Raw genomic sequence first — 48,731 nt, forward strand, 5'->3', positions numbered from 1 at the left:
CCTCCCCCCCGCCCCCCACCCTAACCGGCCCGTTGGTCCGGGCCGCCGGGGGGCTGTGGGTGCCCCCCAGGTTGGCTTTTTTCGGGTGGGGGGGGTTTTTGGCGCGCGGGCGGCGCGGGGCGGGCGCGGCGGCGACGGCAGCCGTCCTGCTGATTGCGCTCGGCGCCTTGATTGGCCACGCGGACGTCGCGCGTGCCGACGACGCCAAACCGGGAGATACGGAGGCGATCGGGGACATTTCAAAGACCCGGATCGCCTACGTGCTGACCGGCGAGCCGGGTGTCGATTCGATCAGCCGCGCCGGGCTCGAAGGCCTGACCCGCTTTCTTATCGAAAAAACCGCGCTCGAACCCGGAGCACCGGCCGGCGTCGACATCTCGAAGGACGAACTGTCCTTCTACCCGCTGATCTACTGGCCGATCGATCCCTCGGCCCCGACGCCGAGCGAGGCCGCCATCGCCCGCATCGACGCCTACATGCAGCAGGGCGGAACGGTCTTGTTCGACACCCGCGACCAGTTCGCCAATGGCATTGGTGCGGATTCGACCAGCCCGGCGACGGAGCGGCTGCGCGACATCCTCGGCAACCTCAACGTGCCACCGCTGGAGCCGGTGCCGTCGGACCACGTGCTGACCAAATCCTTCTATATCCTTCCGGAGTTTCCTGGCCGTTTTGCCGGCAGCCCGCTTTGGGTCGAGGCATCGCTCGAAGCCAGCAACACCGAGAACCGCCCGGTGCGCACCGGCGACGGCGTTTCTCCGATCATGATCACCGCCAATGATTTCGCCGGCGCTTGGGCCGTCGACGAGAATGGCGACCCGCTATTGCCGACGGTGCCTTCGGATCCGATGCAGCGCATCTATGCGCTGCGTGCCGGCGTCAACATTATGATGTACATGCTGACCGGCAACTACAAATCCGATCAGGTGCACGTCCCGGTGCTGCTCGAACGGCTGGGGCAATAGACCATGAACTGGTCGCTCGCCTTCGAACCGCTCATCACCTGGCCGCTGCTCGCCGTGGTTCTGGTGCCGCTGCTGCTGCTGTCCCTCGCCGGCCTTTGGTTTCGCCAGCGCGGCGCGGTCTTCCGCCTGGCAGCCCTGATTGCGCTGGCTGCGGCGCTGCTCAATCCGGTGTTCCTCGACGAAGAGCGCGAGCCGCTGAAAAGCATCGTCGCCGTCGTCGTCGATCGCAGCCAGAGCCAGGATATCGGCGACCGCACCAAGCAGACTGACGCGGCGTTGGCCGGGCTTCAGCAGCGTCTCGGCCGCTTCAAGCAGTTCGACGTCCGTGTCGTCGAAGCCGGCAAGTCCGAAGCCGCTGACGAGCGCACCGAGACGCGGTTGTTTTCCTCGCTCGAAAATGCTTTCCGCGACGTGCCGCCATCGCGCATCGGCGGCGCCATCATGATCACCGATGGCGAGGTGCATGACGCGCCGTCCGGCGCACCCGATTTCAATGCCCCGCTGCACGCGCTGATTACCGGCAACGAGCATGAAAAGGACCGTCGCATTCGCTTCGAGAATGCGCCGCGCTTCGGCCTCGTCGGCAAGCCGCTCGACATGACCTATCGCGTCATCGCCACCAACAACGAAACCGGCCCGGTCGATGTCCGCGTATCGGTCAATGGCGAGCAGGTATCGGTCGAGCACGCCAACATCGGCCAGGCGATGCCGCTGCAGGTGACCATTCCCAGCGCCGGGCGCAACATTGTCGAACTCGCCATCAACCACGAGCCGGGCGAACTCACCGACACCAACAACCGCGCCATCGCGCTGATCGACGGCATTCGCGAAAATCTGCGCGTATTGCTCGTTTCCGGCGAACCGCATGCGGGCGAGCGCACCTGGCGCAATTTGCTGAAATCCGACGCTTCGGTGGACCTCGTGCACTTCACTATCCTGCGCCCGCCGGAAAAGCAGGACGGCACGCCGATAAACGAATTGTCGCTGATCGCCTTCCCGACGCGCGAGTTGTTCGTCGAGAAGATCAAGGATTTCGACCTGATCATCTTCGACCGCTATCAGCACCGCGACGTACTGCCGATCCTCTATTACGACTATATCTCCGAATATGTCGAAAAGGGCGGCGCGCTGCTGATCGCGGCAGGCCCCGAATATGCCGGCGAAAGCTCGATCGCCCGCACGCCGCTGATGTCGGCGCTGCCGGCAATGCCGACCGGCGAGGTCATCGACAAGGCCTTCTATCCGCGCCTCACCGATACCGGCCAGCGTCATCCGGTAACGCGCGGGCTCGACGGCTCCGCGACCGAGCCGCCGCACTGGAGCCGCTGGTTCCGCACCATCGGCGTCGAGAACCCCGAGGGCGAGGTTGTGATGAAGGGCGCCGACAACCGGCCGCTGCTGCTGCTCGATCGCAAGGGCGAAGGCCGCGTCGGCATGCTTCTGTCCGACCAAGGCTGGCTGTGGGCGCGCGGCTTCGAGGGCGGCGGCCCCCATGTCCAGCTCTACCGGCGCATCGCCCACTGGCTGATGAAGGAGCCCGAACTCGAGGAAGAGCGGCTGACCGCCGACGGCCGCGGCATGGTGCTTGAAATCCGCCGCCAGACGATGAGCGACGACCCCGGCCCGGCGCAAGTCATCACGCCGTCCGGCAAGGCACTGATCGTCAGGCTCGAGAAATCCGAACCAGGCGTCTTCCTCGGCAGCGTCGAGACCAACGAAATCGGTCTCTATCAGGTCGGCAATGGCGACCTGACGGCATTGGCCCATGTCGGGCCGGTCAACGCCCCGGAATTCACCGACGTCGTCTCCACCGAGAACCGGCTGAAACCACCGGCTGAGGCAACCGGCGGCAGCGTTCGCCGGCTGGCGCCGGCCTCAGCACTTGGCACTCTCACCAGCACCGTCACGCTGCCATCCGTAGTCCCGGTCCGTTCCTCGGGCGCTGCCTCCGGCGATGATTGGATCGGCCTGCGCACCACCGACGACAGCGTACTCAAGGCCGTCTCGCGCGTGCCGCTGTTCGGCGGCTTCCTCGGCCTCGGCCTGCTGCTTCTGGCGATGGGCTCGATGTGGTACCGCGAAGGGCGGTAACGCGGTTTATCCTTCTCCCCTTGTGGGAGAAGGTTGATTGGCGCGCAGCGCCAAGACGGTTGAGGGGTGTTGGACGGAGTGCCGTCGTTGCCAAGCTGGAACACCCCTCATGCGACCGCGCTTCGCGCGGCCACCTTCTCCCACAAGGGGAGAAGGAAGAAAGCGAACCGCCCTACTCCTCCGGCTCCGTCGTGAACATCAGCGGGTAGCCCTTGGCCTTGCCGGCATCGGTTGCCCGCGCCGCCTTGGTCTCGGCGACATCCCTGGTGAAGACGGCGACAACGCAGACGCCGCGCCGGTGCGCGGTGATCATTATCCTATGCGCCTGGTCTTCGCTGAGCTTGAACTCGGACTTCAGCACCGTCACGACGAACTCGCGCGGCGTGAAATCGTCGTTGACCAGGATGACCTTGTAGAGCTTCGGCCGTTCGACCTTCGGCTTCGTGCTGGTACGGGGTTTTGTCGTGATTTCAGGCATTGGACCGGCAATTGCGTACGACAGCTTTGCGGTCATTTTGACATGGGCAAAAGCGGTCGTCCATTCAACCGCGCGCGATCGGCTTGCCGGCGAGCGCAGTTCACAAATCCGTGCCTATGTGGGAACTGCCGGCTGGCGTTCACCTGGGCGGTGTGGGCCGGGACTGGCCCTATTGTATGCACGCAACAAAAAAGACGACCGCTCCAGGCAAATCGCAACTGGAGCGGTCTTCTCATAGGGTAGAAAGATGTCGCTTGATCAGGCCTTCGGAGCTGCCTTGACCGCGTGCTTCTTGTGCTTCTTGACGGTCTTCTTGGCAGCGACCTTCTTCACGGCCTTGGCCGGCGCAGCGGTCGTCGTTGTCGTCGCAGCCGGGGTGGTGGTCGCGGCATTGGCGCTGCTGGCGCCGAGAACCGGCATCGAGACGGCCAGCGCGATGGCGAGACCGAGGGCGGAGAGGAGGGACTTTTTCATGGCTTCACTTCCTTTTTGTGCAGATCGGATTGAGTGTCACTGAACGGGATCGATCGGTGTCACTCCAAGCAGCTTCAAAGCGTTCGCGAGCATCCGGATTCCCTGTGCCTGTTTCTTGTTGGCGCAGAACCGGTTTCCCTTTCTTTGAAGTGCTTTCGCCGCGGTGACCTGCGTTGCCGCGGCATGGGTTTCGAGGGCTTCGTCAAACTGGCGGTTCAGATCGATGCAACGCTCGCTGCGGGTGGTCGCCACCTTTGCATCGGCCGCCTTTGCATTGGCCACCTTCGCATCGGCCAGTTTTGCATCGGCATGTTCGACCGCGACCGTGACGAGCGAAATGGAAAGCAACGCACCCATCAGACTGATCGAGAACCTTTGCATTGGTCTGTCCGTAATCCCGTAACGCGTGTCGCAGCCGATGACCTGACCGCCACGGCACCACTTATGCCTTTGATTTTTTTCGGCAGTTTTTCCGGATTGTAGAATTTTGTTTCTGGATTGTTTCTGGGCAGCCCGGATCGGGCCGCCGATCTCCACTGGCCAACTTATGGCCTGAATTCTATCGTCTGGCTGACAGCCGAAGCAGCGCTTGGGCGATCCACAAATGACAGGTTCCCTGTGAAATCCGACCCCCACATACTGATCGTCGACGACGACAAGGGCATTCGCGACCTGCTTCAGGAATTTTTCCAGAAGCGAGGGCTGCATACATCGGTCGCCGCCGACGGCACCGAGATGGAGACCATCCTACGCCGCGCCCAGGTCGACCTGATCGTCCTGGACGTCATGCTGCCCGGCAAGAGCGGGCTGGAGCTCTGCCGCGAGTTGCGCGCCAATTATTCGACGCCGATCATCATGCTGACCGCGGTTACCGAAACTACCGACCGCGTGGTTGGGCTGGAGATGGGTGCCGACGACTACGTGCCGAAACCCTTCGATCCGCGCGAGCTGCTCGCACGCATTCGTGCCGTCTTGAGACGCAATGGCGCCGCCGAACCGCGACGCGCGGCCTCGCGGCAGATCTACCATTTCGCCGGCTGGACGATGGACTGTTCGCGCCGCCGGCTGATGGCGCCCGGCGACGTCAGGATCGAGCTGACGATGGCCGAATTCAATCTACTGCAGACGTTCGTCAAGAGCGCGCAACGCGTACTGAGCCGCGAGCAGCTGATCGAGCTGTCCGGCGGCGACAGCGGCTACAGTTTCGACCGCAGCGTGGACATTCTGGTCAGCCGGCTGCGGCGCAAGATGGAGGATGACCCGAAAACGCCGAAGCTGATCTTGACTGTGCGCAGCGGCGGCTACCAGTTCCTGCCTGAGACGACCGCCGAATGAGACGTATTCTGCCGCAAACACTGCCGGTCTGGGTGCTGCTCATCGTCATAGCCGGCCTGCTGATCAGCCAGATCGCGACCCTCTACATCGTTTCGCGCGACCGTGCCGCCGCCAATGACGTCGTCGATCTCTATCGGCTGAACGACCGCGCCTTCTCGCTGGTACAGCTGATGCATGACGCCACCCCCGAACAGCGCAAGGCGACGGCCTCCGGCCTGTTCAACGCCACTTATGCGCTCACCGTTTCCAACACGCCCGCCGTTACTTCCTCGATAGCCGGCGACGACGAGCTGGCCGAATTGGAGGACATATTGGTCGGACGGCTATCGAAGTTCGGCATCACCGACGCGCGGGTCCGCCGCGACCCGGCAACGCACGAAGCCGACGCTCCCGGCGGGACGGTCGCCGGTCCCGATATCGGCCAGGTCGAGCGCGACCTGCTGGTGCTGGCGGCCGATTTCGCCCAGAGCGACAAGCTGACCGCTTCGCTTCGCTTTGCCGACGGCCAATGGCTGAACTTCACCGAGCCGAACACGCCGGCCGGGCCGATACTGAGCTTCGATAGCCTGCCACTCTATGCCTTGATCGCCGGGCTGGTGGTGGCTTCCTCGATCTGGTCGCTGCGCCGGCTGACGGCGCCTTACCGGATGATGGAGACCGCGGTGAAGCGGATCGGCGAGGACCTGAAGAGCCCGCCGATCGCCGAGAGCGGCAGCCGCGAGGTGCGTACCGCGGCAAAGGCGGTCAATGCCATGCAGGCAAGACTGCGCGCCTACGTCGAGGACCGCGAGCATCTTGCCGCCGCACTGGCGCACGACCTGCGCACGCCGCTGACCAGGATGCGGCTGCGCCTCGAACTGCTGAGGAATTCGTCCGTGCGCGCCGCACTGGCGCACGACCTCGCCGACATCGAAGGCATTGCCAGCTCGGTTATCGACTTCGCCACTTTCGAGGTGACCGAGGAGAAGAGCGAGAGGATCGATTTCTGGTCGCTGGTAGAATCGATCGCCGACGGCTTCGACGAGGTCTCCTTCGACAATGAGGACGCGCGCTCGCGCGGCCTGATCTGCGTCGCGCAGCCGGTCGCGCTACGGCGCTGTGTCACCAACCTCGTCCAGAACGCGGTGAACTATGGCAAGAGGGCGCATCTCAGCCTGCGTCAATCAGGCAAGACAATCACGCTGGCGATCCATGACGAGGGTCCGGGCATCCCGCAAGCCGAGCTCGACGCCGTGTTCGGCTCGTTCGTGCGCCTGGAACAGTCGCGCAGCCGTCAGACCGGCGGCCTCGGCCTCGGCTTGACCATCGCCCGCAACATCGCCCGTAGCGCCGGCGGCGAAGTCAGCCTGTCCAACCATCCCGATGGCGGCCTGATGACGGAGCTGCGCCTGCCGCTGGCGGTTTAGCTTGCGTATCGGGCTAAGCCGGCGTTCCTTCGCGCCCCCTCTGTTCTGCTGGACACCTCCTCCACAGGTGGGGAGATTGGCCGTCATCGCCGATTTCGCCAATTACAAACGTTGGAATGTGAGAGCCGTCCGCGAAGCCGCCGATCTCCCCCCAAGTGGGAGAGATGTCCGACAGGACAGAGGGGGCGCGACAGAACTCGGCGTTTGGTCTTGGTTCTCTCCCCAAGGAGAAAAACTATCTTCGCAGCACCGCGCTCAACACATCCCTGACGCCGATGGCGCCGACGAAGCGCGACTGCTCGTCGAATAGCGCGACGGGTGCGGTCTGCGAGCGATGCATGGCCAGCATCACGGTCTTCAGCGAGGTGCCGGGATTGGCCCAGAATACCTGAGCCGTCTCCTCCGGCTGGGCTTCGACATCGGCGCAGGACACCCAGACCGCCGGCTTGCCGTCGCGCTCGGCCGCCGCCACCAGCCCATGCTCGTCGATCTTGAAACGCGTCGTCCTGCGCCGGTCGAGCCACACCCAGCCGTTCTCGCCATGTTCGAGGTCGCGTCGGTCGCGCATGACGTTCCACGCGGTCAGCACCGAGAGCGGGTTCACATTGGCGATGAAGTCGCGGACATAGTCGTTGGCGGGCCGCAGCACGATGTCTTCCGGCGCGCCTGTTTGCACGATGCGCCCGCCTTCCATGATGGTGATATGGGTGCCGATCTTCAGCGCCTCCTCGAGGTCGTGGCTGACGAAGATGATGGTCTTCTTCAGCTCGGCCTGGAGCTGCAGCAACTCGTCCTGCAGCTTGGTCCGGATCAGCGGATCGAGCGCCGAGAACGGCTCGTCCATGAGCAGGATCGGCGCCTCGGTGGCAAAGGCGCGCGCCAGGCCGACGCGCTGCTGCATGCCGCCGGACAGCTCATGCGCATATTTCTTCGACCACTGGTCGAGATGAACCAGCTTCAGTTGCCTGTTCACCCGCTCCTTGCGCTCGGCTTCGGGTACGCCGGCGAGCTCGAGGCCAAGGCCGACATTCTCCTCCACCGTGCGCCACGGCAGCAGGCCGAACTGCTGGAACACCATCGCCACCTGTTTCTGCCGCAGCCGCCGAAGCGTCGCCTCGTCGCAGGTGACGACGTCGACCGTGCCGTCGCCATCCTTGACCAGCACCTGGCCGCGCGAGACGACGTTCAGCCGGTTGACGGCTCTGAGCAGCGTCGATTTGCCGGAGCCGGAAAGCCCCATCAGCACCGAGATCTCGCCCTCGTTCACGGTGAGGCTGGCGCCGGCGCAGCCCAGTACGTTGCCGGTTTTTTCGAGGATCTCGGCTCGGGTGGCACCACTGTCGATCAGCGCCAGCGAGCCTGCCTGGTCGGCGCCGAAGACGATGTCGACATTCCTGAAATCGACGGCGACGGTCATTTCTTGCCTCCCACGCCGATGCGCGTCATCCGGTCGAGCACGATGGCGAGCACGACGATGGCGAGCCCTGCCTCAAGCCCGAGGTCGATCCTGCGCGAACCGAGCGCCCGGTTGATTTCCGTACCGAGGCCGCCGGCGCCGATCAGGGCGGCGAACACCACCATCGACAGCGACAGCATGATCGACTGGGTCAGCCCAGCCATGATGGTCGGCAGCGCTGAAGGCAGCTCGACCTTCCACAGCAGCTGGCGCTTGGTGGCGCCGAATGCCTCGCCCGCCTCGACGATCGATTTCGGCACCGAGGTGACGCCGAGATGGGTGAGCCGAACCGAGGTCGGGATGACGAAGATGATGGTGACGATCAGGCCGGGCGCGTTGCCGAGGCCGAACAGGGTCAGCACCGGGATCAGGTAGACGAAGGTCGGCAATGTCTGCATCAGGTCGAGCACCGGCAGCATGACGCGATACACCTTCGGCTTGTGCGCGGCCCAGATGCCGAGCGGCACGCCGATGGCCATCGACACGGCGGCGGCGGCGACCACCAGCACCAGCGTCTCCACCGTCTGCTTCCACAGGTTCTGGTTGAGGATGAACAGCAATCCGATGAATACCGCCAAAGCCAGGCCTTTCGAGCGCTGCAGGAAATAGGCGAGCAGAGCGATCAGCGCGATCAGCAGAACCGGCGGCAGCAACAGCAGCCCGTCGACGATGCCGTCGAGCAGGAAGTTGAGGCTGTTGGAAAAAGCCCTGAAGATGGTGTCGAAATTGTCGGTGAGAAAGCCGAAAAACGCCTTCCCCCATGCCCCGATGGGAATCTTGTAACTGACCAGGAATTTGGAGATCGGATCCATCTAGCCCCTCTTCTGCCGGCGCCGTCCTTCGCCGGACGGTCATCTTGTCACAGGATACGAAAAAGGGCAGCCATTTCTACCGTGGCTGCCCCTTGTCTCGTCATGCCAGATGGTCGGGTCAGCTTCCGAGCGCCGTTTTCACCGCAGCCGCCGCATCGCCGCCGTCGAAGGTGGTGACGCCGGCGATCCAGGGAGCGACCGCGTCCGGGTGCTTCTTCAGCCAGTCGGTCGCGACCGTATTGGCATCGCCGCCCTTCAGGATCGCGTCCATCATCTCGCCTTCCATGTCGAGGTTGAACTTCAGATTGGCGATGAACTTGCCGGCGTTCGGGCATTCGCTCATGTAGCCCTTGCGTACATTGGTATGCACGGTGGCAGCACCAAAGCCGCTATCTCCCATCCCCTCGAGGTAGGTGATCTTCATGGCGCCCATCACCGGATGCGGCGTCCAGCCGAGGAAGGCGATCCATTCATTGTTCTTCATCGACTGCTCGGCCTGGGTGAGCATGCCGGCCTCGGAAGATTCGACCAGTTCGAAGCCTTCGAGATTGGTCTTCGGATCCTTGATCATGTCGAGGATGATGCGGTTGCCGTCATTGCCGGCCTCGATGCCGTAGATCTTGCCGTCGAACTTGTCCTTGAACTTGCCGAGATCGGTCAGCGTCTTGACACCGGCATCGGCGACATAGGTCGGAACGACGATGCCGTAGCCGGCACCGCTGAGATTTTCGCTGACGGTCTCGACCGAGCCTTCGGCGGCATAGTCCTTGATGTCGTTGGTCATCGACGGCATCCAGTTTCCGAGGAACACGTCAAGGTCTTTGTTCTTCAGCGACGCATAGGTCACCGGCACCGAAAGCTGGATCACCTGCGGCTCGTAGCCGAGCGCCGTGAGCAGCACCGAAGCGACGCCGGTGGTCGCCTGGATGTCGGTCCAGCCGACATCGGACAGCCGCACCGTCTTGCAGCTTTCCGGATCGCCGGCGAAGGCCCCAGTCGTGGATAGAAAAGCCGCCAGGCCGAGGCCGGCGACGAATGAACTCATACGCGACATGAAAATTCTCCCATTTCAGTTCTCGGTGAAGCGAAGCGACGGTTTATCTCCGCCTTTGTTCCGTCAGCCAAACATCATTCTGCTGCGGTTTCAAGCACTAAGGCAATCACGAACAACGGCGCAGGCTGGCCGATCAGCGACACGCCCGCCGCTTTCCGGATGGAAGTCGTCTTTTCCCGGTGGAATGTAGGCGCTCCCCCTCCCCGCTTTGTTGCAACTCGGCTTAAAAGGACGGTATGGCCAAGCTGTACTTCCATTATGCGACGATGAATGCCGGCAAGACGACGATGCTGTTGCAGGCCTCGTACAATTACCGCGAGCGCGGCATGACGACGATGCTGTTCATCGCCGGCCACTACCGCAAGGGCGATACCGGGCTGATCTCGTCGCGCATCGGCCTGGAGACGGAAGCCGAGATGTTCCGCGACGGCGACGACCTGTTCGCCCGGGTCGCCGAGCATCACGACCACGCCACGGTCCATTGCGTCTTCATCGATGAGGCGCAGTTCCTCGAAGAGGAGCAAGTCTGGCAACTCGCCCGCATCGCCGACCGGCTGAACATCCCGGTCATGTGCTACGGCCTGCGCACCGATTTCCAGGGCAAGCTGTTTTCCGGATCGCGCACCCTGCTGGCAATCGCCGACGACCTGCGCGAGGTGCGCACCATCTGCCGTTGCGGCCGCAAGGCGACGATGGTGGTGCGCCTCGGCGCCGACGGCAAGGTGGCGAAACAGGGCGAACAGGTGGCGATCGGCAAGGATGTCTATGTCTCGCTCTGCCGCCGCCATTGGGAAGAGGAAATGGGCCGCGCCGTGCCCGACGATTTCATCGGCTTCACCAGAACCTGACCAGCGCTATTGCCTTCATCCGACCTCCCGGCCGACATTCGTTCGCCAATCGCGCCATCGTGTGGCGCTTGTTTAAGGCCTGCTTCCTATTTCAGAACCTCTCAGCCAGAGCCGTCGGGGAGTTCCCATGCTTCGAGCCATTTCGTCTGCCGCTGCTTTCCTCATCGCCGGCGCTCTTGCCGCGCATGCCGACGGCGATGCCGCTCTCGGCAAGAAAGTCTTCAACAGATGCGTGGCCTGTCATGAGGCAACGAGCGACCACGACAAGGTCGGCCCGCATCTGCTGGGTGTCGTCGGCCGCACCGCCGGCACCGCGGACAGTTATCTCAGCCGCTACTCGCAGGGGATGAAGGACGCCGGCGCCGCCGGCCTGGTCTGGGACGAAGCAATCCTCGCCGAATACCTGCGCGCGCCGCGGCAGAAGGTCCCCGGCAACAAAATGGCCTTCTCCGGCCTGACCAGCGACGACGACATCGCCAATGTCATCGCCTACCTCAAGGCCGATCCCAAGCCCTGAGCGTCGCTCCCCGACCTAAAGTCCAGCCGCGGTTGAAGCGGTGTCTGACCGGACGGCGGTTACACCGTAATCATTGCCTGACTATCCTGCGGTCGGCCTCCTGAAATTCTTTTGTTTTCCTGTAATCCCATGTCTTCCGTCTTTCATTCGCCAAACCCGGCACATATATTCGCGGCGGTTTGCGAAACGAAACCGATGCCGAAGCGGGAGGCCCCAATGGCGACATTGCAGAATTTCGACGCCGAGATTGCCAAGACCAAGCAGGTCGTTGAGGACATGCGCACCAAGATCGAGCAGTCCGGTACTGTGCTCGACACGCTCGCCACCGCCGACAAGAAGATCGGCGACGCCAATTTCGACATCGAGAATGCCCGCATCGAGGACGTGCTGAAGCAGCAGAAGGTGATGGAAGGCAATATCGCCGACCTGATTATCGGCCTCGAGGACGCCACCAACGTCTTCGGCGCCGAATTCGAGAGCATGAAGAACTACACCGGCTGGGAAAATTTCGTCGGTGTCTTCTCCAGCCAGCGCAAGCAGCGCCTGCGCACCGACCGCGTCCGCAACATGTCGCTGGCCGGCAATCTGCAGGAGCTGCTGGCGAAATCCGACAGCATCGTCGGCATCCTCAAGGCGCAGAAGCAGGTTCTCGACACGCGCTACAAGACCTCCGAGGCCAGCCTGTCGCAGGTGATCGAGCGCCGCAAGACCACCATGTCCAATCTCGAGACCGTGCAGAAACGCATCGAAGAACTCAACCCGATGCTGCTCGACATCGAGAACAAGATCGCCGCCTCGACCAGCCAGAAGGAGCGCACGCAGCTTGAAGGCGAACGCTCGAAACTGGCCACGGAATACAACGAAAAGCAGGCCAAGGAGCAGGAATTGCTGGCCGAAAGCCAGACGCTGGAGCGCTACACCTCGATGTTCCAGACCTTCGTCGATTCCCTCAACAACCAGATCGCGGCGCAATCGACGCTGATCAACAAACTGACCATCGATACCGAGCAGCGCATCGTTCTGTACAAGGCGCTGGAAGATTCGCTGAAGACCGCCGCCCAACAGGATGTCGCCCACAAGATCAACACGCTGGGCAGCCAGGTCGACAATACCGCCGAAGAGACCATGGCCGGCATTGGTGCCGCCTCGCAAAAGCACATCGGCGATCTGCTTGAAATGCACGAGAAAAACATGGTCGCCACCGCCGACATCCAGCGCCGCAAGAAGCTCGCCGACGATGCCTTCGCCCGCCGCTTCGACGATGTGATGAAGAAGCACAATTCGGCAAATTACGTGCAGTCGTAATTGCTGCACGTGCACTGCTCCCAAGGGCTGGCAGCATGACCCCCGAAAACGAAGCTGCGGCGCGTTATTTCTCGGCGATCGCGGCGGCACTTGGCGGCCTCGAAGTGTTCATGCGCGACGATCGCTCGCCGCTCTACCGGCACGGCATCGTCGCCAAGGTCGTCGCCGAATATATTGCGCGGCTCGACAAGTCGTTCTCGTGCTGGCGCAACCGGCTGGGCTTCACCGAGACGTTCCGCATCTCGCGCGCCGAAAGCGGTTTTCCGGTCTTCCAGAACCTGCTCGAGTTGGAGAACGACCGGCTCCAGGCCGATGCGCGACTCGCCAACCTTCCGCTGGCCGATGAGCTGCGCGAGGAAATGGCGGACTTCATCCTGCGCCACAAGGAATTTCCCGAAGCACTGCAGAAGTCGATGGCCGAGCGGCTTTACCTCGAGGACGTCAAGAGCGAGACTACCTTCGGCCCGTTCACGCTGGCCCAGACGGTCAAGGTGTCGGTCAATCCGAAGACGTTGCGCCCCTATTATCTGGTCCACTGGGCCTGCTTCGACGGCAGCGCCAACCTGCCGCTTGTCTATATGGTGACGGTCGAGGATTCCTCGGACGACATGATCCGGCAGCTTGTCGACTCCAGCGGCAAACTTAATGAGAGGATCGACATTCCGCTGCCGGTCGACGGCTTGCTCAATCCCGAGCTTGCCCACCGTTTCGACGATTTCACCGAAAAGAATTCCGCCTACGCGCTGTCGCCGGCGACCATCGCGGTCAACCTCGACAAGGATTTCGAGCCGCTGCATCCCAAGCAACTGCGTCGCGTCGTGCTCGGCCCGTTCTATTCTGCAGGGATTACCGACAACAATTCGACGGTGAGCGAAGTGCTGGCCAAGGTGCGCAAGCCGGAAAACGCCTGGCTGCTGACCTGGACCATCCAGGAGGTCTTTTCCAAGGCCGAAAAGCCAGGCCGCAAGGGGCTGTTTTCGAGCGAAAAGACGACACAGGAATTCTTCATCAATACCGACGATCTCGAGGCCGCGCGGCAAGGCGTGTCGAGCTATGAGAACCATGCGCTGATTCCGCACGAGGCCTATCAGGCGCTCTATGCCGCCGGCGAGGCGCAGAAGATCTTTTCGGGCTACAAGGTCCACATCCTGTCCAAAGGGCAGGTCATCAGCGACGTCTGACCGTCAAATCGCGGAGCATCCTCCATGGACACCGGCCTGACCACCATCCCGGAAGCGGCAATTGAAAAGCACCGTGCCACTGCGCAAAGTTTCATCACTCGCATCGTCGTGCTGGAGGACCCATCGCGCGAGTCCGGCACCGCGCTTGCCGGCACCAACCGCCGCTTCGTCTCTACCGTCTCGGTCGGCTCGGTGCGCCGCACGCGCGAGGTCGAGCTCTCCAAAACCGTCGCCGCCGTCCATTCCGACGACCAGTTGCTGACCATCCCGCAGCACACGCTGTTGTTTCGCGCCCGGCGCGGCACAGCGATAGCGCTGGCCATATCGGATGTCTTCGCCGAGGGCTCGGACCTCGAAAGTCTGCAGGCGAAAAACGCCCGCTCGCCGCTCGAAGGCGATGAAGCTGCCACCTTCAAGAAGCTGCTGTCGGCCTCTGCCTACATCTCCGCCTTCAGCCTTGCCTCCTATTTGTTCCAGCTGATCGACAGCGACGGCGAGGCGCCGAACGACACGCCCGAGCCGGACTTTCTGTTCGACACGCCACAGGATGCGGTGAAGTCGATCGTGGCCGGGCTCGACAGGGCGATAGCAGGTTCGAAGGACGATGCCGACCTGATGACCCGCGCCCGCGCCTTTGCCCGCGTCGCCATCGACGGGCTGTTGGCGCGAAAGGGCCGCTTCGACGGCATCGGTCCGTTCGAGAACGCGCATATCCGCATCGACGTCGACGATTTTACCCTTGACGGCTTCGACGTCGCGCCGGGTAAGCGGGCAAAGCCGCTGGTGATGACCTTCAAAAAACCGGAAGAGGTCGTCGGCAACCACATCGCCAAATACCAGTCAGTCAAGCTTGCCAAGATGCTGATGGCCTACGACTTCGAGCGCGAGCTGAACCCGTTCGTCGAGCTCGGCGGCTTCCTGTTCACCTTTATCGGCGATGGCGCGCCCGGCACCGGCAAGACAACCTTGATCCAGATGATCGCCGGTCTTCTCAATGGTTATTGCCAGGTCGCCGGCTATCCCTTCGCTTACGAGAATTTCGGCGTCGACCAGATCTCCTCCTACCAGGGCAAGTCGGGCCAGAACTGCCGACAGTTCATCAACAATGTGCTGAACCCGCGCGTCATCGGCTTCGGCACCATCGACGATATCGACCAGGTGGCGGCACGCCGGTCCGACGACCGCGCCTCGGCCGGCCAGCAGGAAATCACCGGCGTCCTGATGGACGCCTTTGGAGGTGCGGCGACCGTGGTGCGCGGCAATTGCTCGTTCGGCATGTTTTCCAACTATCCCGAGAACGTCGACGACGCATTGCGCCAGCGCGCCGGCGCGCGCTGGCTGGTCGATGGCCCGCAGAGCCGCGACGACTACATCGACATCTTCGTTCTGCTCGCCGGCAAGAACCACAAGATCCCGCTCGGCGAGCACAAGCTCTACGCTGCCCAGGAAATCCAGCGCGCGGTGATGGAAGCCTACGAGGAGCATGAAAAGCCGCAGGAAGACGGGCTGATAAAGGTCTATGAGCGCTACATGAAGGAAAACGGCGCGCCGAAGACGATGGCTGACATCGGCACCTATCTGCACTTGATCAAGGATGCCGAGCCGCGCTTTACCGGCCGCGCCATCAAGAACGTTACCGATGCCATCAAGATGCGCGCCATGGACATCGAATTGCCGGACGAGTGGTTCGAAAAGCCGGAAGCCTTCATGCACAAGGGTTACGACGACAAGAAAGCGATGATCGAGGAGCTGCGCGGGCCATTCTCGATGGACATGGTCATGCAGGAGATCAACCGCTATGCGGATTCCGAATTCCGCTATTCCGACAAGTCCGATGATGCGGCGGTGACCAAGATGATCCGCGACACCCGTCTGCGGGAGCGTGCCGTCCGCGAGATCGAGGGGTTGAAGAAAAAGGGGCTGTGGAATGCGTGAGATGCGCCGACGCCACCTTCTCCCCTTGTGGGAGAAGGTGGCGTCGAAGGCGACGGATGAGGGGTATTCGTCAAGCTGGAACACCCCTCATCCGACCGAGCTTCGCTCGGCCACCTTCTCCCACGAGGGGAGAAGGAGCGTTCGCGCCCCGCATCCGCCCTTCGGGCACCGTCTCCCCGTGAACGCGGAGAAGGAATAATGGCCAAGAAACCCGATCTGTTGCGCGACAACGAGCTGATCTACGGCCGGCTGCTGACGATCGACGAGCCGCACCTGATCCAGCGCTACAACAAGGCGATGGTCGCGTTCGGCTTGAAGCCGACCAAGTTGAAAAGCTTCGAGATCGACCGCACTGGCTTCTCGCCGCAGGTCGCCGAGGAATGCGGCGACTACAGCTACCTCGATCCGAACGAGGTCAACCGCCGCTTCATCATCCTGACGCCGTCGCAGATCGACCTGCCGGTGGTGCACACGGCGTTCTCCAACACCTCGCTGCTGATGTACGAGTTCATGTCCAAGAACCAGCGCGCCGTCGATGCGCTGACGATCAAGGACGTCATCTACGGCGAGATCGAGGATTCGGTCCCCAAGGTCGACGACATCGAGGACCTGCTGTCGATCAACCAGGTCGAGTTCAAGGTGCTGTCGGCCGAGGATGTGCTCGGCAAGGCCGCCGAGCTCGGCAAGCTGGTCGACCGGCTGAAGCAGGAGCCGGATGCCTGGCGCGACAACGCCATGCTGGCCCACATGGTCGAGCTGGCGAAGGTCTGCGGTGACATCCGCGAGAATGCGCTGGTGCCGGACCAGGTGATCTTCCGTCACAATGCCTATTGGACCAGCCATTTCGGCGGGCTCTATGTGTTCGTCGATCCCGACGTGACGACGGTGATCAGCGACCCCGCAGCGCCCGGTTTCCGCCGCTCGCGGCCGTGGCAGGTGAGTTACCTTTCGATCCACGATGCCGACAAGGTGTTCAAGTTCCTCGCCTCGACCGGCCGCATCGAGCTGCCGCGCGCCTCATGGATCGAAACCTCCGGTTATCTCGAGCATCGCGCCGAAATGGTGGTGCGCGCGCTGATCCGCGACGCCGATCCCGACCGCAATCTGACCGACATCGACAAGGTCTGGCTGCAGACCTGGATCCACGGCCATACCGATCTGATCACCAGGGACGGCAATTTTCCCTTCCTCAACGCCGCCAAGCGCGAGATCGCCCAGCTCGGCCATCTCAAGATCGAGGACGTGTTCCCGCAGCAGCGCTTCCTGGTCATCCGCGCCAAGCCGGACCATGCCGACGCCTGGCTGACCAACCAGCTGATCTCGGACTTCGTGCCGCAGGACTTCGTTTCGCGTTACGTCTTCAACAAGCCGGGCTTCTACAGGGACTATGAGGGCTTCAGCGACGCCTGGCGATCGCATGTTGTGGACGTTCTGAAAACCACATATCTGAAGGACAAGGTGGCGTTTCGCACGCGCCTCTACGGCTTGACTGACTGAGGGGTGACATCGCCATGCTTGATCCGATCGTGAGTTTCTTCACCCGGATTTTCCAGTGGATTGGCCGCGGCATCGGCCTGCTCATCGGCGCGATCCTGTGGCCGTTCCTGTGGGCGGGGCGCTGGTACACGCAACGCGGCTGGATCCTGAAGGCGGTGCTCGGCCTGGCTGTGCTCGTGCTGATCGGTCTCTATGTCAACTTCTTCTACGCCACCCAGTGGTGGAACAATTTCGACCCGAATTACGTCGACAAATACACGTTCGAAAAACGCAACAGCTCCGCCGGTGAACAGGTTTCCGCCGGCGCCGGCACCGACACGGCCAAGACCTGCGGAAATTCAGCCATTGCCCAGGTTGCGGCCGACCTGACCGACTTCAACGTCAACCAGAATGCCTGGGTGTCGTCGATGATTCTTTACAAGCTCGGCCTGTTCGGCATCGACTGGGATCACACGCCGTTCATGGACAACAAGGCTTCGTTCCAGCGCGGCATCAACCAGGCGGTGCGGCGCACGGCGACCGAGCTTGCCGATAATCTCGGCCGCGTCCGCACCACCTCGCAGATCGACGCCGACCTGCAGGATGCCCGCGGCAATCTGCAGTTCGACGAGGAAACCTGGTATTTCGGCTTGAACCCGTTCGGCCCCAAGACGCCGACGCCGAGCTACTATCGTGACGCGGTGCGCAAGCTGCGTTCCTTCAACGCCCGCCTCGCAGCCTGCCAGGCGACGTTCGATGCCCGCGCTGACAATCTCAAGCAGTATATCGACCGCATCTCGTCCGACATCGGTTCGACCTCGGCGATCCTCAAGGAGCGTGCCGAAAACCACAATAATGGCTGGTTCGACACTCGCGCCGACGACCGCTTCTGGTTCGCCTATGGCCAGCTCTATGCCTATTACGGGCTGATGAAGGGCGCACAGGCCGACTTCGAGGACGTCATCAAGGAAAAGCACCTGCAGAACCTGTGGGATACGATGGACGCGCAGTTCGTCTCGGCACTGCGCATCCAGCCCTTCATCATCGCCAATGGCCGCGAGGACGGCTGGCTGTTGCCGACACATCTGACGACGATGGGTTTTTACATACTCAGGGTGCGCTCGAACATGGTCGAGATCAGCAACGTGCTGACGCAGTAGCGGATCGTCCCGCACAGCCGGCGCTGGTGAATTTGCGCCGTTGCTTCTGTCGCTTTTCGCGTATTACGCGGCTGTTTTGAGACGGCGGAACCGCGCCTGCTCTGGCTTCTATACGGCGCGGCAACCGGCGCGAAAAGAACCTGTAGCAGGGCAGCCGGCCGCAGAGGCATTTTCTTCGTAGGAAACATAGTTGCATGAAAGTTGACGCCGCGGCAGCGACAGGGGTAGAACATGCCCGCGCCTGCAATGCCGGGCTATTCTTGCGACCACACTAGTCAAATCCGTCCAATTCAGAGGGAAGTCGTCCATGGCCGAAGTGAAGTCCGACATCGAGATCGCGCGCGGCGCCAGGAAGAAGCAGATCCAGGAGATCGGCCAGAAGATCGGCATTCCGAGCGAACATCTTCTGCCCTACGGCCACGACAAGGCGAAGATCTCGGCCGAGTTCATCAAGTCGGTGAAGGGCAACAAGGATGGCAAGCTGATCCTCGTCACCGCCATCAACCCGACACCGGCCGGCGAAGGCAAGACGACGACGACGGTGGGCTTGGGCGATGGCCTCAACCGCCTCGGCAAGAAGGCCATCGTCTGCATCCGTGAGGCTTCGCTCGGACCGAATTTCGGCGTCAAAGGCGGTGCCGCCGGCGGTGGCTACGCGCAGGTCGTGCCGATGGAGGACATGAACCTCCACTTCACCGGCGATTTCCACGCCATCACCACCGCCCATAATCTGCTGTCGGCGCTGATCGACAACCACATCTACTGGGGCAACGAGCTCGGCATCGACACCCGCCGCGTCGTCTGGCGCCGCGTCATGGACATGAACGACCGGTCGCTGCGCGAGATCATCTGTTCGCTCGGCGGCGTCGCCAACGGTTTCCCGCGCGAGGCCGGTTTCGACATCACAGTCGCCTCGGAAGTCATGGCCATCCTGTGCCTGTCGACCGACCTGAAGGATCTGGAAAAGCGCCTCGGCGACATCATCGTCGCCTATCGTCGCGACAAGTCGGCCGTCTATGCCCGCGACCTCAAGGCCGACGGCGCCATGGCCGTACTCTTGAAGGACGCCATGCAGCCCAATCTCGTGCAGACGCTGGAGAACAACCCGGCCTTCGTGCATGGCGGCCCCTTCGCCAACATCGCGCATGGCTGCAACTCCGTCGTTGCCACGACGACGGCGCTGAAGCTTGCCGACTACGTCGTCACCGAAGCCGGTTTCGGCGCCGATCTCGGTGCCGAAAAGTTCTTCGACATCAAATGCCGCAAGGCCGGCCTGAGGCCCGCCGCGGCGGTCATCGTCGCCACGGTTCGCGCCATGAAGATGAATGGCGGCGTCAAGAAGGAGGACCTCGGCAAGGAGAACGTCGAGGCGGTCAAGAAGGGATGTGCGAATCTCGGCCGCCACATCGAGAACATCCGCCAGTTCGGTGTGCCGGCTGTGGTCGCCATCAACCATTTCTACTCCGACACAGAGGCCGAGATCCAGGCGATGAAGGATTACGTCGCCTCGATGGGCGAAGAGGCGATCCTGTGCAAGCACTGGGCCCAGGGATCGGCCGGTATCGAGGAACTGGCCAAAAGAGTCGTGGCGTTGGCCGAATCCGGCGCGTCGCAATTTGCCCCGCTGTATCCCGACGCCATGCCGCTGTTCGAGAAGATCAACACCATCGTCCAGCGCATCTATCGCGGTTCCGAAGCGATCGCCGACAAATCGGTGCGCGACCAGCTCCACGCCTGGGAGCACGCCGGCTATGGTCATTTGCCGGTCTGCATGGCCAAGACGCAATATTCCTTCTCCACCGATCCGAATCTGCGCGGCGCGCCGACCGGCCACACCGTACCGGTGCGCGAGGTCAGACTGTCTGCCGGCGCCGGCTTCGTCGTCATCATCTGCGGCGAGGTGATGACCATGCCCGGCCTGCCCAAAGCGCCATCCTCGGAAAAGATCTTCCTGAACGAAATGGGCCAGATCGAAGGCCTGTTTTAGGGATAATCAACGCTTGAACGGCAAAGGGCGCCGCAACGCTGCGGCGCCCTTTTTTGGCGACTTCGCGACGAGCTCGTCCCTAAGCCGCGCTTCGCGCCAGCGCGCGCTGGTTGGAGGCATAGGGTGTGTCGTGCTGGGGTACCACGCCGGTCTTCAGACAATCGATCCACTCGGCGGTTTTGAGAACGGCCGCGAAGCGCGACTGCAATACGATCGTCACGACGCGATGAATTTCCTCCCCCGAAGCGTAGCCGGCGCTGTTGGCGTACGGCAACGACCCCGTTGCGTCCGACAGGAACTCGACCTCAAAACCCATATGCACGGCGTGGATGACCGTCGACAGATCGCAATTGTGAGTCATGTAGCCGATGACCGTGATCGTATCGATGGAGTTGGCGCGTAGCCACTCCTCGAGGTCCGTGCCGGTGAAGGCGCTGGGCAAGTTCTTTTCGATGTAGTGGTCGCGGTCTCGCCTGGCGATTTCCGGGTGCAACTCGGCGCCATGGCTGCCCTTGGCGAAGACCGGTGAGGTTTCCGGCGCCAACTGTTTGATGACCACCACCTTGACGCCTGCCTCGGTGGCCGCGTCCATCGCTCGCGCGACATTGACAACGCTGTCGCGGAAGGGCGGATGCTGGATGGCGAGGTTGCCGCCATCATAGTCGTTTTGAACATCGATGACGATGAGGGCGCGGCGTGGAGCTTTGCCTTTGGCTGGTTGCGACATGGGGTTTTCCTTTCCCGTTGGACATTGATGGGTGGACGATAAGCTCGGCACCGGATTGCAAAAAGTGTCCCGATTGACATTATTCGAAAGAATTGGGACAATCGGCCTCACCCGTTGCTGGAGCTCCCATGACCGATCCTGCCGTTGCCGCCATCGCCTTCGATGGCATCAGCCCGTTTCATCTCTCCGTGCCGTGTCTCGTGTTCGGCGCGGATCGCACGGAGCTCGGCCTGCCGCGCTTCGACTTCCGGGTCTGCGCGATTGAGGACGGGCCGATCCGCACCGATGCCGGGCTGACAATCAGCGTCCCGCACGGGCTTTCCGCGCTCGATGACGCCGACATCGTCATCGTGCCAAGCTGGAAGGATCTCGGGAGCTCGCCTCCAGCCGCATTGATCGACGCGTTGCTTGGCGCGCACGAGCGCGGCGCGCTGATCGTCGGACTGTGCTTGGGAACGTTCGCTGTTGCGGCGACCGGACTGCTTTCGGGGCGGCGAGCGGCGACCCACTGGGCCTACGCGGATCAACTGCAGGAACTCTATCCCGACATTCTCGTCGAACCGGAAGTGCTCTACATCGACAATGGCGATGTCGTGACATCCGCTGGCGTCGCCGCCGGGCTCGACTGCTGCCTGCACGTCGTACGGGCTCGTTACGGCGCGGAGGCGGCACTTCGCCTTGCCCGGCAGATCGTGCTTTCTCCGCACAGGCAGGGCGGGCAGGCGCAATTCATCGAACGTCCCATCGCCAGGACCGGCAATGCGGACCGCTTTACCCAGGCTCTCGAAGCGGTGCGAAAAACCCTGGGTGATCCGCACAGTCTGGACAGCGTTGCCGGTCTCGCTGGCCTCACCCGCCGGACGTTCACGCGCCGTTTCCAGAAAACGATCGGCACCAGTTTCGGCGACTGGCTGACCGACCAGCGCGTCCAGCTGGCGCAACGGCTGCTGGAAGCAACGGAAAAATCGATGGACACGGTTGCCTTCGAGGCCGGCTTCGGCAGCGCCACCTCGCTGCGCCAGCACTTCGCAGCGCGCCTCAGAACCTCGCCGGCGCAGTACCGGCGCGAATTCTCGAGGAGTGCTCAGGAGGAGCGCGTGGCGCACATGCCGAGGTGAAATTCGGCTCGCGCTCGATTCCAGGGCAATCGCTTCAGTGCCGACGTTGGACTGCCAGCTGGCCCGAGTCGGCTATCTTTTCTCTCGAAGCGATTGCCCTGCTCTCGATCCTGTCGTGCTTGAAAGGCTCTGCGTCATCTGTCATATATTAAAGCGACATATGACGCGAAGAAAGAGGCTCGCCGTGGCGATGGCATTGGAAAAGGCTGCGCCAGCAGCAAAAAACAATGAACTTCAGAAGGTGGCGAAATTGCTAGGCGGCAGCCGCATTCTGGCAAGGCGCCTCAGCAGCGCTTTGGATGCCCACGAGTTGCTTCTGCACGGCCTGCCGGCTTCAGCGCTGGACCATCTTATCGGGCAACTCGTCTTCATCCAGAAGACCGATTCGCTGGAGAAGGCCGTCGGCATGAGCCTGCGCACCTACCAGCGCCGCAAGGATGCTCCGTCCAAGCCTCTCAATCAGGACCAGAGCGGACGAACCTGGAAGTTCGCGGAGATCCTGTCGAAAGCTACCGACGTGTTCGGTTCGCAGGCGGAGGCAGAGCAATGGCTGGAGCGCCCGGCGATTGGGCTAGACCAGCGTCGTCCAATCGACCTTCTGGCGACGCCGGCGGGGATCGAGCTTGTAGAAGACTATCTGGAACGGCTTGAATATGGCGTTTATGCATGACGCCGCTGCCGGCGGCGCTTGGTGGCTCCGACCTCATCGGATGGCGCCTCGATCAAGCCGCGTTTGCGCCTACATGGGATAGTGGCGAGGGCGCATACAGGGTGGGCGGACGCTGGAACAGCAAGGGCGTGCGCGCCGTCTACTGCTCGATCGATCCGTCGACTGCGATCCTCGAGGTTGCGGTCCATAAGGGCTTCAGGGCGCTCGACACGATTGCGCATGTCATGACGGCAGCAATCGTCAGCGATGTCGCGGATGTGCATATCGTCGACCCCGCCGCCGTGCCCAACCCCAAGTGGTTGCGCCCTAGCATTCCGAGCTCCGGACAACAGGCGTTTGGCGACGATCTTCTGCAACGGCACCGGTTCGTGGTGATTCCGAGCGCCGTATCGCAGCGTAGCTGGAACCTGATCTTCGACGCGAGCCTCGCCAGAGGGGCATACGCCATGAAGACCCAGGAGGCGTTTGCGCTCGACACACGGTTGCATCCACCTCCGGCCAAGTGAAACAGCCGCCCATGTCCATCAGAACGAGGACGTGACCGGCGACAGAAGCACGGTGCTCAGCTGTTGCTGACTACGCGTGCCGGATTGCCGACCACCGTGGTGTTCGCCGCCACGTCGCGCGTCACCACAGCACCGGCGCCGACGATAGCGCCATCGCCGATCCTGACCCCGCCGAGGATGATGGCACTGCCGCCGATCCAAGCATTGTCGCCGATCTCGACCGGCCTGGCGATCTCCAGCCCTGCCCGTCGCCCGGCAGCCTCCTTGTGGTGCTCGGCGCAATAGATCTGCACATTGGGGCCGAGCAGCGTTCCCTTGCCGATGTGCACTGGCGCCGTATCGAGAATGATGCAGCCGGCATTGAGAAAAACGCGGTCGCCGAGAAAGATGTTGAAGCCATAGGCGCAGTGGAACTGCGCCTCGATCCGGGCGCCCTCGCCCGCAGCGCCGAGCAGCGTCCGCAATCCAGGCCCGATGTCGCGACGCTGCCGGGGCGGCAGGCTGTTGTGCTCGAACACCGCGTCTCGCGCCGTGATACGCAACGCCTCCAGTTCCGGATCGAGGCAGCAATACCACTCGCCCGCCGCCATTTTCGTGCGTTCGCTTTCGGCCATGGCCGCAACTCCAGTCTCAATCTTTGCCAAAGCACAAGTGCTGCAAATACGGAAGCGCCGGCGGCGACACCACCTCTGGTCAAATACCGGACCTATGGTAGCTTGCTCTCTCGGACCTGTCCCAAGCCGGCCATCGAGGGATCAATCATGCTGTACATTTTTGCACTCCTGATTGGCATCGTTGCCGGGCTTCGCGCCATGACCGCGCCCGCCGCCGTCGCCTGGGGCGCCTGGCTTGGCTGGTTGCCGGTCGCGGACACCTGGGCGAGCTTCATGGGCCACTGGATCGCCGTCGGCATCTTCACCATCCTGGCCATCGCCGAACTGGTCACCGACCAGCTGCCCTTGGCGCCGAGCCGCAAGGTGCCGCAGCAATTCGGCACGCGCATCGTCTTGGGCGCTTTCACCGGCGCGGTGATCGGCGCCACCGGCGGCGCCACCATCGGCGGCCTGATCGCCGGCGCCATCGGCGCGGTGATCGGCACGCTGGGCGGTGCCGAGGCGCGCAAGCGCCTGGCCGCCGCCTTCGGCAAGGACCCGCCGGCCGCCTTCATCGAGGACGCGGTGGCGATCGTCGGCGGGCTTCTGATCGCGGCGGCGGCATGACGGCAAAGACATTCGACGCCATTATCGTCGGTGCCGGGCAGGCCGGCCCACCGCTCGCCGGCCGGCTGAATGCGGCCGGCATGAGCGTGGCGCTGATCGAGCGAAAGCTGGTCGGCGGCACTTGCGTCAACACCGGCTGCACGCCGACCAAAACGATGGTGGCAAGCGCCTATGCCGCGCATCTCGCCCGCTCCGCCGCGGATTACGGGGTGACGCTGTCCGGTCCCGTCGGCGTAAACTACAAGGCGATCAAGGCGCGCAAGGACAAGGTCTCCAACGACGCCCGCGGCAATCTCGAAGACTGGATTGCCGGCATGGACAAATGCACGCTCTATCGCGGCCATGCGCGCTTCGTAAGCGCCAACACGGTGCGCGTCGGCGACGATCTGCTGAGCGCCGAAAAGATATTCCTCAACACCGGCGGGCGCGCCTCGGTGCCCGACCTGCCCGGCGTCCACGATATTTCGTATTTGACCAATTCGTCGATGATGGATCTCGACGTGCTGCCGCGCCATCTCATCGTTGTCGGCGGCAGCTATGTCTCGCTCGAATTCGCGCAGATGTTCCGCCGCTTCGGTTCCGAAGTCACGGTCATCGAAAAAAGCCCGCGTCTGATCGGTCGCGAGGACGAGGATGTCTCGGACGCCATTTTGTCGATCCTCGAAAACGAAGCCATTGCCGTCCATCTCGGCGCCGACGACATCCGCTTCGCCAGGCGAGGCAACGAAATCGCCGTGACCTTCTCGCCAGGCAAGGCGGCTGCGGTCGGCTCGCATGTGCTGCTGGCGCTCGGCCGCACGCCAAACACCGACGATCTCGGCCTCGACAAAGCCGGCGTCGAGGTCGACAAACGCGGCTTCATCGTCGTCGACGACCAGTTGCGCACCAGCGTGCCCGGCATCTGGGCGATGGGCGACTGCAACGGCAAGGGCGCCTTCACCCACACCTCGTACAACGATTACGAGATCGTCGCCGCCAACCTGCTCGACAACGATCCGCGCAAGGTCAGCGACCGCATCGAGGCCTATGCGCTCTATATCGACCCACCACTCGGCCGCTGCGGCATGACCGAAGCCGCGGTAAGGAAATCCGGCCGCCGCGCCCTGGTCGGCCAGCGGCCAATGACCCGCGTCAGCCGTGCAGTCGAAAAAGGTGAGACGCAAGGCTTCATGAAGATCCTGGTCGATGCCGACACCAGGGAGATCCTCGGTTGTTCGGTGCTCGGCCCGGGCGGCGACGAGGCGGTGCACTGCGTGCTCGACCTGATGTATGCCAAGGCGCCGGTCAGCACGCTGGCGCGCGCCGTGCACATCCACCCGAACGTCTCGGAGCTTCTGCCGACCATCGCCCAGGAACTCAAGCCGCTGGTGTGACGGCCGGGTAGAATCTTGCGCCCATAGCGGCAGCGGCTGGACCAATCGACAGCCCAGCGGCAAAAGGGCATGTGTTCCGCCTCTTCTCCCGGAGGCATCCCATGCAGAAGTCCATCGAACGCGTCGCCGGCGACAGCGAAGGCGTTTCCTACGAATTCCCCGTCTTCCGCTTCGCCGGAACGGACAAGACGGCGCCTTCCGCCTATCTGCAGGCCGCACTTCATGCCGGCGAATTGCCGGGTGTCGTCGCCATCGACACGCTGATGCCGATGCTCAGCAAGGCGGAAGCCGAAGGCCGCATCACCGGCAACATGACCATCGTGCCCTGGGCCAATCCGATCGGCCGCGCGCAATATCTCTACGGCGACCATCAGGGCCGCTTCCATCTGGGCACGCGCACCAATTTCAACCGTGGCTTTCCGCGGCTCGCCGCGCCCGACCTCACGCTGCTGCCGGCGCACGGCACGGTCGACCAGCGGCTGAAGACGCGGCTGCTGCAGCTCTCCATTGGCCACGACATCGTGCTCGACCTGCATTGCGACGATGAAGGCCTCGCCTATCTCTACGTCCACACCAGCCTGTGGCCGGCCATGGCGGATTGTGCAGCGGCCATGGGCGTCGGTGCGGTGATGCTGTGGGACGAAGATCCCGACGGCACCTTCGAAGGCGCTTCGATCATGCCGTATCAGAACGTCCCGGCCGACGTCGCGCGCCTCGACCGGCGCGTCGCCGCCACCGTCGAATATCGCGGCATACTCGATGTCGACGGCGCCCTCGCCGGCGCCGATGCCGAAGGGCTCTATCGGCTGCTGGTGGCGCGCGGCGTAATCCAGGATCAGGCGCTGCCCGCGCCTGGCAGCTTCGTTGGGCTCGTCGCGCCGCTCGAAAACATCGAGATGATGCCGGCGCCCCGCTCGGGCGCGATCCTCTACGACGTGAAGCCGGGCGACCGCGTTACCAAGGGTGCGCGCCTTGCCACCATCGTCCACGCGCCCGGCGAGCCCGACGGCCGCACGGAAGTGTTGGCGCCGCAGGCGGGCCTCATCCTGACGCGGCGTTCCCGCCGCATCATTCGCGCCGGCGAAGACCTCTTGAAGCTGGTCGGCGACGGGACGAGCGCCGATGCAAGGTCGGGAACGCTGGAGGACTGACGCACCCCGCCAGGCTACCCCGAAATCGCCTGTCGCGCCTTGGCCTCCAGCCATTCGGCCATCTGCCGGTACGGCACCGGACCATGGCTCACGCGGGCGACGCCGAGTTCGGCAAGGCGCGGCGGCACATGCGCCAGGGCAACGCAGAGTCTAGGCAGGACTGCCGGTCTTGGCCATGTGCCATGGGTTGCGAAAGCGGCAGCCACCCCACAGACTTTCAAACCTGTTGCGCATACCGCTTTTCGCGGCTATGGATTTCGCCATGAATATGCGTTCGATCAAGACCATTTGGTGGTGGGCTCGCTGACAGCGGCCTGTTCGAACGCGTTCGCGTGACAATAGAGGGTGGCCGCAGCGGAATGTCCGGGCGGCCATTTGTTTTTTCAAGCCATTCCCGGGTCCGTTGCCCCAAAGACGCTGATGGAGACGGCAATGACGACGAAAATTCTGGAGAATGGCGCCGAGCGCTTTGTCACGGCGGGTGGCGTGGCGATTACCCGCCAGCGCCATGACCGGCCTTACGAGGGGGCGATCGACGGCTATGTCGATGGCCTGAATTCGCGCCGCGGCGCCGTGTTTTCCTCGAATTACGAATATCCCGGCCGCTATACGCGCTGGGACACCGCCATCATCGATCCGCCGGTGGTGATCTCGGCACACGGCCGCGCCATGCGCATCGAGGCGCTGAACCGCCGCGGCGAGGTGCTTTTGCCGGTGATCGGCAAGGCGCTTGCCGGTCTTGACGACGTAACGATCGCGGAGACAACGCAGAAACTCATCCGCCTCGAGGTCGCCAAGCCCGGCCGTGTCTTCACCGAGGAGGAACGCAGCCGCGTACCCTCCGTCTTCACCGTGCTGCGCGCCATCACGGCTTTGTTCAAGACCGAGGAAGACGCCAATCTCGGCCTCTATGGCGCCTTCGGCTACGACCTCGCCTTCCAGTTCGATCCGGTCGACTACAAGCTCGAGCGCAAGCCAAGCCAGCGCGATCTCGTGCTGTTCCTGCCCGACGAGATCCTCGTCGTCGACCACTATTCGACCAAGGCCTGGACCGACCGCTACGACTATTCCGGCGATGGCTTCTCGACCGAAGGCCTGCCGCGCGACGAAATCGTCGAGCCGTTCAGGACCGCTGACCGCATCCCGCCGCGCGGCGACCACGAGCCCGGCGAATATGCCAAGCTGGTACGCAAGGCGATGAAGAGCTTCGAGCGCGGCGACCTGTTCGAAGTGGTGCCGGGGCAGATGTTCTACGAACGCTGCGAAACCCAGCCCTCCGAGATTTCCCGCAAGCTGAAGAGCATCAACCCTTCGCCCTATTCCTTCTTCATCAATCTCGGCGAGGGCGAATATCTGATCGGCGCCTCGCCGGAAATGTTCGTGCGCGTCAACGGCCGCCGCGTCGAGACCTGCCCGATCTCCGGTACCATCAAGCGCGGTGACGACGCCATCTCCGACAGCGAGCAGATCCTGAAGCTGCTCAATTCGAAGAAGGACGAATCCGAACTCACCATGTGCTCGGACGTCGACCGCAACGACAAGTCGAGGGTCTGCGAGCCGGGCTCGGTGCGCGTCATCGGCCGCCGCCAGATCGAAATGTACTCCCGCCTGATCCACACCGTCGACCACATCGAGGGGCGGCTGCGCGAAGGCATGGACGCCTTCGACGCCTTTCTGTCGCATGCCTGGGCGGTCACCGTCACCGGCGCGCCGAAATTATGGGCCATGCGGTTCATTGAGCAGAACGAGAAGAGCCCGCGCGCCTGGTATGGCGGGGCGATCGGCATGGTCAATTTCAATGGTGACATGAACACCGGCCTGACGCTTCGCACCATTCGCATCAAGGACGGCATCGCCGAGGTGCGCGCCGGCGCTACGTTGCTCTTCGACAGCATTCCCGAGGAAGAAGAAGCCGAAACCGAACTGAAGGCATCCGCCATGCTCTCCGCCATCCGCGACGCCAAATCAGGCAATGCCGCCAGCACCGAACGCAGCACCGCGCGTGTCGGCGACGGCGTCAACATCCTGCTGGTCGACCACGAGGACTCCTTCGTCCATACGCTCGCCAACTATTTCCGCCAGACCGGCGCCAACGTCTCGACGGTGCGCACGCCGGTGCCGGACGAGATCTTCGACCGGCTGAAGCCAAACCTGGTCGTGCTGTCGCCCGGCCCCGGCACACCGAAGGACTTCGACTGCGCCGCCACCATCAAGCGGGCCCGTGCGCGCGACCTGCCGATCTTCGGCGTCTGCCTCGGGCTGCAGGCGCTGGCCGAGGCCTATGGCGGCGAGCTGCGCCAATTGCACATCCCGATGCACGGCAAGCCGTCGCGCATCCGCGTGTCGAAGCCGGGCATCATCTTCTCCGGCCTGCCCAAGGAGGTGACGGTCGGCCGCTATCATTCGATCTTTGCCGATCCGGTGCGGCTGCCCGATGATTTTGTCGTCACCGCCGAGACCGAGGACGGCATCATCATGGCCTTCGAGCACCGCAAGGAGCCGATCGCCGCAGTGCAGTTCCACCCGGAATCGATCATGACGCTCGGCCACAATGCCGGCATGCGCATCATCGAGAACATCGTCGCGCACTTGCCGCGCAAGGCCAAGGAAAAGGCCGCTTAATTCGAGGGCTCAGTGTTGGGATCTTTTCCCCAGTGACCGCGGCAGAAATCAAAGCCGCCGCCAGGCAGAAGGTCGCCAGCCTCGCCTTCTGGTCGATCGTCGTCGCCTGCGTCGTGCTCGGCCTGAAGCTGGTGGCCTGGTACGTCACCGGTTCGGTCGCGCTTTATTCGGACGCGCTGGAATCGATCGTCAACGTCATTGCCTCTGCCGCCGCCTATTGGGCGATCCAGGTCAGCTACAAGCCAGCCGATCAGGACCATCCGTTCGGCCACCACAAGGCCGAGTATTTCTCGGCCGTCCTCGAAGGCGTGCTGATCGTGCTTGCCGCCTTGCTGATCCTCAATGAAGTCTGGTGGTCCTGGCAGCATCCCGCCCTGCTGGAACAGCCATGGACCGGCCTTGCCGTCAATGGCGTCGCAACGGTCATCAACGCCGTCTGGGCCTTGACGCTGATCCGCACCGGCCGAAGCGAAAAATCGCCGGCTCTCGTCGCCGACGGCAGGCACATCATGACCGACGTGGCGACCTCGGTCGGTGTGTTCATCGGCCTGGTCGGCGCCGTACTGACCGGCTGGCAGGTTCTCGATCCGGCTCTTGCGGTGATCGTGGCGCTGAACATCCTGTGGCAGGGCTGGCACGTCATCGGCTCGTCGATGAACGGGCTGATGGACCGCGCCGTCGACACCCAGGAACATATCCGCATACGCGACATCATCTCGGCCAATTGCAAGGGCGCGCTCGAGGTCCACGACCTGAAGACGCGCATCGCCGGCCGCGCCACCTTCATCGAGTTCCACCTGGTCGTCGACGCCGACATGTCGGTCGGCGCCAGCCACGTCATCTGCGACCGCATCGAAGACGCGCTGCAGGCCGAAATCCCTTCCGTGCGGGTCATCATCCATGTCGAACCCGACGACGAAGCGAAACTGCCCAAAGGCACGACAGCCGTGCCGTTCGCGTGAGGCGATAGCGGGACGCCGCCATCCAAAACCTTGAGGTCGGCGGGACAGCACCCCCTCTGTCCCGCCGGCATCGCGTCTCTGAACTGCTACAGCCCGCAGGCAGCCTGCGGCATCGGCTCCAGCCGGTAGACCTTGTCGTCGGAGCTGGTGTCGCCTTCCGCCACTTTCGAGCACAGATCGATGATCGGCAGGCCGCTGTTCGGGTTGGCCAGCATCATCGTGCCGTTGGCGCCGCGGCGAAGGAAGACCTCCCTTTGCGCGATGTCACAGGACGCAGCACCCGTCTTCGCGCTCGCCGCGCAGCGCCACTGGTCGCCCTCGCCCTGACAATTATAGACCTGCGTGACCTTGGCCGATTTCTGCCGCGTGGTAACCGAAACGGCGATATCGGCGCCGCTTGGCCAATTGGCCGGATCGCCCTCTTTGGCGAAAGACGCCAGCTCGACCGCTCCGCGGAAAACCCTGATCGACTGGGTCAGCTGGTCGGGATGCGAGCCGAGATGCGCGGCGTCGTAGTCGCGTCCGTAGCAGAAGGGCTGGTCCGGCTTCAGCCGCTCGCGCAATGGCGGGCCAAGTGCCGGGTCGATCGGGTCGATGCGCGCGAACTCCGCCTTGCAGGTCGCGGCCGGCATCGGGTCGAGCCTGAAGCCGGTATCGTCCTTGCCCAGCGCCTGCCTTTCGTACTCCGCCTTGCCGAGCTCGTCTTCCGAGCCGGCGTCGAGATAGAGGTCGGGCTGCACGTCCGAGACGATCAGCCGGCCTTTGTCGTCGACCTTCAGCGAAGCCATGGTGCGGTCGCAGTCCATGCCGCAACGGATCGGGCCGGTCTTGCCGTCCTCCGACTCATGACTGCACCAGCCTCCAAGCCATTCAGGCGCCTTGGCGCCGCGCACCGTCGTCGCCATGAAGCCATTGTAGGAGGAATCGACGCCGGTGCTTGGCTCCTCGTTCGGCCGGCTGACCGGATCGCGGCCGTAATAGAAGAAGATGCGCGTCACCTTCTGCTGCGGATGCGACTTGAGATGCGCGGCGTCATAGACGCGGCCGAAGCAGGCGTCCTTGCCGTCGGGGCTGAGCTCGGTGAGTTTGAGCCTGTCATCGGCGAAAGCAGAGCCGGCGACGGCAGCAAGCAAGGCAACCCCAACTCCGGCGCCCATCACGATCCTTGATATCATGCTGGCTCCCCCTGCCCCGACAAGACGTCGCTTCAATTTATGCTAGGATCGAGGCCGAGGCCACGCAATTTGCGCCGGCCGGATAAATGGAGATAAAGCCATGCGACGCCGCGATATTTTCCGCGTCGGTCTTGCCGGGGCCGCCGGGCTTTTCGGGCTGCGCCCCACCAAGGCGGTAGCCATTGAAGTCAAGGCCGTCGAAGAGGAAAGGCAAAAGGTCGCCTATCACCTCAGCGATCTCGACAAGGTCAATTTCGTGCTCGGCAACATCAAGAACCACTTCGAAGGCACCGACGGCAAGGTCGACATCGCGCTTGTCGTGCACGGCCCGGCACTTGCCGCCTTCAAGTCGAAGGGCATATCGGCCGCCATTTCCGGGCGGTTCGCCGGCCTTGTCCAGGATGGGCTCAGCCCGCACGCCTGCGCCAACACCATGCACGGCATGGATATCGGCCTGGCCGACCTGCTCGACGGCTTCCATGCAGCCGACAGGGGCGGCGTCGTCAAGCTCGCCGAATTGCAACGCCAGGGCTACGCCTATCTCAGGCCATAGGGCAATTCCAGGAAAAGCGTGAAACGGTTTTCCGTCCGGAATTGCGTCAAGACAAAGAGGGAGCGGTTCGCCGTTTCCGTGAAACGGTGAACCGCTCTAGACTTTTACGGACTTGAACGCGAGGACTGCGAAGGCTTACGAAGAGCAGGCAGAGTCCCCGGAGGAATAGACGTGCCAGCCACCACCACCCTTGTCAGCCCCTCTCTGGTCATCCCCGACCTTGCCGGAAAGGCGGTCCTGGTCACCGGCGCCTCGACCGGCATCGGCGCGGCGCTTGCACTTGCCTATGCCGCGCAGAAATGCCGCGTCGCGCTGCATTACAATTCGAGCCGCGCGGCTGCCGAAAACCTGGCCGCGACCATTCGCAACGGCGGCGGCGACGTGTTCCTCGCCCAGGGCGATTTCTCGATCCCCGCCGATGTCGAGCGCGTCGTCGAGGACAGTGCGCAACATTTCGGCCGGCTCGACGGCCTCGTCAACAATGCCGGCGGCATGCTCGGCCGCGTGGCCTATGCCGAGCAGACCGAGGCGCATTACGACGCGGTGATGGACCTCAACGCGCGTTCCGTGCTGACAGCTTCGCGCAAGGCAATCCCATGGCTGAAGCGGCAGGGTGGCTTCATCGTCAACACCTCCTCGATCGCCGCGCGCAACGGCGCCGGTGGCGGCGCCGGCCTTTACGGCTCGGCCAAGGCCTTCGTCTCCAACGTCACGCGCGGCATGGCCAAGGAGCTGATCGGGTTCAACATCCGCGTCAACGCGGTGGCGCCCGGCACGATCGCGACACCTTTCCACGAGCGCTACTCGACCGACGACCAGATGAAGGGCATGATCGCCACCATCCCGCAGGGCCGCGCCGGCACCGCCGAGGACTGCGTTGGCGCCTATCTGTTCCTCTCCTCCGATCTGTTGAGCGGCTACATCACCGGCCAGGTGATCGAGGTGAATGGCGGGCAGTTGATGCCGTAGACGGCGAACTGCATACTCCTGGTTGCGTCATCTCAACGGAGCAAAGCGAATGTACGGACTGATCGGCAAGATGCGGGCGATGCGCGGCCAGCGTGACGCAATGATGGATATCCTGCTCGCCAGCACCGGCGCCATGCCCGGCTGCCTGAACTACATCATCGCCACCGACCCGGCCGATGCCGACGCGATCTGGGTGACCGAAGTGTGGACCGACGCCGAAAGCCACAAGGCTTCGCTGCAGCTGCCCGAAGTCCAGGCGGCAATCGCCAAGGCACGGCCGATCATCGCCGGCTTCGAGTTCCAGGTGGAGACGCATCCTGTTGGCGGGTTCGGGTTGCCGGCGGTGAAGGCGGGATAGAGGGAGAGGCCTATGGGACAGCGCCCCCTCTGGCCTGCCGGCCATCTCCCCCTCAAGTGGGGAGATTGGCAGCTTCGCCGACAGCGCTCTTTTTTGGAGATTGGCGAAGGCCGACGTGACATCCAATCTCCCCACTAGAGGGGGAGATGTCCGGCAGGACAGAGGGGGGCGCGAAGGATCGCTGCGGATGGTTGGTGCCATTACCACCCAAGCCCTTTTCCGCGCAAAAAGGGTTCGCATTTTTTCGCGACCGGTCTAAGAGCCCATCTATGGATTCCTCCCCGAACCCGCCGGCCATCGAGCACCTGGCGCGGATCCACAAGGCCTGGCAGTGGCCGGTCCTGGTGGTGGTCTCGGTGCTGTTTGCCGGCGCGCTGGAACTCGCAGCCCTGCCCGCCGCGCTCTTGATCGGACCGATGCTGGCGGCCATAGCTGCCGGCACCAACGGCGCCACGGTGCGTGTGCCGCGGGTTCTGTTCGGCTCAGCCCAGGCGGTCGTCGGCTGCCTGGTCGCCAGTTCCATCTCGGCCGATATCTTTCCCGTCTTCTACAGGGAATGGCCGCTGTTCCTTGGCGTCGTGATGGCGACGGTCGCGGCATCCAGCCTGCTCGGCTGGCTGATCAGCCGCTGGCGCATCCTGCCCGGCACCACCGCGGTCTGGGGCTCGTCGCCGGGCGCCGCCACCGCCATGGTGCTTATGGCCGGTGCCTTCGGCGCCGACCAGCGCCTCGTCGCCTTTATGCTGTATCTGCGCGTCATCTGCGTCTCGATGACGGCAGCCCTGGTGGCCAAGCTCTGGGTCGACACCTCGGGCATCGAGGTGCCGGGCATCGTCTGGTTTCCGCCGATAGACCCGCAAGGCTTGGCCGCAACATTCGGCGTGGCGCTGGTTGGCGGCCTCGCCGGAAAGCTTTTCCGGCTGCCGTCGCCGTTATTCCTCGGCACCTTCATTTTCGGCACCGTGATCCATCTCGGGCTCGGCGTGACCATGCAGTTGCCGCCCTGGCTGCTTGCCTTGAGCTATACGATGATCGGCTGGAGCATCGGCCTGAATTTCACCAGGGCCATTCTGCGCCACGCGGCCCGCGCGCTGCCGCAGATCGTCGGCTCGATCATTGCCCTGATCGTCTTTTGCGGCGGCCTCGCCTTCCTGATCAGCCGCCTGCTCGGCATCGATCCGCTGACCGCCTATCTGGCAACCAGCCCCGGCGGCATGGACAGCGTCGCCATCATCGCCGCCGCCGCACAGCATGTCGACATCTCCTTCGTCATGGCGCTGCAATCGGCACGCTTCCTGATCGTGCTTCTGGTCGGCCCAAGCGTGGCGCGGCTGGTGGCGAGAAGCCTCAAACCATAGCAGCTCGCCTCTCCCTGATTGGTAGCCTTTTCTTGAAACCGGTCGCACTTTGCTGTCGCCGACCGTATCGGGCCAGCACCCGCACGAGCTCAAAAAATAACTTGACTCAAATACTCAGATTTGAGAGCCCCTTCCGTCAATGTACGGAAGAGTGGAGACGAGTTGATGCGGAAACGGACGATGACATGGCTCCTGGGGTTATCACTGCCGGGCAGCGTTGCCCTGCTCGGCCTGTCCGGGCCGGCTCACGCTCAGGACCAGGGCGGCGTCACGGTTCTCAACAAGATCGAGGTCGATGCCGAGAGCGACGAGATCCTCGTGCAGGACGGCTATGTCGCCAAGAAGGACCGCATCGGCACCAAGACCGACACGCCGATGGTCAAGGTTCCACAAGCCGTTTCGGTTGTGACGCAAAAGCAGATCGAGGACCAGAAGCCACGCACGCTGAACGAATCGCTCGGCTATGTCGCAAGCGCCAATCCCAACAGCTTCGGCTTCGACACCCGCTACGACGCCTTCTTCCTGCGCGGCTTCCAGGCCTTTTACAACGGCATGTTCCGCGACGGGCTGCGCCAGTACAACGGCCCCTCGGCCTGGTTCAAGACCGAGCCCTACGGCATCGAGGGCGTCACCATCCTGAAGGGTCCGGCCTCCTCGCTTTACGGCATCAGCGGTCCGGGCGGCATCGTCAATCTGGTCACCAAGCGCCCCAAGGAAGAACAGTTCCGCGAAATCGAAATGCTGCTAGGCGAACACAATCGCTTCCAGGCCGCACTCGACGCTTCCGGCCCGGTGAACGACGACGGCAGCATTCTCTACCGCTTCACCAGCCTCGGCCGCACCAGCGACACCGACCTGCCCGGTTATCCCGACGACAAGATCTATCTGGCGCCGGCCGTCACCTTCAAGCCGGACGAGGATACCAGGCTGACCATCCTCGGCGAATATTCGAAATCCGTCACCGGCGGCACCGCTGCCTTCTACAATTCAGGCGGCGCTCTGACGAACCTCTACGAGGGCGATCCCGCCTGGAACGACTTCGACCAGACCCAGGGCCGTATCGGTTACGAGTTCGAGCACCGTTTCAACGACGTGCTGACCGTCCGGCAGAACCTTCGCTACAGCGCCGTCGACAGCGACATCGAGTACAGCGGCCATTACCCGGACGGCCCGGATCTGAAACGCTACTGGGGCCACTACACCGAGACCATGAAGAACTTCGTCGTCGACGACATGGCGCAGTTCGAATTCGATACCGGCCAGGTCAGGCACACGGCGGTAGCCGGCATCGATTACGCCTGGTCGAACTACGACGCCGGCAGCGGTATCTCCTATGTCTCCGTCGACGACATCAAGGCCGCTCCGGTTCCTTACTCTGGCGGGCAGGAGATGAACCAGCTCGGCGCCTATCTGCATGACCAGATGGAGTGGAACGATTTCACCCTGTTCGCCAGCGGTCGCTACGACTGGGCCGACACCACCTCGACCGCCGCCGACTTCACCAGGTCCAAGCAGGACGACAGTGCCCTTTCCGGGCGGCTCGGCCTGTCCTATCAGACCGAATGGGGCATCACGCCCTATGTCAACTATTCGACGTCGTTCTCGCCCAATATCGGCTTCGTCTATGACGATGTCAGCAGCCCCATCGGTCGTGTCGCCCGTCCGACCATCGCGACGCAAAAGGAAATCGGCGTCAAATACGAGTTTGCCGATTACAACGCCGCCGTCAGCGCCGCTCTGTTCGACATCGACCAGGAGGATGGCGTCGTCTTCGACGCCTCGACCGGGATCAACAAGCAGCGCCAGCTCGACCTGAACTCGCGCGGCGTCGAACTGGAAGCCAGCGCCTCGCTCGACAACGGCCTCAGCATACTCGCCTCCTACACCTATCTGCGCGTGAAAATCGAACGCGGCGCCACGGGAACCGCAGGCAAGGAACTGTCGGCGACGCCAAATCACATCCTGGCGCTCTGGGGGCAGTACCAGTTCGAGGACGGCACGCTGCAGGGGCTCGGGCTGGGCAGCGGCGTTCGCGTTGCCGGCTCGAGCTATGGCGACGACACCAACACCTTCAAGAACGACGCGCGCGCCTTCGTCGACGCCTCGCTCTCCTACGATTTCGGCTACCGCAACCCCAAGCTCGAGGGCGTGAAGCTGCAGGTCAACGCCAAGAACCTGTTCGACACTCAAAAACCCATCTGCTCGGCCGGCTATTGCTACCGCGACGAGGGCCGCTCGCTGTTCGCCAGCCTGCGCTACCGCTTCTGATGTCGATCGCCGTTTCCAGCCGGGCATCGACGCCTGTCGCGATCGTCCTGGCGATCGGCGGGCTCTACGTCGCGCAGAGCGTGATCGGCGGCATCACCTGGGCGGGCCTGCCGGCGGTGATGCGCGACCAGGGCCTGCCGCTCGACCGGATCGGCCTGGTTTCGCTGATCGCGCTGCCCTGGGCGCTCAAGTTTCTATGGGCGCCGGCCGTCGAGCGCTATCGGCTGCCGCCGGTCGGCAAGAACCGCACCGGCACGATCGTCGCCGCCGGTGGACTTGCGTCCATCGCCGGGCTGTGGGCCGTCGGCGCGCTCGGCCCGGAGGCCTGGTGGCCGGTCCTGGCCTGCCTGACCATCGTCGCCTTCGCCGCCTCGACGGTCGACATTGCCTGCGATGGTTTCGCCGTGCAGAGCCTGGCCAGGGAAAACCACGGTTGGGGCAATGCCGCGCAGGTCGGCGGCGCCTATCTCGGCTCGGCCATCGGCGCCGGCCTGTTTCTGCTTCTGGTCGACGCTTATGGCTGGCGCATCGCCGTTTGGGCGATGGCCTTGCTGCTCCTGCCGCTCGGCCTCCCCTTCCTGCTCGGCGCGGCCGGCCGCGCGCGCGAGGAGACGCGCGAGCATGTTCCCAGCCTCCTCGACGCGTTGAAGCGTCCCGAAATTCGGCGCGGCCTGGCAGCGTCGGCCACCTATGTCCTGGCCCAGAAGGCGGCACTCGCCATGCTCGGACCATTCCTGATCGACGCCGGGCTCGACCTCTCGATGGTCGGACTTGTCAACGGCGTCGGCAGCATGTTCGTCGGCCTGGCTGCCGCACTCGCCGGCGGCGCTCTCGTCAAATGGTTCGGCCCGCGCAACGTGCTCGTCCTGGCGCTTTTCCTGCAGGCCGGATCGCTGTTCTTCTTTTCGGTCTTCGATTTTCTCGGCGGCTTCTCGACCACCGCTTTGATGGCCATCGCGGTGCTCAGCTCGTCCGGCTTCATGGCTCTCGGTTTCGTCGCGCTTTACGCGCAGTTCATGCGCTGGTCAGATCCAAGACAGGCGGGCGTCGACTTCACGCTGTTCCAGTGCATGGACGCACTGATGAGCATGGCCGGCGGGATCGCGGCCGGCTACGCCGCGCAGTATTTCGGCTATGGCGCGTTCTTCGCCGGCGCCGGCCTCGTCGCGCTGCTGGCCGCCCCGGCGATCGCCTTCGTATCCGACCGCCGCTGACCGCGGAGCATCGTCGCGCGCTATTCTTCGCCGCCGTCCGCCGCTTGCGTCCCGTGGCGCCAGTAGGCGGTGACCAGATGCCGGTCGCGCGGCACGCCCCATTCCTTGCGGACGATCCTGCGGATCTCGCGGAAATCGCCGAACTCGCATCCGGCCCAGACATAGAGATTGTCGATAAGGGCGGTGCGGTTCCGCTGCTGCAGCACCCCCGGTAACAGCCTGGCTGTACCGGCCTCGCGCCCATGCCGATAGAGCCAGGTGACGGCAACGGCCTCGCCCGCGGCCAGCGGCATCCGATCGTCGGGACCATCGACCTCGATGAACGCTTCGGCGCGGGTTGACGGCGAAAGCTGCTCTAGGATCCTGCCGATCGCCGGAAGCGCGGTGTCGTCGCCGAGCAGCAGCAGGTTTTGCGCCTCGGGCACGCCGCCTCCGCCCGGTCCGATCATGCCGATGATCTCGCCGGCAACTGCCTTTTCGGCGAAAGCGGCCGCCGGCGTATCCATACCGGGGTGGAGGACGAAATCGACATCCAGCCAGCCGCTTGCGGCGTCCAGCGCCCGGATCGTGTAGACCCGCACGACGAGCGCGTCCTCGCCCGACGGCCAGACCATCAGGCCGTCGGCGCCCATCGACGGCCACACCGGCAGCCTGCCGCGCGGCGGCAGCAGCAGCCGCACATGCAGGCCGCCACGGCCAAAGCGGCCGAGATCGTTGCCGGTGAAGCGGACGCGCTGCATATGCGGAGAAATCCGCGTCGAGGACAGCACCGTGATCTCGCGGAAGAACACCGGCGTGCCAGCATCGCTGCCGTCGCCCTGCCAAGCGATGCCCCTGGTCGTGCCGAGATGTTGCGAGAAATGGCCGGCGACCGCCATCTTCATGTAGGACAGGCAGGTTTCATCCTCGGCCGCGACGCGGATCAGCACGTTGTCGTCACCGAGCGCCGCTTTCAACGAGCCGTAGTGCGTGCGAAATTCCCAATGATCGGCAAGGCCGGTATCGATCTCGGATTCGCCATGCTCGGCGCGCAGCCTGTCCATCACCGACCGGATGGCGGCACCGCTGATCCGGGTTTGCGCACTCAATTGCTCCATCGCTAAGCCTTTCGATGCCGTTGAATTCGAGATCGCCCTGGACGTCGGCGCCTTTGCGGCATGCCACAGCCGGCCTGGCGTTTCCACTAAAAGATGATAAACATAGTCATGTTTTTGGCATCAAGCCAATGAGTCCCGCGCGAGCAACGGCGGCCGTGGCGGCGAGGTGGCCTAAAGGGCCCTCAAAATATCCTTCAGCTGATCACCAGGCTGGAGATGCGGTTGCCGTCCACGGTGAATGCCATGTCGCCCTCGCCGTTGAAGCCGTTGCCTGTGACAGCGATGCGCACCTTGTAGGTATCGCCCGCCGGTTCGATACGAATGATGCTAAGTTTGGACTGCACGCCGATATTGTCCGACTGGTTCCAGCGCGCAATCTGCTCGCGGCCCTTGAAGGACCGGCCCCAGTCGCTCAGGAAGGCATCGGGCGTGAACGTCTCGAGGAAAGCTTTGGTGTCGCCGGCGTTGGTAGCTTCGACAAAGCGGCGGATGGCATCGGGCGTGGTCATTTCCTTCCTCCAGGTGGCCTAATCCAGCCGGTGCATCAGGTCGTCGTCCAGCCAGCGAGCGAAGAAATAGACCAGTTGCTTGTGCCACCACGGCCAGTCATGGGCGGCATCGCCGCCCCAGTAGTCGACCCAGGCCGGAATCGACTTGTCACGCAGGATCTGTTCCAGCGCCTGCGTATCGGCCAGCATCCGTTCCTCCCAGGCACCCTGCCCGCAGCAGAAGATCAGCCGCAGCGCCTTCAGCCTGCCAAGCAGCCCCGGATCGACGATACCCGGCAGGTAGTCGAGCGGCGAGTTGAAGAAAATCTGTCCGTCGAGCGCATTGCCGAAGAAATCGTGGGTCGAGTAAACCCCCGACAGCGCGATGACGCCGCTGGCCAGTTCCGGAAAGCGGAAGACGAAATTCGACGAATGGTAGCCGCCCATCGAGCAGCCGCAAAACAGCGGCTTCAGCGTACGCCCGCCATTGGCCTCGGCTGCGACAGACAGGAGTTCCGGCAGCGCCTCCTCGCGCACATAGCGGAAATACGCTTCATGCCGGGCGATGCGATGGGCCGGCTCGGCATGGCGGTCGAAGAAGGATTCCGCATCGATGCCGTCCAGCGTGAACAACTGGATGCGACCGGTGTCGACGAACTCGGCGAGAGCCGAAACCGCGCCGGAATCCTCGAACTGGTAGAACCGCCCTTGCGAAGTCGGGAACACAACCACGGGTCGGCCGGCATGGCCGTAGCGCTTGTATTCCATGTCGCGGCCGAGGTTGCGGCCAAAACCCTTGTGGTAGGAAACGTCCATCGCTCACGCCTTTTCCGCATGGATGTAGTCGACCGCCCGGCGCAGCGCCTTCGGGTCGGTGGAGCGCAGCTGATAGGCGTAGTTTCCCATGGCGCGGCTGAAAACCTCCTCGATGGCGTGATGATGGACGATCATGCCGCCATGGGCGGCCAGCACGTCGGCGTGGCTGTGCACATATTTGAGGTGCCGCTTGCGGCTGGCATAGGCGGTGAAATACTTGCCCCTGTAAGGGCCGCCGGCGGCGTCCTTGACCACCATGTCGGCCCATGCGGCATAGACATCGATATCGAAGGTGTAATTGATGGCATCGGTCATCCAGGCGCCAGGCGGCCGCATGTTGACCTCCAGCGCGATGACCCGGTCGTCCCTGGTTTCGAACAGCTCGATGTGGAAGAAGCGTTCGCGCACGTCGAACGCCTTGAGGATTTTCCTGCCGGCCTCCTCGACCGCCCGGCTGATCTCGGGAAAACAGACATAGCTCATATGGCGGTCGCGGTTGACCACCTCCATGACGCTCTGGTCGTAGCGGTGGCTGGCGGCCAGCACCACCTCGCCGTCGCGGTTGACCAGCCCGTCATAGGTCACCACCAGCCCTTCGATGAATTGCTCCATGACGAAGCTGACGCCTTCCGGCTTGTCCCTGAAGAAGCTGTCGAGTTCGCCGGTGCTGGAGATTTTGAAAGTGTTCGAGGCGCCGGAGCCCGAATCCGGCTTCACCACCACGGGATAGCCGACGCGGCGGATGAAGGTCATGGCGCCGGCGCGGTCGGAGCACTTGCGTTGCGGGATGGTTTCGACGCCGCTCTTGCGGAAGAACGCCCGCATGCGGCTCTTGCGTTTCAAATTCTTGACGAAGTCGAGCTTGGTGCCGAAGATGTTGAAGTCGGTGCGGATATTGGCTTCCAGCTCCAGCCAATGCTCGTTGAGCGATTCGAACCGATCGACGCGGCCCCATTTGTGGATGAAATGGCCGATCGCCCGGAACACCGGCTCGTACTCCTCCATGTCGTCGATGCGGTAATATTCCGAAAGGGCTGCCTTCAATTTGCCGTCCAGCGCATCGAACGGCGCGTCGCCAATGCCGAGCACGGTGGCGCCGGCCTTCTTCAGCCGGTCGCAGAAATCGGCGCCATTGGCTGGAAAATGCGGCGAGAAGAACACGAAGTTCATGGACGATCCCTCCCGGCGGCGAGCCATCGCACCCCCGCCGACAATCGACTCTGGCGCATTTGCCGGGCTCGGGGAAGAGCAACTGGATCAGGTGAGCGGCTGGGCCCGCGAAAGGTGACGCCAAAACCGCAAAATAAAAAACCCGCCTCGACAGCGGGTCCTCGGCGCCAGTCAGCACCATACCCAAATTAGTAGCATAGCTGCCGGCACAAAGCAAGAACAAAGTTGCTGTAATCAGGAAAAATCGCTTCATGTCGGCGCCGCGCCTTCATTGCAGCTTGGGTTCCTCGCCCCACGAAATGGGGATAGGTGGCTCGGCGAAGCCGAGACGGAGAGGGGACTGCGCCCTGCGAAGGCCCCCTCTCCGGCCGCGGAGCCTGTCCTTGGGCTTGCCGAAGGCAAGACCCGTGGACAGCCACCTCTCCCCCGTTTCGCGACGGCGAGGAACGCAAGTCTTGAGGCTGGATCGGCAGCTTCTGCGACAGCGAGGCTCCCACTTGCCTCGCTTTGCCCGCTCCTGTATGAAATCCGCCATGAGCCCGCGCGCCACCTCTTTTGCGTCCCGTCAGACCGGCATTGCCGGCCAGACCGTTCGCGCGCTTGCCTCCACCCTGCTGCTTCTCGGCCTTATCGGCGATCGCCGGGTTCGCTGAAGGAGCGCCCGGCGGTCGAATTCGCCGCTCACGCGCACGCTCCTTGGCCAGTCACAAATTGGCACGTCACATCAAGCGAACGAAATTCTGGTAAAGGCGCCGCTCGCCACCAATCCGCCTGAAGCTGGATCCGCGAGCCGCCGGGAGAAAAGACGATGAACGCACGAGAAGATATCCGTCTGAATGTAGAGGAAACCGCCAAGCCCGCGAGGGGCATGCCGGATGCTGCCCGCAAGTACCAGCCCTATCCGACCGTCGGTCTTGCCGATCGCACCTGGCCCTCGAAAGTGATCGATAAGGCGCCGATCTGGTGCTCGGTCGACCTGCGCGACGGCAACCAGGCGCTGATCGATCCGATGGGCCAGGAACGCAAGGCGCGCATGTTCGCCCTGCTGCTCGACATGGGCTTCAAGGAGATCGAGATCGGCTTCCCGTCGGCCTCGCAGACCGACTTCGATTTCGCCCGCTGGTGCATCGAACAAGGCAACGTGCCCGCCGACGTCTCGCTGCAGGTGCTGGTGCAGTGCCGGCCCGAACTGATCACCCGCACTTTCGAGGCGCTGAAGGGCGCCACCAATCCGATCGTCCATTTCTATAACTCGACCAGCGAGCTGCAGCGCCGCGTCGTCTTCGAGAAGGACGTCGCCGGCATCAAGCGCATCGCCACAGATGCGGCCAAGATGATCACCGACATGGCGGCCAAAGCCGGCGGCGGCTACCGTTTCGAATATTCGCCGGAGAGCTTTACCGGCACCGAGCTCGAAGTGGCGCTGGAAATCTGCAACGCCGTCACCGAGATCGTCAAGCCGACGGCGGAGAACAAGCTGATCATCAACCTGCCCTCCACGGTCGAGATGTCGACGCCCAACATCTATGCCGACCGCATCGAATGGATGTGCCGCAATCTCGACAATCGCGAGAACCTGTTGATCTCGCTGCACCCGCACAATGACCGCGGCACCGGCATCGCCACCACCGAACTCGGCCTGATGGCGGGCGCCGACCGCGTCGAAGGCACGCTGTTCGGCAATGGCGAGCGCACCGGCAATGTCGACATCGTCACGCTGGCGCTCAACATGTACACGCAAGGCGTCGATCCCGGGCTCGACTGCTCCGACATCAACCGCATGAAGGACGTCTACGAATACTCCAACCAGCTGAAGATCCCCGAGCGCCATCCCTATGTCGGCGAGCTCGTCTACACCGCCTTTTCCGGCTCGCACCAGGACGCCATCAACAAGGGCATGAAGGCGCTGCGCAAGGCCAACACGCCGCACTGGGAGGTGCCCTATCTGCCGATCGACCCGGCCGATGTCGGCCGCAGCTACGAAGCCATCATCCGCATCAACTCGCAGTCCGGTAAGGGCGGCATCGCCTATGTGCTGCATGCGGATTACGGCCTCAACCTGCCGCGCAACCTGCAGATCGAGTTCAGCCATGCCATCCAGGCGATCACCGACGCCGAAGGCAAGGAGGTGCCGGCCAGGCGCATCTACGAGCGCTTCCTCGACACCTACGTCGACCAGCCCGGCGCGCGGCTGAAGTTCCTCGACCACCACACCTACCCCGACACCGAGGTCAAGGGCCGGCGCGTGGTTGAAGCGGTGATCCTCGACAGGGGCAAGGAGGTGACCATATCAGGCACCGGCACCGGCCCGATCGACGGCTTCGTCGATGCGCTGTCGCGCCATGTCGGGGTGCCGATGTCGGTGCTCGATTATTCCGAGCATTCCATGCAGCGCGGCTCGAATGCCTCGGCCATTTCCTATGTCGAGATGGAACATCCCAGCGGCAAGCTGTTCGGCGCCGGCATCAATACCAATATCGTCGCCGCCTCGCTAGAAGCCGTGGTTTCGGCCGCCAACCGCATCGTCGGCCGAAAGGGCGGCTAGCCGGGACTGCCAGGCCCGCGCATCAGCCCACCGGAAATTTTATCCGGTGGGTACGCTATCGCACCATAAGCACATGCTTGTAAGGCGCCGCCAGCGCGATATGATTGTACCTCAACCTGTGCCGAATTCGAAGGGATCGACACTTGCAGCATACCACGCCTGCCGCCCCCGCAGTGCGCGAAACGTTGGAGCGATTGCTTGCCAGCGAAACGTTCGGACGATCCGAGCGCGCGCGCAAGCTGCTCCGCTACCTGGTCGAGCGCGAGCAGGCAGGCGAAGCCGACAGGCTCAAGGGCTTCTCCATCGCGATGGACGTGTTCGGCAAGGACGGCGATTTCGATCCGTCGACCGATGCGGTGGTGCGGGTGCAGGCCGGCAGGCTGCGCGAGCTTCTGCAGCAGTATTTCGCCAATGAGGGCGTTGCTGAACCGGTCCGCATCGCCATTCCGCGCGGCGGCTATGTTCCGTCCTACGAACTCAACGCCATTCGCTTGCCGGCGGAGGTGGAGCCCAAGGCAGAAAGCAAGCCGGAGCTGGCAACAGAGGAAGCGGCGACGACCGCCCCGCCCGGATCGCCGGAAGATGCCCGCAACCGGGCACATCCGGCCGCATTGCTGAGCGTTCCAGCCGTCGCCCCTGCTGCTCCTTCGCTGCAACGCCATTTGCAGTTCTTCTGGCTGGCGATCGCGCTGGTCATCCTCATGCTGGGTGTGCTGATCCTTCGCCAGGGCAGCGTGGTATTGCTGACCGGCGGCGACACGGCGGTCGAGACCGCGGTGGCGACCGGCAGCATAGCAGCGCCTCCGGTTGAAAACCTCCCCCAGGTCTACATCGCCATCAAGGCCGACAGCGACCTGGCTCGCCGTGTCGCCGCATCGCTGCGCGCCGGCCTCAGCGGCTTCGATACCATCAATTTCATCGGCCGTGATGCCGACAGCCCGCCCGATCCAGTAACCGACGCCGCCAGCTTCGTATTCGATGTCCTGCCCGGGCCGCGTAGCGGCGACATCATGCTCGAGCTGCAAAGCGTGGCGACCGGCCGCGTGCTGCTCTCACGCAACCTGACCGCCGGCGACAGCGCGAACACCGCCATCGAGGACCAGATCTCCGGCATTTTGAGCTCGGCTCTTCCCGCCTCGGGCACGATCTACAACTACATCGAGCAGAGCGGCATCCAGACCGGGCTAACGGCGTGTCTGGTGCTCAACGGCAAATATTATCTCGACCAGAACGCCCAGACGCACGAAGCCGCTTACCGCTGCCTCGAAGATCTTGCCAACCGGGAGGCGAAGTCGTCGCTCGTCTATTCGGAACTCGCTTCCTTGCATCTCGAAGCGGTCACCGACCACTATCCCTACCCCGCCGACGCGACGATCGACAAAGCGATGACGTTTGCCCATCGCGCCATCCAGATGGGCCCGACCAGCCCCTACGCGCACCGCGCCCTTGGTTATCTCAATTCGCGCATGGGCGATTCCGCGGAATCGATCCGCTGGATGCGCAAGGCCTATGAGCTCAATCCCTACGATCTCGCAATGGCCGCCGCCTATGGCTACGGGCTGGTTTTCGCCGGCAGGTACAGCGAGGGCACCCCGATCATCGCTCACGCGGTGGACATCGCCAGCGCCCATCCGACATGGTGGGATTACGGGCTGTTCGCCGGAGAGTTCATGATGGGCGACATGAACAAGGCGACGCTTGCCAGCGACGGCTTGCGAACGACGGAAATGAAATCGCATTATCTGGCGGCGCGGCTGATCGGCGCCAAGGCTGCCGGCCGCGAGAAGCTGGCGAGCAGGCTGCTGCAGGAACTGACCGCCAAATTCCCGAAATTCGCAGCCGATCCGCGCGCAACTTTCGTCGAACGAAGATATCCCGCCGATCTGACCAACCGGCTGGTGGAAGCCCTGCGCGCCGCCGGCCTTGGCGGCGCCAGCTGACGTCTCCCGGCGCGTGCGCGACGTCAGGTGATCGCGAAGATTTTACTGGCCATCCGGACGGCCAAAGCGCAATTCAGACACAATTTGAACCGGCCAACCTGATCCCCCATAGGCCTGATCCCGCATAGACTGATCTCCACATAAGTCCGACTTCCCGCAAAGACTGATCCTCGCATAAGACCGCCCCGGCATCCTGACTGATTCCGGCACCAAGCCATAAAGTTTGCATGACCCCATCCCTTTACGCTGCCGAACGGGGCACCGGCCCGACAACGATTGCCTTCCTGCATGGTTTCGGTGGCTGCCACGACGACTGGCGCGATGTGGCCGAGTCTTTGGCGCCCGGCGCGCGGACCCTGGCCTATGATCTGCCGGGACATGGGCTGTCGCTCGATTTTCCGGGCGGCGGTCCGGCCAGGATTGCAGCCAGTGCCGTCCTTGCGGATCTTTCCGCTCGCGGGATAAAGCGGGCCCATCTCGTCGGTCATTCGATGGGCGGCGCGGTGGCCGCCCTGATGGCATTGAGCGAGCCCGAAAGAATGGCGTCGCTGACGCTGCTGGCGCCGGGCGGTTTCGGTCCTGAGATCAATGGTCCGCTGCTGCGTCGCTACGCCGCCGCTGCCGGCACGGATGACATCCGCGCCTGTCTTGCCGCCATGTCGGGACCGCAAAGCCGGCTGCCGCAGCATAGGGTCGAACTCCTCAACGAGATGCGCCGGCGCCCCGGCCAGTTGCGTACACTTGTCGAGCTCGCAGCCACCATGACCAGGGATGATCGGCAACGCGTCATCCCGAACGAGCGGCTTGAAACGCTGAATATGCCAATCATGGTGGTTTGGGGAACCGACGACGCGATGCTGCCCGTCAGCCAGGCGGACAGCGTGCCGAAGCATTTTCATCTGCACCACGTGCTGGAAGCCGGCCATATGCTGGTCCAGGAAGCGCCCGGCCTGGTCGTCGAGGCCGTCCGTCGCAATATGCGGCGCCGCAGCAGGCGACTTCGTCCAGGATTCGCCGCTGCGGCGAGCTGATCGGTCCTCGCGCAGGCACGGCGGCGGCGCTTGTGCTCATCCAGCGAACCGCTTGCCGGCCCGTCGATCTCGCAAGTGCATTTTGCCGACGGCTGTGTTAATTCGGTGTTAACCAAACCCGCGAGGCAACGCCGATGAAGGACGCAGGCGAGAACATCACCCAGATCGATCAGTCGCGAAAACTGTCCGATGCCATTCGCGACGTCAAGAACGCCTTCGCCGACCGCGACGACGTCGTCGTCGACATGCGCGAAGCGCATCGCATGCGGCTCGATCTGCTTGCCGCCGAACTCGCGCCGGTCTTCGGCGACGTACCCACCGATATGGACAGTTTCGACTTCGCCGTCTCGTCCGGCCTGCAGCCACGGCTGTGGATCGACGCGGTCAGCCATGTCGCCATGGGACGCGACTGCCGCACCTACCGCTTTCTCAAGGACACGCGCATCGGCCGCGTCGTGCTCGCCGAGTCGACCGAGATGAAGGTCGTTGCCGATCAGGTGACGCGCTATGTCGCCGAGCGCGTTGTCGAACGCCAGAGAATGATGGAAGGCGGCATCGAGCAAGCCGTCGCCGGCCTGAAACGCGCCCTGGTGGCGGAGGCCGAGCCGCCGCTGCAGATCGCTGCGCGCAGCAACGGCTGGTCGGCGTTCTTCTCGGGCCTCGGCCTGATCGCCGCCGGCGCGCTGGTCGGCCTGGCGATTTCGCTCGTGTTGTTCTGGGACCGCATCGTCGCGATGAAAATCAGCTTCTAGAGCGGTTCAGCGTTTCACGGAACGCTGAACCGCTCTATTTCTTTGTTTTGACGCAATTCCGGACTGAAAACCGCTTCACACTTTTCCTGGAATTGCTTGTCTTATGACTTTCGCTGCCGAATGGGTCAGAAAGGAACGCTGAGAGAGGGTAGCCGCCCTCCCTCAGCG

General features: G+C 63.3%; 44 protein-coding genes. 30 read left to right on the top strand and 14 right to left on the bottom strand.

Annotated elements, in window-relative coordinates; all coding sequences use genetic code 11:
• Both NKH41_RS28560 and NKH41_RS28565 read left to right on the top strand, forming a co-directional pair.
• Positions 1-965: DUF4159 domain-containing protein (locus NKH41_RS28560; RefSeq protein WP_352935155.1), on the top strand; the 965-nt coding region annotated here is incomplete at its 5' end.
• Between the two features lie 3 nt (positions 966-968).
• Positions 969-3,056 carry a hypothetical protein gene (locus NKH41_RS28565; RefSeq protein WP_352770908.1) on the top strand — a complete coding sequence of 696 codons (2,088 nt, stop codon included), beginning with the start codon at positions 969-971 and terminating at the stop codon, positions 3,054-3,056.
• Between the two features lie 172 nt (positions 3,057-3,228).
• Here the strand turns inward: NKH41_RS28565 and clpS are convergent, their stop codons facing one another.
• The 3 genes from clpS to NKH41_RS28580 form a co-directional block, all read right to left on the bottom strand.
• The gene (gene clpS, locus NKH41_RS28570; protein ID WP_352540995.1) at positions 3,229-3,534 is read right to left on the bottom strand and encodes an ATP-dependent Clp protease adapter ClpS; all 306 of its coding nucleotides are present in this window, start codon (positions 3,532-3,534) and stop codon (positions 3,229-3,231) included.
• A 258-nt stretch (positions 3,535-3,792) separates the two neighbouring features.
• Positions 3,793-4,008, bottom strand: a complete 216-nt coding sequence (locus NKH41_RS28575; RefSeq protein WP_352450529.1) for a hypothetical protein — start codon at positions 4,006-4,008, stop codon at positions 3,793-3,795.
• 36 nt (positions 4,009-4,044) lie between these two features.
• Positions 4,045-4,389 (bottom strand): hypothetical protein, encoded by a 345-nt coding sequence (locus NKH41_RS28580; protein WP_352469825.1) that lies wholly within the window; start codon positions 4,387-4,389, stop codon positions 4,045-4,047.
• A 237-nt stretch (positions 4,390-4,626) separates the two neighbouring features.
• Between NKH41_RS28580 and NKH41_RS28585 the strand changes: the two genes are divergently transcribed.
• Both NKH41_RS28585 and NKH41_RS28590 read left to right on the top strand, forming a co-directional pair.
• The gene (locus tag NKH41_RS28585) at positions 4,627-5,343 is read left to right on the top strand and encodes a response regulator (RefSeq protein WP_352469721.1); all 717 of its coding nucleotides are present in this window, start codon (positions 4,627-4,629) and stop codon (positions 5,341-5,343) included.
• Positions 5,340-6,749 (top strand): ATP-binding protein, encoded by a 1,410-nt coding sequence (locus NKH41_RS28590; protein ID WP_352770906.1) that lies wholly within the window; start codon positions 5,340-5,342, stop codon positions 6,747-6,749. The genes NKH41_RS28585 and NKH41_RS28590 overlap by 4 nt, the downstream gene beginning before the upstream one ends.
• Positions 6,750-6,984: 235 nt before the next feature.
• Here the strand turns inward: NKH41_RS28590 and choV are convergent, their stop codons facing one another.
• From choV to NKH41_RS28605, 3 genes are all read right to left on the bottom strand, one after another.
• On the bottom strand, positions 6,985-8,166 hold the full coding sequence (gene choV, locus NKH41_RS28595; protein WP_352540993.1) for a choline ABC transporter ATP-binding protein: 1,182 nt from the start codon (positions 8,164-8,166) through the stop codon (positions 6,985-6,987).
• Positions 8,163-9,017: a choline ABC transporter permease subunit gene (gene choW, locus NKH41_RS28600; RefSeq protein ID WP_254819158.1), complete on the bottom strand. Its 855-nt coding sequence runs from the start codon at positions 9,015-9,017 to the stop codon at positions 8,163-8,165. Before choW ends, choV begins: the two co-directional genes overlap by 4 nt.
• 118 nt (positions 9,018-9,135) lie before the next feature.
• Positions 9,136-10,071 carry a choline ABC transporter substrate-binding protein gene (locus NKH41_RS28605; RefSeq protein WP_292660734.1) on the bottom strand — a complete coding sequence of 312 codons (936 nt, stop codon included), beginning with the start codon at positions 10,069-10,071 and terminating at the stop codon, positions 9,136-9,138.
• 236 nt (positions 10,072-10,307) lie between these two features.
• Here NKH41_RS28605 and NKH41_RS28610 point away from each other — a divergent pair, with 236 nt between their 5' ends.
• From NKH41_RS28610 to NKH41_RS28645, 8 genes are all read left to right on the top strand, one after another.
• Entirely contained in the window at positions 10,308-10,919 is a 612-nt protein-coding gene (locus tag NKH41_RS28610) for a thymidine kinase (RefSeq protein ID WP_352770904.1), read from the top strand.
• Between the two features lie 127 nt (positions 10,920-11,046).
• A complete protein-coding gene (locus NKH41_RS28615) occupies positions 11,047-11,436 on the top strand; it encodes a c-type cytochrome (protein WP_352770902.1) in 390 nt (129 codons plus the stop codon).
• A gap of 216 nt (positions 11,437-11,652) precedes the next feature.
• Positions 11,653-12,741 (top strand): hypothetical protein, encoded by a 1,089-nt coding sequence (locus NKH41_RS28620; protein WP_352935159.1) that lies wholly within the window; start codon positions 11,653-11,655, stop codon positions 12,739-12,741.
• 35 nt (positions 12,742-12,776) lie between these two features.
• Positions 12,777-13,922, top strand: a complete 1,146-nt coding sequence (locus NKH41_RS28625; RefSeq protein WP_352488971.1) for a hypothetical protein — start codon at positions 12,777-12,779, stop codon at positions 13,920-13,922.
• A 24-nt stretch (positions 13,923-13,946) separates the two neighbouring features.
• On the top strand, positions 13,947-15,857 hold the full coding sequence (locus NKH41_RS28630) for an AAA family ATPase (RefSeq protein WP_352770900.1): 1,911 nt from the start codon (positions 13,947-13,949) through the stop codon (positions 15,855-15,857).
• A 198-nt stretch (positions 15,858-16,055) separates the two neighbouring features.
• Positions 16,056-17,354, top strand: coding sequence for a DUF6638 family protein (locus NKH41_RS28635; protein WP_352770899.1), 1,299 nt, complete (start codon positions 16,056-16,058; stop codon positions 17,352-17,354).
• Between the two features lie 14 nt (positions 17,355-17,368).
• The gene (locus NKH41_RS28640) at positions 17,369-18,493 is read left to right on the top strand and encodes a DUF2333 family protein (RefSeq protein ID WP_352450540.1); all 1,125 of its coding nucleotides are present in this window, start codon (positions 17,369-17,371) and stop codon (positions 18,491-18,493) included.
• A gap of 307 nt (positions 18,494-18,800) precedes the next feature.
• Entirely contained in the window at positions 18,801-20,480 is a 1,680-nt protein-coding gene (locus NKH41_RS28645; RefSeq protein WP_023679514.1) for a formate--tetrahydrofolate ligase, read from the top strand.
• Positions 20,481-20,559: 79 nt separating this feature from the next.
• Here the strand turns inward: NKH41_RS28645 and NKH41_RS28650 are convergent, their stop codons facing one another.
• Entirely contained in the window at positions 20,560-21,207 is a 648-nt protein-coding gene (locus NKH41_RS28650; RefSeq protein ID WP_352540986.1) for a cysteine hydrolase family protein, read from the bottom strand.
• 128 nt (positions 21,208-21,335) lie between these two features.
• On the opposite strand from NKH41_RS28650, the gene NKH41_RS28655 reads away from it, so the two are divergent.
• The 3 genes from NKH41_RS28655 (at position 21,336) to NKH41_RS28665 (ending at position 23,501) form a co-directional block, all read left to right on the top strand.
• Positions 21,336-22,325 (top strand): helix-turn-helix domain-containing protein, encoded by a 990-nt coding sequence (locus NKH41_RS28655; protein ID WP_352770897.1) that lies wholly within the window; start codon positions 21,336-21,338, stop codon positions 22,323-22,325.
• Between the two features lie 190 nt (positions 22,326-22,515).
• Positions 22,516-22,995 (top strand): type II RES/Xre toxin-antitoxin system antitoxin, encoded by a 480-nt coding sequence (gene parS, locus NKH41_RS28660; protein WP_502895705.1) that lies wholly within the window; start codon positions 22,516-22,518, stop codon positions 22,993-22,995.
• A complete protein-coding gene (locus tag NKH41_RS28665; protein ID WP_352770894.1) occupies positions 22,992-23,501 on the top strand; it encodes an RES family NAD+ phosphorylase in 510 nt (169 codons plus the stop codon). The genes parS and NKH41_RS28665 overlap by 4 nt, the downstream gene beginning before the upstream one ends.
• A 56-nt stretch (positions 23,502-23,557) precedes the next feature.
• Here NKH41_RS28665 and NKH41_RS28670 read toward each other — a convergent pair whose 3' ends face one another.
• Positions 23,558-24,115: a sugar O-acetyltransferase gene (locus NKH41_RS28670; RefSeq protein ID WP_352770892.1), complete on the bottom strand. Its 558-nt coding sequence runs from the start codon at positions 24,113-24,115 to the stop codon at positions 23,558-23,560.
• Positions 24,116-24,262: 147 nt separating this feature from the next.
• Between NKH41_RS28670 and NKH41_RS28675 the strand changes: the two genes are divergently transcribed.
• The 3 genes from NKH41_RS28675 to NKH41_RS28685 all read left to right on the top strand — a co-directional run bounded on the left by NKH41_RS28675 (position 24,263) and on the right by NKH41_RS28685 (position 27,245).
• The gene (locus tag NKH41_RS28675; protein ID WP_352770890.1) at positions 24,263-24,721 is read left to right on the top strand and encodes a DUF4126 domain-containing protein; all 459 of its coding nucleotides are present in this window, start codon (positions 24,263-24,265) and stop codon (positions 24,719-24,721) included.
• A complete protein-coding gene (locus NKH41_RS28680) occupies positions 24,718-26,094 on the top strand; it encodes an FAD-containing oxidoreductase (RefSeq protein WP_352770888.1) in 1,377 nt (458 codons plus the stop codon). Before NKH41_RS28675 ends, NKH41_RS28680 begins: the two co-directional genes overlap by 4 nt.
• Positions 26,095-26,195: 101 nt before the next feature.
• On the top strand, positions 26,196-27,245 hold the full coding sequence (locus tag NKH41_RS28685; protein WP_352770887.1) for a M14 family metallopeptidase: 1,050 nt from the start codon (positions 26,196-26,198) through the stop codon (positions 27,243-27,245).
• A gap of 14 nt (positions 27,246-27,259) precedes the next feature.
• Here NKH41_RS28685 and NKH41_RS28690 read toward each other — a convergent pair whose 3' ends face one another.
• Positions 27,260-27,451 (bottom strand): hypothetical protein, encoded by a 192-nt coding sequence (locus tag NKH41_RS28690; RefSeq protein WP_352770885.1) that lies wholly within the window; start codon positions 27,449-27,451, stop codon positions 27,260-27,262.
• A 226-nt stretch (positions 27,452-27,677) separates the two neighbouring features.
• Here NKH41_RS28690 and NKH41_RS28695 point away from each other — a divergent pair, with 226 nt between their 5' ends.
• Positions 27,678-29,867: an anthranilate synthase gene (locus tag NKH41_RS28695; RefSeq protein ID WP_352770883.1), complete on the top strand. Its 2,190-nt coding sequence runs from the start codon at positions 27,678-27,680 to the stop codon at positions 29,865-29,867.
• Between the two features lie 32 nt (positions 29,868-29,899).
• Positions 29,900-30,829 (top strand): cation diffusion facilitator family transporter, encoded by a 930-nt coding sequence (locus NKH41_RS28700; RefSeq protein ID WP_502895031.1) that lies wholly within the window; start codon positions 29,900-29,902, stop codon positions 30,827-30,829.
• A gap of 86 nt (positions 30,830-30,915) precedes the next feature.
• On the opposite strand, the gene NKH41_RS28705 is transcribed toward NKH41_RS28700, so the two are convergent.
• Positions 30,916-32,004, bottom strand: coding sequence for a hypothetical protein (locus NKH41_RS28705; RefSeq protein WP_352770882.1), 1,089 nt, complete (start codon positions 32,002-32,004; stop codon positions 30,916-30,918).
• A gap of 100 nt (positions 32,005-32,104) precedes the next feature.
• Here NKH41_RS28705 and NKH41_RS28710 point away from each other — a divergent pair, with 100 nt between their 5' ends.
• From NKH41_RS28710 to NKH41_RS28735, 6 genes are all read left to right on the top strand, one after another.
• Complete coding sequence (locus NKH41_RS28710; protein WP_352770880.1) at positions 32,105-32,557, top strand: DsrE family protein; 453 nt, start codon at positions 32,105-32,107, stop codon at positions 32,555-32,557.
• Positions 32,558-32,728: 171 nt separating this feature from the next.
• On the top strand, positions 32,729-33,526 hold the full coding sequence (locus NKH41_RS28715; RefSeq protein WP_352450552.1) for an SDR family NAD(P)-dependent oxidoreductase: 798 nt from the start codon (positions 32,729-32,731) through the stop codon (positions 33,524-33,526).
• Between the two features lie 49 nt (positions 33,527-33,575).
• Positions 33,576-33,884: a putative quinol monooxygenase gene (locus NKH41_RS28720; protein WP_352450553.1), complete on the top strand. Its 309-nt coding sequence runs from the start codon at positions 33,576-33,578 to the stop codon at positions 33,882-33,884.
• 269 nt (positions 33,885-34,153) lie between these two features.
• On the top strand, positions 34,154-35,242 hold the full coding sequence (locus NKH41_RS28725) for an AbrB family transcriptional regulator (RefSeq protein ID WP_352540978.1): 1,089 nt from the start codon (positions 34,154-34,156) through the stop codon (positions 35,240-35,242).
• A gap of 180 nt (positions 35,243-35,422) precedes the next feature.
• A complete protein-coding gene (locus NKH41_RS28730) occupies positions 35,423-37,510 on the top strand; it encodes a TonB-dependent siderophore receptor (RefSeq protein WP_352770878.1) in 2,088 nt (695 codons plus the stop codon).
• Positions 37,510-38,724, top strand: a complete 1,215-nt coding sequence (locus tag NKH41_RS28735; protein WP_352770876.1) for an MFS transporter — start codon at positions 37,510-37,512, stop codon at positions 38,722-38,724. The genes NKH41_RS28730 and NKH41_RS28735 overlap by 1 nt, the downstream gene beginning before the upstream one ends.
• Before the next feature lie 20 nt (positions 38,725-38,744).
• Here the strand turns inward: NKH41_RS28735 and NKH41_RS28740 are convergent, their stop codons facing one another.
• From NKH41_RS28740 to NKH41_RS28755, 4 genes are all read right to left on the bottom strand, one after another.
• The gene (locus tag NKH41_RS28740) at positions 38,745-39,821 is read right to left on the bottom strand and encodes a siderophore-interacting protein (RefSeq protein WP_352770874.1); all 1,077 of its coding nucleotides are present in this window, start codon (positions 39,819-39,821) and stop codon (positions 38,745-38,747) included.
• A 194-nt stretch (positions 39,822-40,015) separates the two neighbouring features.
• Positions 40,016-40,330 carry a nuclear transport factor 2 family protein gene (locus NKH41_RS28745; protein ID WP_352770872.1) on the bottom strand — a complete coding sequence of 105 codons (315 nt, stop codon included), beginning with the start codon at positions 40,328-40,330 and terminating at the stop codon, positions 40,016-40,018.
• An 18-nt stretch (positions 40,331-40,348) separates the two neighbouring features.
• Positions 40,349-41,125 carry an esterase family protein gene (locus NKH41_RS28750; protein ID WP_352770870.1) on the bottom strand — a complete coding sequence of 259 codons (777 nt, stop codon included), beginning with the start codon at positions 41,123-41,125 and terminating at the stop codon, positions 40,349-40,351.
• Between the two features lie 3 nt (positions 41,126-41,128).
• Positions 41,129-42,295, bottom strand: coding sequence for an ATP-grasp domain-containing protein (locus NKH41_RS28755; RefSeq protein ID WP_352770868.1), 1,167 nt, complete (start codon positions 42,293-42,295; stop codon positions 41,129-41,131).
• A gap of 808 nt (positions 42,296-43,103) precedes the next feature.
• Here NKH41_RS28755 and leuA point away from each other — a divergent pair.
• The 4 genes from leuA (at position 43,104) to NKH41_RS28775 (ending at position 48,563) form a co-directional block, all read left to right on the top strand.
• Positions 43,104-44,840: a 2-isopropylmalate synthase gene (leuA, locus tag NKH41_RS28760; protein ID WP_352770866.1), complete on the top strand. Its 1,737-nt coding sequence runs from the start codon at positions 43,104-43,106 to the stop codon at positions 44,838-44,840.
• A gap of 143 nt (positions 44,841-44,983) precedes the next feature.
• The gene (locus tag NKH41_RS28765; protein WP_352770864.1) at positions 44,984-46,780 is read left to right on the top strand and encodes a tetratricopeptide repeat protein; all 1,797 of its coding nucleotides are present in this window, start codon (positions 44,984-44,986) and stop codon (positions 46,778-46,780) included.
• 227 nt (positions 46,781-47,007) lie between these two features.
• Positions 47,008-47,811, top strand: a complete 804-nt coding sequence (locus NKH41_RS28770) for an alpha/beta fold hydrolase (protein ID WP_352770863.1) — start codon at positions 47,008-47,010, stop codon at positions 47,809-47,811.
• Between the two features lie 134 nt (positions 47,812-47,945).
• Positions 47,946-48,563, top strand: coding sequence for a hypothetical protein (locus NKH41_RS28775; protein WP_352935170.1), 618 nt, complete (start codon positions 47,946-47,948; stop codon positions 48,561-48,563).
• Positions 48,564-48,731: the final 168 nt, after the last annotated feature.

Source organism: Mesorhizobium sp. M1169, from assembly GCF_040318345.1.
Lineage (GTDB): Bacteria > Pseudomonadota > Alphaproteobacteria > Rhizobiales > Rhizobiaceae > Mesorhizobium.

Excerpts from the sequence above, each read along its gene's own strand:
- NKH41_RS28670 (WP_352770892.1), bottom strand. The coding sequence starts at position 24,115 with ATGGCCGAAAGCGAACGCACGAAAATGGCGGCGGGCGAGTGGTATTGC.
- NKH41_RS28625 (WP_352488971.1), top strand. The coding sequence starts at position 12,777 with ATGACCCCCGAAAACGAAGCTGCGGCGCGTTATTTCTCGGCGATCGCG.
- NKH41_RS28630 (WP_352770900.1), top strand. The coding sequence starts at position 13,947 with ATGGACACCGGCCTGACCACCATCCCGGAAGCGGCAATTGAAAAGCAC.
- NKH41_RS28685 (WP_352770887.1), top strand. The coding sequence starts at position 26,196 with ATGCAGAAGTCCATCGAACGCGTCGCCGGCGACAGCGAAGGCGTTTCC.
- NKH41_RS28580 (WP_352469825.1), bottom strand. The coding sequence starts at position 4,389 with ATGCAAAGGTTCTCGATCAGTCTGATGGGTGCGTTGCTTTCCATTTCG.
- choV (WP_352540993.1), bottom strand. The coding sequence starts at position 8,166 with ATGACCGTCGCCGTCGATTTCAGGAATGTCGACATCGTCTTCGGCGCC.
- NKH41_RS28755 (WP_352770868.1), bottom strand. The coding sequence starts at position 42,295 with ATGAACTTCGTGTTCTTCTCGCCGCATTTTCCAGCCAATGGCGCCGAT.
- leuA (WP_352770866.1), top strand. The coding sequence starts at position 43,104 with ATGAACGCACGAGAAGATATCCGTCTGAATGTAGAGGAAACCGCCAAG.
- NKH41_RS28575 (WP_352450529.1), bottom strand. The coding sequence starts at position 4,008 with ATGAAAAAGTCCCTCCTCTCCGCCCTCGGTCTCGCCATCGCGCTGGCC.
- NKH41_RS28730 (WP_352770878.1), top strand. The coding sequence starts at position 35,423 with ATGACATGGCTCCTGGGGTTATCACTGCCGGGCAGCGTTGCCCTGCTC.
- NKH41_RS28710 (WP_352770880.1), top strand. The coding sequence starts at position 32,105 with ATGCGACGCCGCGATATTTTCCGCGTCGGTCTTGCCGGGGCCGCCGGG.
- NKH41_RS28645 (WP_023679514.1), top strand. The coding sequence starts at position 18,801 with ATGGCCGAAGTGAAGTCCGACATCGAGATCGCGCGCGGCGCCAGGAAG.
- NKH41_RS28615 (WP_352770902.1), top strand. The coding sequence starts at position 11,047 with ATGCTTCGAGCCATTTCGTCTGCCGCTGCTTTCCTCATCGCCGGCGCT.
- parS (WP_502895705.1), top strand. The coding sequence starts at position 22,516 with ATGGCATTGGAAAAGGCTGCGCCAGCAGCAAAAAACAATGAACTTCAG.
- NKH41_RS28695 (WP_352770883.1), top strand. The coding sequence starts at position 27,678 with ATGACGACGAAAATTCTGGAGAATGGCGCCGAGCGCTTTGTCACGGCG.
- NKH41_RS28745 (WP_352770872.1), bottom strand. The coding sequence starts at position 40,330 with ATGACCACGCCCGATGCCATCCGCCGCTTTGTCGAAGCTACCAACGCC.
- NKH41_RS28605 (WP_292660734.1), bottom strand. The coding sequence starts at position 10,071 with ATGTCGCGTATGAGTTCATTCGTCGCCGGCCTCGGCCTGGCGGCTTTT.
- NKH41_RS28565 (WP_352770908.1), top strand. The coding sequence starts at position 969 with ATGAACTGGTCGCTCGCCTTCGAACCGCTCATCACCTGGCCGCTGCTC.
- clpS (WP_352540995.1), bottom strand. The coding sequence starts at position 3,534 with ATGCCTGAAATCACGACAAAACCCCGTACCAGCACGAAGCCGAAGGTC.
- NKH41_RS28705 (WP_352770882.1), bottom strand. The coding sequence starts at position 32,004 with ATGATATCAAGGATCGTGATGGGCGCCGGAGTTGGGGTTGCCTTGCTT.
- NKH41_RS28590 (WP_352770906.1), top strand. The coding sequence starts at position 5,340 with ATGAGACGTATTCTGCCGCAAACACTGCCGGTCTGGGTGCTGCTCATC.
- NKH41_RS28735 (WP_352770876.1), top strand. The coding sequence starts at position 37,510 with ATGTCGATCGCCGTTTCCAGCCGGGCATCGACGCCTGTCGCGATCGTC.
- NKH41_RS28720 (WP_352450553.1), top strand. The coding sequence starts at position 33,576 with ATGTACGGACTGATCGGCAAGATGCGGGCGATGCGCGGCCAGCGTGAC.
- NKH41_RS28725 (WP_352540978.1), top strand. The coding sequence starts at position 34,154 with ATGGATTCCTCCCCGAACCCGCCGGCCATCGAGCACCTGGCGCGGATC.
- NKH41_RS28665 (WP_352770894.1), top strand. The coding sequence starts at position 22,992 with ATGACGCCGCTGCCGGCGGCGCTTGGTGGCTCCGACCTCATCGGATGG.
- NKH41_RS28775 (WP_352935170.1), top strand. The coding sequence starts at position 47,946 with ATGAAGGACGCAGGCGAGAACATCACCCAGATCGATCAGTCGCGAAAA.
- NKH41_RS28770 (WP_352770863.1), top strand. The coding sequence starts at position 47,008 with ATGACCCCATCCCTTTACGCTGCCGAACGGGGCACCGGCCCGACAACG.
- NKH41_RS28635 (WP_352770899.1), top strand. The coding sequence starts at position 16,056 with ATGGCCAAGAAACCCGATCTGTTGCGCGACAACGAGCTGATCTACGGC.
- NKH41_RS28620 (WP_352935159.1), top strand. The coding sequence starts at position 11,653 with ATGGCGACATTGCAGAATTTCGACGCCGAGATTGCCAAGACCAAGCAG.
- NKH41_RS28740 (WP_352770874.1), bottom strand. The coding sequence starts at position 39,821 with ATGGAGCAATTGAGTGCGCAAACCCGGATCAGCGGTGCCGCCATCCGG.
- NKH41_RS28610 (WP_352770904.1), top strand. The coding sequence starts at position 10,308 with ATGGCCAAGCTGTACTTCCATTATGCGACGATGAATGCCGGCAAGACG.
- NKH41_RS28750 (WP_352770870.1), bottom strand. The coding sequence starts at position 41,125 with ATGGACGTTTCCTACCACAAGGGTTTTGGCCGCAACCTCGGCCGCGAC.
- NKH41_RS28655 (WP_352770897.1), top strand. The coding sequence starts at position 21,336 with ATGACCGATCCTGCCGTTGCCGCCATCGCCTTCGATGGCATCAGCCCG.
- NKH41_RS28640 (WP_352450540.1), top strand. The coding sequence starts at position 17,369 with ATGCTTGATCCGATCGTGAGTTTCTTCACCCGGATTTTCCAGTGGATT.
- NKH41_RS28650 (WP_352540986.1), bottom strand. The coding sequence starts at position 21,207 with ATGTCGCAACCAGCCAAAGGCAAAGCTCCACGCCGCGCCCTCATCGTC.
- NKH41_RS28675 (WP_352770890.1), top strand. The coding sequence starts at position 24,263 with ATGCTGTACATTTTTGCACTCCTGATTGGCATCGTTGCCGGGCTTCGC.
- NKH41_RS28680 (WP_352770888.1), top strand. The coding sequence starts at position 24,718 with ATGACGGCAAAGACATTCGACGCCATTATCGTCGGTGCCGGGCAGGCC.
- choW (WP_254819158.1), bottom strand. The coding sequence starts at position 9,017 with ATGGATCCGATCTCCAAATTCCTGGTCAGTTACAAGATTCCCATCGGG.